Source organism: Coprococcus sp. TF11-13 (genome assembly GCF_003481085.1).
Classification (GTDB): domain Bacteria; phylum Bacillota; class Clostridia; order Lachnospirales; family Lachnospiraceae; genus Coprococcus; species Coprococcus aceti.
The window spans coordinates 346,029-403,699 of the sequence record NZ_QUKK01000002.1; the positions used below are offsets into that span (position 1 = coordinate 346,029).

The 57,671-nt window shown below is 46.0% G+C and carries 46 protein-coding genes and 1 other annotated feature (2 of these 47 cut by a window edge); of the genes, 37 read left to right on the forward strand and 9 right to left on the reverse strand.

Annotated features, from left to right (window positions below; genetic code table 11):
* The 7 genes from DXD11_RS06095 to DXD11_RS06125 all read left to right on the forward strand — a co-directional run.
* A protein-coding gene (locus tag DXD11_RS06095; RefSeq protein ID WP_118757986.1) for a M20 metallopeptidase family protein crosses the window boundary here: on the forward strand, positions 1-1,124 show its 3' portion. 34 nt of this gene lie to the left of the window's left edge; the window shows 1,124 of its 1,158 coding nt (coding positions 35-1,158); the start codon falls outside the window, past its left edge; its stop codon occupies positions 1,122-1,124.
* A 52-nt stretch (positions 1,125-1,176) separates the two neighbouring features.
* Positions 1,177-2,070: a hypothetical protein gene (locus DXD11_RS06100; protein ID WP_118757987.1), complete on the forward strand. Its 894-nt coding sequence runs from the start codon at positions 1,177-1,179 to the stop codon at positions 2,068-2,070.
* 593 nt (positions 2,071-2,663) lie between these two features.
* Positions 2,664-2,888 (forward strand): hypothetical protein, encoded by a 225-nt coding sequence (locus DXD11_RS06105; RefSeq protein WP_243105816.1) that lies wholly within the window; start codon positions 2,664-2,666, stop codon positions 2,886-2,888.
* A gap of 33 nt (positions 2,889-2,921) precedes the next feature.
* The gene (gene potA, locus DXD11_RS06110) at positions 2,922-4,370 is read left to right on the forward strand and encodes a polyamine ABC transporter ATP-binding protein (protein WP_118757989.1); all 1,449 of its coding nucleotides are present in this window, start codon (positions 2,922-2,924) and stop codon (positions 4,368-4,370) included.
* 14 nt (positions 4,371-4,384) lie between these two features.
* On the forward strand, positions 4,385-5,185 hold the full coding sequence (locus DXD11_RS06115; RefSeq protein WP_118757990.1) for an ABC transporter permease: 801 nt from the start codon (positions 4,385-4,387) through the stop codon (positions 5,183-5,185).
* Positions 5,185-5,976, forward strand: a complete 792-nt coding sequence (locus DXD11_RS06120; RefSeq protein ID WP_118757991.1) for an ABC transporter permease — start codon at positions 5,185-5,187, stop codon at positions 5,974-5,976. The genes DXD11_RS06115 and DXD11_RS06120 overlap by 1 nt, the downstream gene beginning before the upstream one ends.
* On the forward strand, positions 5,973-7,544 hold the full coding sequence (locus tag DXD11_RS06125; RefSeq protein WP_118757992.1) for an extracellular solute-binding protein: 1,572 nt from the start codon (positions 5,973-5,975) through the stop codon (positions 7,542-7,544). The genes DXD11_RS06120 and DXD11_RS06125 overlap by 4 nt, the downstream gene beginning before the upstream one ends.
* Before the next feature lie 125 nt (positions 7,545-7,669).
* Here the strand turns inward: DXD11_RS06125 and DXD11_RS06130 are convergent, their stop codons facing one another.
* Both DXD11_RS06130 and DXD11_RS06135 read right to left on the reverse strand, forming a co-directional pair.
* Entirely contained in the window at positions 7,670-8,311 is a 642-nt protein-coding gene (locus DXD11_RS06130; RefSeq protein WP_118757993.1) for a phosphoribosyltransferase, read from the reverse strand.
* 55 nt (positions 8,312-8,366) lie between these two features.
* On the reverse strand, positions 8,367-9,437 hold the full coding sequence (locus tag DXD11_RS06135; RefSeq protein WP_022217544.1) for a pyridoxal phosphate-dependent aminotransferase: 1,071 nt from the start codon (positions 9,435-9,437) through the stop codon (positions 8,367-8,369).
* A 186-nt stretch (positions 9,438-9,623) separates the two neighbouring features.
* On the opposite strand from DXD11_RS06135, the gene DXD11_RS06140 reads away from it, so the two are divergent.
* The 14 genes from DXD11_RS06140 to DXD11_RS06205 all read left to right on the forward strand — a co-directional run bounded on the left by DXD11_RS06140 (position 9,624) and on the right by DXD11_RS06205 (position 32,342).
* Positions 9,624-13,190: a DUF5717 family protein gene (locus DXD11_RS06140; protein ID WP_022217545.1), complete on the forward strand. Its 3,567-nt coding sequence runs from the start codon at positions 9,624-9,626 to the stop codon at positions 13,188-13,190.
* 33 nt (positions 13,191-13,223) lie between these two features.
* Complete coding sequence (locus DXD11_RS06145) at positions 13,224-15,149, forward strand: DUF5716 family protein (protein WP_118757994.1); 1,926 nt, start codon at positions 13,224-13,226, stop codon at positions 15,147-15,149.
* A 7-nt stretch (positions 15,150-15,156) separates the two neighbouring features.
* Entirely contained in the window at positions 15,157-15,993 is an 837-nt protein-coding gene (locus tag DXD11_RS06150; RefSeq protein WP_117549702.1) for a hypothetical protein, read from the forward strand.
* 61 nt (positions 15,994-16,054) lie between these two features.
* Positions 16,055-16,270 (forward strand) — a binding site (T-box leader).
* Positions 16,271-16,395: 125 nt separating this feature from the next.
* Complete coding sequence (locus DXD11_RS06155; RefSeq protein WP_022217547.1) at positions 16,396-19,038, forward strand: valine--tRNA ligase; 2,643 nt, start codon at positions 16,396-16,398, stop codon at positions 19,036-19,038.
* A gap of 130 nt (positions 19,039-19,168) precedes the next feature.
* Positions 19,169-19,477 (forward strand): rhodanese-like domain-containing protein, encoded by a 309-nt coding sequence (locus DXD11_RS06160; protein ID WP_117875111.1) that lies wholly within the window; start codon positions 19,169-19,171, stop codon positions 19,475-19,477.
* A 32-nt stretch (positions 19,478-19,509) separates the two neighbouring features.
* Complete coding sequence (locus DXD11_RS06165; RefSeq protein ID WP_118017954.1) at positions 19,510-20,667, forward strand: THUMP domain-containing class I SAM-dependent RNA methyltransferase; 1,158 nt, start codon at positions 19,510-19,512, stop codon at positions 20,665-20,667.
* On the forward strand, positions 20,664-22,358 hold the full coding sequence (locus DXD11_RS06170; RefSeq protein WP_022217549.1) for a lectin like domain-containing protein: 1,695 nt from the start codon (positions 20,664-20,666) through the stop codon (positions 22,356-22,358). The genes DXD11_RS06165 and DXD11_RS06170 overlap by 4 nt, the downstream gene beginning before the upstream one ends.
* Positions 22,359-22,397: 39 nt before the next feature.
* Complete coding sequence (locus DXD11_RS06175) at positions 22,398-23,000, forward strand: XTP/dITP diphosphatase (protein ID WP_022217550.1); 603 nt, start codon at positions 22,398-22,400, stop codon at positions 22,998-23,000.
* Between the two features lie 61 nt (positions 23,001-23,061).
* On the forward strand, positions 23,062-23,586 hold the full coding sequence (locus DXD11_RS06180) for a metallophosphoesterase family protein (protein WP_118757995.1): 525 nt from the start codon (positions 23,062-23,064) through the stop codon (positions 23,584-23,586).
* 327 nt (positions 23,587-23,913) lie between these two features.
* The gene (locus tag DXD11_RS06185; RefSeq protein WP_147360974.1) at positions 23,914-25,155 is read left to right on the forward strand and encodes a hypothetical protein; all 1,242 of its coding nucleotides are present in this window, start codon (positions 23,914-23,916) and stop codon (positions 25,153-25,155) included.
* Between the two features lie 2 nt (positions 25,156-25,157).
* Positions 25,158-27,287: a phospholipase D-like domain-containing protein gene (locus DXD11_RS06190; RefSeq protein WP_158579425.1), complete on the forward strand. Its 2,130-nt coding sequence runs from the start codon at positions 25,158-25,160 to the stop codon at positions 27,285-27,287.
* On the forward strand, positions 27,271-30,378 hold the full coding sequence (locus DXD11_RS06195) for a helicase C-terminal domain-containing protein (RefSeq protein ID WP_118757998.1): 3,108 nt from the start codon (positions 27,271-27,273) through the stop codon (positions 30,376-30,378). The genes DXD11_RS06190 and DXD11_RS06195 overlap by 17 nt, the downstream gene beginning before the upstream one ends.
* Positions 30,379-30,419: 41 nt before the next feature.
* Positions 30,420-32,072, forward strand: a complete 1,653-nt coding sequence (gene rlmD, locus DXD11_RS06200) for a 23S rRNA (uracil(1939)-C(5))-methyltransferase RlmD (RefSeq protein WP_118757999.1) — start codon at positions 30,420-30,422, stop codon at positions 32,070-32,072.
* A 24-nt stretch (positions 32,073-32,096) separates the two neighbouring features.
* On the forward strand, positions 32,097-32,342 hold the full coding sequence (locus tag DXD11_RS06205) for a DUF6061 family protein (RefSeq protein ID WP_021683568.1): 246 nt from the start codon (positions 32,097-32,099) through the stop codon (positions 32,340-32,342).
* Between the two features lie 51 nt (positions 32,343-32,393).
* Here DXD11_RS06205 and DXD11_RS06210 read toward each other — a convergent pair whose 3' ends face one another.
* The 7 genes from DXD11_RS06210 to DXD11_RS06240 form a co-directional block, all read right to left on the reverse strand.
* Positions 32,394-35,039 (reverse strand): ABC transporter permease, encoded by a 2,646-nt coding sequence (locus tag DXD11_RS06210; protein ID WP_118758000.1) that lies wholly within the window; start codon positions 35,037-35,039, stop codon positions 32,394-32,396.
* 15 nt (positions 35,040-35,054) lie between these two features.
* Positions 35,055-35,726, reverse strand: coding sequence for an ABC transporter ATP-binding protein (locus DXD11_RS06215; RefSeq protein ID WP_006858253.1), 672 nt, complete (start codon positions 35,724-35,726; stop codon positions 35,055-35,057).
* Between the two features lie 135 nt (positions 35,727-35,861).
* Complete coding sequence (locus DXD11_RS06220) at positions 35,862-36,761, reverse strand: sensor histidine kinase (RefSeq protein WP_118758001.1); 900 nt, start codon at positions 36,759-36,761, stop codon at positions 35,862-35,864.
* Positions 36,754-37,431 (reverse strand): response regulator transcription factor, encoded by a 678-nt coding sequence (locus DXD11_RS06225; RefSeq protein WP_117489490.1) that lies wholly within the window; start codon positions 37,429-37,431, stop codon positions 36,754-36,756. The genes DXD11_RS06220 and DXD11_RS06225 overlap by 8 nt, the downstream gene beginning before the upstream one ends.
* Before the next feature lie 16 nt (positions 37,432-37,447).
* Entirely contained in the window at positions 37,448-38,620 is a 1,173-nt protein-coding gene (locus DXD11_RS06230; protein ID WP_118758002.1) for a hypothetical protein, read from the reverse strand.
* A gap of 44 nt (positions 38,621-38,664) precedes the next feature.
* Positions 38,665-39,297, reverse strand: coding sequence for a hypothetical protein (locus DXD11_RS06235; protein ID WP_021683574.1), 633 nt, complete (start codon positions 39,295-39,297; stop codon positions 38,665-38,667).
* Positions 39,290-40,417, reverse strand: coding sequence for a DUF6076 domain-containing protein (locus tag DXD11_RS06240; RefSeq protein WP_118605345.1), 1,128 nt, complete (start codon positions 40,415-40,417; stop codon positions 39,290-39,292). Before DXD11_RS06240 ends, DXD11_RS06235 begins: the two co-directional genes overlap by 8 nt.
* Before the next feature lie 219 nt (positions 40,418-40,636).
* On the opposite strand from DXD11_RS06240, the gene DXD11_RS06245 reads away from it, so the two are divergent.
* The 16 genes from DXD11_RS06245 to DXD11_RS06325 form a co-directional block, all read left to right on the forward strand.
* A complete protein-coding gene (locus DXD11_RS06245) occupies positions 40,637-41,257 on the forward strand; it encodes a CHC2 zinc finger domain-containing protein (protein ID WP_118758003.1) in 621 nt (206 codons plus the stop codon).
* Positions 41,232-42,623: a DNA primase family protein gene (locus DXD11_RS06250; RefSeq protein WP_118758004.1), complete on the forward strand. Its 1,392-nt coding sequence runs from the start codon at positions 41,232-41,234 to the stop codon at positions 42,621-42,623. The genes DXD11_RS06245 and DXD11_RS06250 overlap by 26 nt, the downstream gene beginning before the upstream one ends.
* A 378-nt stretch (positions 42,624-43,001) precedes the next feature.
* On the forward strand, positions 43,002-44,291 hold the full coding sequence (locus tag DXD11_RS06260; protein ID WP_117930178.1) for a plasmid recombination protein: 1,290 nt from the start codon (positions 43,002-43,004) through the stop codon (positions 44,289-44,291).
* A 15-nt stretch (positions 44,292-44,306) separates the two neighbouring features.
* Complete coding sequence (locus tag DXD11_RS06265) at positions 44,307-44,492, forward strand: hypothetical protein (protein ID WP_117930179.1); 186 nt, start codon at positions 44,307-44,309, stop codon at positions 44,490-44,492.
* Positions 44,493-44,582: 90 nt separating this feature from the next.
* A complete protein-coding gene (locus DXD11_RS06270) occupies positions 44,583-44,813 on the forward strand; it encodes a helix-turn-helix domain-containing protein (RefSeq protein ID WP_015540908.1) in 231 nt (76 codons plus the stop codon).
* On the forward strand, positions 44,794-46,779 hold the full coding sequence (locus tag DXD11_RS06275; RefSeq protein ID WP_118758024.1) for a recombinase family protein: 1,986 nt from the start codon (positions 44,794-44,796) through the stop codon (positions 46,777-46,779). The genes DXD11_RS06270 and DXD11_RS06275 overlap by 20 nt, the downstream gene beginning before the upstream one ends.
* 114 nt (positions 46,780-46,893) lie before the next feature.
* Positions 46,894-47,073, forward strand: coding sequence for a hypothetical protein (locus DXD11_RS06280; RefSeq protein ID WP_118280264.1), 180 nt, complete (start codon positions 46,894-46,896; stop codon positions 47,071-47,073).
* Between the two features lie 125 nt (positions 47,074-47,198).
* Entirely contained in the window at positions 47,199-48,026 is an 828-nt protein-coding gene (locus DXD11_RS06285) for a ParA family protein (RefSeq protein WP_118633363.1), read from the forward strand.
* The gene (locus DXD11_RS06290; RefSeq protein ID WP_118758005.1) at positions 47,980-48,927 is read left to right on the forward strand and encodes a ParB/RepB/Spo0J family partition protein; all 948 of its coding nucleotides are present in this window, start codon (positions 47,980-47,982) and stop codon (positions 48,925-48,927) included. The genes DXD11_RS06285 and DXD11_RS06290 overlap by 47 nt, the downstream gene beginning before the upstream one ends.
* A gap of 189 nt (positions 48,928-49,116) precedes the next feature.
* Positions 49,117-53,259 (forward strand): SpaA isopeptide-forming pilin-related protein, encoded by a 4,143-nt coding sequence (locus DXD11_RS06295; protein ID WP_118758006.1) that lies wholly within the window; start codon positions 49,117-49,119, stop codon positions 53,257-53,259.
* A 145-nt stretch (positions 53,260-53,404) separates the two neighbouring features.
* Positions 53,405-53,707, forward strand: coding sequence for a hypothetical protein (locus DXD11_RS06300; protein WP_055156401.1), 303 nt, complete (start codon positions 53,405-53,407; stop codon positions 53,705-53,707).
* A 10-nt stretch (positions 53,708-53,717) separates the two neighbouring features.
* Complete coding sequence (locus tag DXD11_RS06305) at positions 53,718-53,990, forward strand: hypothetical protein (protein ID WP_117889558.1); 273 nt, start codon at positions 53,718-53,720, stop codon at positions 53,988-53,990.
* 128 nt (positions 53,991-54,118) lie between these two features.
* Positions 54,119-54,826: a hypothetical protein gene (locus tag DXD11_RS06315; protein WP_117889554.1), complete on the forward strand. Its 708-nt coding sequence runs from the start codon at positions 54,119-54,121 to the stop codon at positions 54,824-54,826.
* Positions 54,827-54,840: 14 nt separating this feature from the next.
* A complete protein-coding gene (locus DXD11_RS06320; protein ID WP_015560125.1) occupies positions 54,841-55,047 on the forward strand; it encodes a hypothetical protein in 207 nt (68 codons plus the stop codon).
* A gap of 885 nt (positions 55,048-55,932) precedes the next feature.
* Positions 55,933-56,286, forward strand: coding sequence for a TnpV protein (locus tag DXD11_RS14480; protein WP_243104907.1), 354 nt, complete (start codon positions 55,933-55,935; stop codon positions 56,284-56,286).
* Positions 56,287-56,942: 656 nt separating this feature from the next.
* Positions 56,943-57,671 carry the 5' portion of an LPD25 domain-containing protein gene (locus DXD11_RS06325; protein WP_243105822.1) on the forward strand. The gene runs 4,332 nt beyond the window's last position, so only the first 729 of its 5,061 coding nucleotides appear in the window; the start codon lies at positions 56,943-56,945; its stop codon lies beyond the right edge, outside the window.

Below are 57,671 nucleotides of genomic sequence, written 5' to 3' on the forward strand. Positions count from 1 at the left end.
AAATTGACAAAGAGCTTATGACAAAGATATATGACCTCAGGCGCAGGCTTCACAGCATTCCTGAGGCTTCGATGCATGAGATGCGGACTAAGGCGGTGCTCATGTCGTTTCTCAGGGAGAATACTGACCTTGAGATCGTGGATAGAGGTGCTTGGTTTTATGCGGTGCTGAAATCTTCTGATGACAGAATAGGGGATGAAGAAAGAACACCGATCGCGTTCAGGGCAGACATGGATGCAGTGTGTGGGCAGGATGGAAAGCCGGGACATTACTGCGGGCATGATGGACATAGCAGTATATTATGTGGGGCTGCGGCCTGGCTGTCCCGTGCAATGGAAAAATGCGGAAATACACACAGGGACGTCTATTTCATTTTCCAGCCCGGTGAGGAGATTGGTGCCGGGGCAAGGCTGTGCAGAGATCTTATAATTGAGAAGAATATAGGTGAGATTTATGGACTTCATAACATACCGGGATATCCGAGAAATCATGTGCTGACGATAGATGGAACATTTGCATGCGCATCAACGGGGCTTGAGATACATATGATAGGAACAGCCAGCCATGCGGCATATCCTGAGGCGGGAAAGAATCCGGGGCCTGCGCTTGCCAGGCTGCTGCTGGAGATAGAGAAGCTTACGGAGGAGTACAACCGCAGCAGGGGATTTGTCAGGATGACGCTCATCGGAATAGATATTGGAAGTGCCAATTACGGTGTGGCTGCATCAGAAGGAACGCTGCGCATGACGGTGAGGGCTGAGAGAGAAAAGGTATTTGCCGGGTATGTGGATGAGATAAAGCAGATTGCACAAAATACTGCGGACGATGGGGGCTTCACCCTTGATATACAGGAGATAGAGCGGTTCCCGGCAACGGAAAATCATGCTGTGAATGTGGACAAACTGAGAAAATGTGCTGCTGACCAGAATATTGTGGTTACAGAACTTGCTGAGCCGATGAGGTGGTCGGAGGACTTCGGATACTATCTGCAGGAGACAAAGGGGGCATTCTTCGGCGTAGGTGATGGTGAGGATCATGCCCAGCTCCACACGGCGGGATTCGAGTTCCCGGATGAGATCATAGAGACAGCAGTTAAGATGTTTGTGGGGCTGGCATTGATGTAGTGCAGGTAGGAGATAATAAGTTATTTGATGTTCAAAAATGGGGTAAAGTCGTATGAAGATAAAATATGACAGACGCGTAATGCGTATAATTCTGACCACAGCGGTGGTGGTATCTGTTCCTACACTTGTAGGAATGATCTGTGGTGTGTTTTTTGATGATATTGTCAGTACATTTTGCGATGTTATGATGGTGACCAGCGTTATTACATTTTCCCCTATGGTTGGTTTGTGGCTTGCCTGCCTGGACGCATGGCTATACCTGAGAGAACTGGTCAAGGCCGGATATGAGGTTCCAGATGACAGAAGGAAATATAATTGTGTGCTGGAAAATCTGCCGAGAGAACGAGAAGATTATTGCATCGTTGATGGAAGGGACTGGGATAGCGTGATATCAGCATGTATCACGGCTGCATGTGCACTCTGTTTTGCGGTGGTGGTAATAAAGTATTATGTAGGGTGGTGGCGCTGGCTCCCCGGAGTGTCGATTCCTGGAATATGCCTGTGTATTGTTGTTGTATTCTGGGTGGCTGGGGCAGTTGTATATTATAGACAGTCTGACAATAGAAGATATAGAGGAAGGCTTGAACCAGTCGATGACAGAAAGATAAGAACCTATCTGTTTAAGAAGATAATGACTGTACTTTTGGCTGGCTTTGTATCCGTGATTTTTGATCTGGCTATGTTTTCTGCGGCTGGTTACATGGCTAAAGCGCAGGTGGAGGCGGATGTTGAGAAGGTGAGATACGAGGTCGCTGGTATCAGCGATGTATCTCGTGACGGTCAAGATGGAACATACCAGCCAGGAGAGATAGACACGGACAAGCTGGGCATAGATTTTCGGATGAAAGACGGACATCTTGAATGGCAGTCAGAGCACGGGCAGATGAAGCTTACGTATGTATATACATGGAAATATGGGAAAACGGAAAGAAGTATCATCAGATGATTTTTGCGTAAACTTGTGCCTGTTCAGGCATAAAATCCCTCTCGTAGAACATAATAATAACAAGTTGTAAAAGGGATGTGTGTGGAGGTTCGACATGACAAAAGCGGCAAAGATATATCTGGTGGTTCTCATATGGCTGTCAGCGCTGGTGCAGCTGGCGGTACTTCTGATCTAGAATTTATTAACTGTTATCTGAATAGCGATTCGGATTTGATGGATTCAGTAAAATGTGACTGCCTCTTGAGTCATTCCGGAATTGTTCAGAATGAAATAACAGGTAACGACCTGTTTTGTTAAAGAATTAAATGAAAATATATATCATTACCAATGATTATATGTTAGAATAAATCGACTTTGTTTCAAATTGCAGGGATGCAGCCGCGAATATGCGGAATGTTTGGAGACAGGGTCGATTTTTCTGCATAAAATGCAGGATGATCTTCATGGATTTTGGGAAAAATAGGAAGTCTGTTAGCTATTTTACCCTGGATACCGTGCCTTAAAATGTATCTCGACATGGAGAGGCAGGTGGATAGGGCTACTAACCGTGATCCATGCCATCACCCGGTATCATAAAGGGGTTTTTTCTTAACATGTTTTTGATTCCCCGACAGTATGAGGGCAAGATAAAGTTGTGCTCATGCGAGGAGAGCTATCAGATAGGCTTTTCGTTATTTGCTCCCCGGGCTGGTGAGATATACAGCAGTGATACATGGAGCGTGGATTTGTTGTTCGCTGACGGCGGGGCGGTCGCTCTTGTCGTCCATTTGGAATGGCAGATGACAAATGCGCTTTGTTGGGGCACTGTAAGTAAGTGACGGAGTATGTCACGATACTTAAGGAGGAAATAAATGGAAAAAAACAACAATAATTCCAACAATATCATTGAATTGAAAAACATTGTCAAGACCTATGACAATGGATTCACAGCAGTTGACGGCTTTAACCTCGAAGTGAAGAGAGGCGAGTTCGTCACGTTCTTAGGCCCTTCAGGCTGCGGAAAAACCACGACACTTAGAATGATAGCAGGATTCGAGATTCCTACTTCAGGAGAGATATTACTGAATGGACAGGATATCAGCAAGCTTCCACCAAATAAGAGACCTATCAACACGGTCTTTCAGAGGTATGCGCTGTTCCCACATCTGAATATCTTTGACAACATAGCATTTGGCCTCAAGCTCAAGAAGCTTCCTAAGGCAGAGATCGTGAAGAAGGTCAAGAAGGTCCTTGAGATGGTTGACCTTGAGGGCTTTGAGGACAGAAAAGTCGCCACGCTTTCGGGTGGACAGCAGCAGAGAATAGCTATAGCGAGAGCTCTTGTCAATGAGCCAGAGATACTTCTTCTGGATGAGCCTCTTGGCGCACTGGATCTCAAGATGAGAAAAGAGATGCAGATAGAGCTTAAGGGAATGCATGACAGGCTGGGAATCACTTTTATCTATGTAACACACGACCAGGAGGAAGCACTCACCATGTCAGACAAGATAGTTGTAATGAGCGAGGGTGAGATACAGCAGATAGGAACTCCTGAGGATATATATAATGAGCCGAAGAACGCATTTGTTGCGGATTTCATAGGCGAGAGCAACATCTTTAACGGAATCATGACGGGCAAGTTTAAGGTAAGATTCTGTGGTGCAGAATTTGTCTGTCTGGATGACGTGGAGATTGGAACGAAGGTGGACGCCGTAGTAAGACCGGAGGATGTGATGATCACTACACCTGAACAAGGCGCTGTAAAGGGCGTTGTGACCTCCGTGGTATTTAAGGGCGTTCATTATGAGATCACCGTTGAGTCTGGAAGGAATGAGATAGTTATACAGACCACAAAGTCTGCCAAGGTTGGAGATAAGGTTGGTCTCAATGTTGAACCTGATGGAATCCACATCATGATATCGGGGACTGCAATCAACAAGATTGAGAGCTCGGTCAACAGAAACTACGCACTTGGTGTATTTGACGGTAAGGTATCATGCGACCTCACGGAGATCGTTCCGGGTTCAGCCATGAAGGATGGCGTGCTGGTGGATGCAAATGGTGAGGCGATAGACCGTGAGAAGATCAAGGTAATAGTATCTATACTTCCAGAGGATATCGACATGAGTGATGACGAGGAAGCTGGTATACTCTGCGGACATATCATCAATCTTATATATAAGGGAGACCACTACAGCTATGTGGTGAGAACTGACAATGAGGAGGACTTTATCGTGGATGACGAGGACCTGTGGAACATGGATGACAGAGTCAGCCTGATAATTCCAGAGGACAAGATGAAGTTTTCACTTAAAAGGTAGATGGAGGGATGAACATGAACGGCTTACGTTTTTCAAGAAAACAGCTGGGCATCCCATACGCATTATTTCTCATATGCTTTGTAGTTGCACCACTGTTTGTAATTATTTATTATGCCTTCACCAACGGCGAGGGCAGGTTTACATTTGACAATCTGACGGGATTCTTTACCAGCCCGAACACCATAGGTACTCTGGCATACAGCTTTTTGCTTGCCATAGTGACTACTCTGGTGTGTCTGCTGCTGGCATATCCGATCGCATATATACTTGCGAGAAGTGAGATGAAAAGGAAATCGGTCATTGTCATGATGTTCGTGCTTCCGATGTGGATCAACTTCACACTGAGGATCACAGCACTCAAGGAGGTACTCACGGTTATGGAGGGCAATCTAGCATTCCACCCGTTTCTCAATTCGGTTATAGGAATGACATATGATTTCCTGCCATTTATGATACTTCCTATATACACAACCATATTGAAGCTTGATGGCAGCCTTATGGAGGCCGCTGTGGATCTTGGGGCAAATAGCTTCCAGACATTTGTCAAGGTCACACTTCCGCTCACCGTTCCGGGAATCGTCAGCGGAATAGTTATGGTATTTTTACCATCGATGACTAACTATGTTGTGCTTGACATGCTTTACAACAGCACATACATCATGGGTAGTCTGATAGGAAGCTACTTCTCAGCATACAACTGGAACGGCGGTTCCATGATAGCACTCGTCCTTCTTGTGATAATACTTGTATTCACACTTGTGACAAACAAGTACACGGATGACGACGGTGGAAGCAGAGGAGGTGCGTTGTTATAATGAAGAAATGGTCTAAGATTATATTTATATGCATTATGCTGCTTCTCATATATATGCCTATACTGATACTGGCTGTGTACAGCTTTACGACATCGGCGAATATAGGAAGCATCCATGGTTGGTCGCTCCACAATTATGTGACTCTGTTCACAAAAGATGAGCTGAGGTCAATGATTGTTGGAACTGTTCTCCTGGCTACCGGTTCAGCATTGATAGCAACCATTCTAGGAACACTCGGTGCTATAGGTGCTTTTTATTCAAAAAAATGGGCTTCAGCATCGATAAATGCCATGAATGAGGTGCCTGTTGTAAATGCAGATGTTGTGACAGGTTTCTCTATATGTATACTGCTCATAGTTGCATTCGGCATGAGCAAGGACAGCTATGTTCCGCTTGTCATCGGCCATGTGGTTTTGTCGGCACCTTTCGTATATCTGTCGGTAGTGCCAAAGCTCAAGCAGATGGACAGCAGTCTGTATGAGGCTGCGTTAGATCTGGGAGCTACACCTTTCCAGGGACTCACAAAGGTAGTGATACCTCAGATACTTCCGGGTATTATCTCGGGATTTGCGCTGGCTGTTACACTGTCACTGGATGATTACTTCATCGCGACATACACCAAGCCTGCGACATTTGACACCATAAGTACTTACGTTGTAAATGCGACAAAAGGTTCACAGACTGAGATCAAGACAGCCCTGTGGGCGCTCTCAACAGTCATTTTTGCATTGGTTGTCATAATCGTTGTGGCTATGAATGTGGCCGGAAGAAAGAAGGAGGTGGAGCGATGATAAGACATAGATGTTTTGGACGTTCGATTTCCAGAAAGCTGGCGGCAGCAGTCATGGCTGTTTCATTGCTTGCCGGACAGATGCTGCCGGTAATGGCAGCGGAGGATACAGGAGATGCTGCTTCTGTCAAGAGTGACGGCGCATCTGCTACTGAAAAAGAGGTCACTCTCAGGGTGTGCAGCTGGGAAGAGTACATTGACGAGGGTGGTTGGGATGAAGACGAAGCCCTGGAACTGGACAATGGAACAACTATATTTGGTGAGAATTCCATGGTGGAGGATTTCGAGAGCTGGTATTACGAGAATTATGGTGTGAAGGTGAATGTTCAGTATTCGTGCTTCGGCACCAATGAGGATCTCTATAATATGCTGACTCTCGGCGATGTGTATGATCTTGTATGTCCTTCGGAGTACATGATCATGAAGCTTATGTCTGAGAACAAGCTTGAGCCTTTGTCTGATGGCTTTTTCGATGAGAACAACGACAAGAATTATTATATAAATGGTGTGTCGCCATATATTCGAGATACATTTGAGACGCATGAGATAAATGGAGAGACCTGGAGCAAATATGCAGCTGGCTTCATGTTTGGAATTACGGGAATTCTGTACAATCCGGAGAAGATGACTGCTGATGAGGCGGGAACATGGACAGTCCTCAACAACCCTAAGTTTGCAAAACAGATCACCATAAAAGACAATGTCAGAGATTCCTACTTTGCCGCAGTCGGAGCACTGCAGAGAGACAAGCTGATGGACACTGAATTCAGGGCTCAGGATGATTACTCAGAGCAGCTCAAGGATATCATGAACGATGTCAGTCCTGAGACTATAGCAAAGTCACAGGATCTTCTTCAGGACATAAAGGATAATGTGTATTCATTTGAGACTGACAGCGGTAAGGCAGACATGATAACAGGAAAGGTTGTCGCGAATTACCAGTGGTCAGGAGATGCAGTTTATGCCATGGATCAGGCTGAGGAGGATGGTGTGAAGCTTGACTTTGCGGTCCCTGAGGAGTGCACAAATCTGTACTTTGACGGATGGGTCATGCTGAAAAATGGAATAGACGGTGACGCTGACAGAAAGCAGGCGGCCGAGGCGTTTATCAACTTTGTGTCAAGACCTGACAATGCAGTCCGCAACATGTATTACATTGGTTATACCTCAGTCATAGCAGGTGGGGATGACGATACGGTATATTCTTATCTGGATTACACTTATGGTGCAGAAGATGACGAGGAGGATGTTGTTGATTATCCACTTGGATATTTCTTCACAGGGGACAACTCAGATCCTGACTACGTTCTCAGAGCTCCTGCGGAACAGGTCAACAGACAGCTTGGGGCTCAGTATCCGTCACAGGACGCCATAGAGAGAAGTGCGGTCATGGAGTATTTCGATGAGGATGCCACCAAGGATATCAACCAGATGTGGATCAACATCAGATGCTACAATATCAAAGATGTGCCGACATGGGCATGGTTTATTGTGGCAGCGGTGATCGGTGCACTGGCCGGAGTGATCGTATATCATAAAAGGTCAAAGAAATTTTATCTTGGGAAATAGAATAATATAAAATAAACGGCTGCCCTGATGGTATGTGGTTTTCGGTAAGAAAGGCCATATGCCATCGAGGCAGCCGTTTTAGTTTATGTGAGCGGCGAGGGAAAGGTTGTGTTGTTTCTGTGGTATTACAGCATCGAATAACCATAGCTGTTGACAATGGCTTCTATCTTCTTGCCGGCCTTACACATAGGGCACTCGTCAACGGAATAAGAAGCATAGTCGTCGATATCCTTCTTGCTGAACAGAGAGTGAACCTCGTGGCCTGCAACCTCGTCTGTAGCTGAGAAGATAGCTGATATTCCTGAGATGCTTCCGCCGTAGTATTCAATACATTCGATGCTCTGCTTGATTGTCTTGCCGGTGGTTGCCGATGCAAGGAGAAGGAGAACGTTCTTGTTCTTGATCATTGGCTGAAGGTTATCACGGAATATGAGCTGGCCTGAAGAATGAACCTCAGGTGTCATGATGTATATGGTCTGGTGCTGGTTCATGGACACGATACCGTTCTCTGTGAGGGCATTTGCAAGGTAAGCACCGATAACCTCTGTTCCGTCCATGCAGACGATGGTGTCAACGATCGTTGTTGCAACATACTCTGTAGCCATGGATTTGGCAGCAGCGAGAGCCATATTTCTTCTGCTTTTGATGGTTGTCATATCGATGTATCTGTTGATGTGGGAATGGTTAGTTGCAAAATGTCCGTCAACTACCTTGATGTCCAGTGCATTGTTATAAGACGATGTGATCTTGGTTGTCATGTTTTCCATAGTTTAAATTCTCCTTTTCTATTATTATGTTGTCTGTAAATAAAACAGTAATTTCCTAGACTATTTCCAGCACGGTGTTGACCAGCAGGTCATCCTGTTTTGGATTCATAAAACAGAATCTTATGTATTTGTTGTCAAGTCCGCCTATATCAGCACAGCTTCGTATATAAAGACCCTTTGGCATGCAGTAATCCACCACATCACCCGCGGAAATAGCATCCCTCAGGATACGGATCAGTATGAAGTTGGCGGCCGGTTTGTACAGCTTGATCGACTTGTGGGTGGACAGTGCCGAGTACACAAGGTTGCGCTCGGTTCTGATGAGCTCTCTTGATTCGGCAATGTATTTTTCGTCGGTGAACATGGCGACTCCGGCGGCCTCCACAAGCTTGCCTATCGCAAATGGCAGTCCGGTGATCTCAAGTGTTTTCTTGAGAACAGGATTCGATGTGATCATATATGCCAGCCTGAGTCCGGGAACTGCAAAAAATTTCGTTGTGTTTCGCAGCACGATAACATTCTCGTATTCCGATGTGAGAGGAATGGCAGAATTACTCTCCAGATCATCAACAAAATCCATGTATTCCTCGTCAACGACCATGGTTATGTTATTACCATCGCATATCTTGGCTATAAATTCCAAAGACTCTGCATCGATTATCTGTGATGTTGTACCATTAGGATTCGATATAAATATAATATCGATGTCCTCTGACAACTTCGATATAAAATCTGCGATGTCGAGGGTGAAATCCTCCTCCTCAGGTGTGGAGTAGTAGATTATCTCACAGCCGTTCATAGAGAGCAGCTTTTCGTAATTCTGTGCTCCAGGTGTTATCAGGATAGCTTTCTTAGGCGAGGTAAATTCGCACAGTATCTTGACAAATTCATAGGAGCTACCGCCGACGATTATGTCGTCTGTCTTTGCTCCGGAGTATGCGGATATGGCCTCCTTTAATTTCTTTGTGTTGTGATCAGGGTATACTGATAACTGACTCATGTTGTCCGCAATAGCTTTAGTAACAGATTCGGGAACTCCCAGTGGATTCATGTTAAGATCTGCACGAACAGTTTCGACCTGACTGAGGAGATTCTCTGTTTTTAGATTGATAACCCCATTTTTCATAAAAAAACCCCTTTTTCAGTTGTTTTAAGTTATTTTTCTGTATATATTGTTTAAAAAGAGACAATATTTTGTTATAATCTGAATATATGTCTTTTTGTCAATTATACCGATTGGAAGCTTCAAATACAACCACTATGAGTGATTTTTGACAAAAAGACAATAGAAATAGATACAGGAGACCAGACGATGAAGGGAATAGTTGAACAGTATGCTCGTGGTGAGTTTAAGGTTGACAGACCAGCGGTAGCCATATCAGTCAGCAAGATAGAATTGAATATCGAGGCGGGAACTGTGTATGATGGAGAGTTTACAGTGGATTCTTCAAACAGTTGTGCAGTGAAACTGATGGTATACGACAGCCGCTATATACTGGATTTCAAGAGTCACACATTTGTGGGCAGGAAGAACAGAGTCAGCTATTCATTTGACGCCCGAGGAATCGAGCAAGGCAAATCCTTCAAGGGTCATATAAATATAATCACTGATGGGGGAGAGTTTATCATCCCTTATCATATAGCTATAGTCGCTCCATATATTCAGGTCGAGGGTAAGAAGCTCGAGGATCTGTTCCAGTTTGCAGCATATGCAGAGGAGAACTGGGAGGATGCCATAAGGATATTCGGAAGCGAGGATTTTGTGCGCACTTTTATAGGCAGGGATGAAAAGCTTCAGAGGGTGTATGACACACTGGGAATGTCACTGTCCATAGGACAGGCCATGGAGGAATTCCTTGTGTATACACACAAGAAGAGGGCACTCACACTGTCCGTGGCTCAGAACGATCTGCTGGTTGAGATGCCATCCGAATTGGTCAGGGCATCGGTTACGATCACCAAGAACACCTGGGGCTACACGAATACCAAGATAGCGTCGGACTGCGATTTCCTCATACCGGAGACCAGCGTGCTGAAGTGGAACAGCTTCGATGGCAACACATTTGACCTCAGTTTCCTCATAGATCCGCAGAAGATCCACGACGGGGAATCATCGGGTTACATTTATATATGGAACACTTATCAGAATATGAGAATACAGGTGAGCATCAGAAAGCCTGAGGTCATCAAGATGACTCCAAAGAGCAGGCAGACGAGATTCACCATCAAGAGGGCGGAGGAGGCTCTGATCCGTGCATATATTGACTTCAGAACGGACAAGATCGATCTGAAGAAGTACATAGCGGAGACCAGGGATGCCCTGAACACCCTTATAAAATACAGACCGGAGTATGGCATGTACAGGCTGGGACTGCTCCATATGCAGATCCTGGAGGGACACACGGAATTTGTCGAGCAGGAATTTCTGAGAATAGATGCGGATGCCAATTTCACAAGCATGGAGGACATGGAGAAGTGTTATCTCAGTTACCTGAAGTCGCTTCTGCGCAGGGAGAAGTTCATCATAGACAGAACTGCTGCCATGGTCAGAGAAAGGTTTGAGGCAAATGACAAGAACAGGCTGTTCTATTTCTGGATACTGTTATTTGTGGATGTGAATTATACAGAGGATAAATGGGTTCTCTACGAGGATATACAGAAGCTGTTTAACTCAGGTGTAAACAGTCCGGTAATATACTTTGAGATATGCGACATGTTCAACAAGCAGCCTCTCATGATGAAGAAGATCGCACCGCTTGAGATCGCAGCCCTCAGATGGGGCATGAGAAATGAATTTGTCTCAGAGGATGTCATCGTGGAGTTTGTCAAGACTGCTTCGAGACAGAAGGATTTTGACGAGCAGGCATTTAAGATGCTTGAGCAGATATACGATATGAGGCATGACAGGACGACTCTGGATGCCATTTGTGGAATACTGATCAAGAATAAGATGTACGATCCGTGTTATCACAGATATTACAGTGACGCATCGGACAAGGATCTCAAGTATGTTGGTCTGAATGAATGCTTTATCAGGAGCATGGACAAAAACCACTACGATGAGATACCGGAGGCTATACTCAGATATTTCAGTTACAAGAACGTTTTGACGGACGAGGAGCTGGCGTATATATATGCAAATGTCATCATGAACAAGGAGAACCAGAAGTCGGTGTACAGGGATTTTGTCCCTGCCATTGAGCGTTTCATGGAGAAGATGATACTTCAGGGGAATGTGAGCGATGACCTGACAGTCATATACGATGAATTCCTTGATCCTGATACGGTGAAACCGGAATTTGCCACAAAGCTCATCAACATAATATTCAAGAGAAAGTTCGTGTGTGATAATGAGAATATAACACACATACTGGTATCCCACAGTGAGCTTGGCGGAGAGGTCAAGGTTCCGGTGGTTAATGGTGAGGCATATGTAGAGATAATATCGCCGTCTGCCATAGTCACACTTCTGGATGACAACGGCGGCAGATATGTGAGCACCGTACAGTACAGAATGGAGAGAATCGTAGACGAGAGGAGCTATCTGGACATTTGTCACGAGTACAGTCCAAGGGATTACAGATACCTGTTGTTCCTCTACAACGATATAGATATATTTACACACAGGGATGCAAAGGAGATAAATCTTGCCAGAGATATCGCACTCTGCCCTGAGGTGAGCTACAGGGTGAGACAGGAAGCGCTTACCCATATGGTTGAGTATTATCATGAGAATTTCGATGCGGACATTCTCGGAAAATATTTGTCCAAGATAGATCTGGATTACGTGGATCCTTCATATGCTTCCAGGATAAATACATATTATATAGCTCTGGATATGTATGAGAATGCATTTGAGGGAATGTACAGATTTGGCTATGTGGATGTGGATATAGATGAGCTGATCAAGATAGCCGAGTTTGGAATCGATGACAAGAGATACGATGAGAGCAGGCTGCTCATATCCATATGCGTGTATATATACAGGAGAGGGTACGCCGGACAGAAGATACTGTCATATCTCATCAACAATTACAACGGATCACTCGAGGAGATGGCAAATCTCTTCAAGTCGGTCAATTCAAATTACAGAAATATTGATATGCTGTCTGAGAACATACTCGCACAGATGATGTTCGCGGACGGATATATAGAGTCCATATACGATATATTTGAGGTGTACTATCGCGGCCGCAGCCGAGGCATGGTGGTGAAAGCTTTCCTCAGATATTGCGCGCACCAGTATTTTATAAAGGATCAGAAGATCCCTTCATATATAATGGAGGATCTGTACAAGGAGATCGCCAAGGGCAATATAAAGGACGAGATATCCAGAATGAGCCTGCTGTATTATTTTAGCAACCGAAGTGGACGATACACTGAGGAGCAGCAGGAATGGATCAAGGCAAATGTAAAACAGTTTATAGAATACAGCAAGATACTTCCGTTCTTCAGAAAATTTGAGTCGATCGTAAAGCTGCCAGGGGATATGAGATTCAAGACATATGTCATATTCAAGGGTGAAAGCGGAAAGCAGGTATGGGTCAGCTACAGCTTTGGACAGGAGAGCAGCAGTATGGCAAACTACAAATCCGAGAGGATGAATGAGATAATTCCGGGAGTGTATGTTAAGGAAGTTGTCGTATTCCACGGAGAGTCGCTTGTCTACTCCATCGATGGAGTGGTTGGAACTTCAGTCGTGGTTGAGAGCGACATACTCAAAAATGAGACATTCCATAAGGATGGAAGCAGCAGCTTTGAACTTATCAATAGCATGCTGGTTAGCCAGGAGACAAGAAATGACCATGAGCTCATACAGGCAATGGACACATATCTGTACAACAGCCATTTCTTCGACGCCAATTTGATGTTGCTTTAACTTTTTGATTTTTCACAAGGAGGGGCATAATTTATGTCTGACACACAGTTATATCTGGGTCTGGATCTTGGCCCGGAATATACACAGCTTAGTTATTATAATGTTGACACGCGGGAGCCGGAATCGGTGTACCACAAGGAGGCGAGGGATACATATATGCTCCCTAACATCATGTTCTACAGCGCGTACAACAAAAAGACGGATGACGGACAGAGTGAAGCTTACAAGTTCATAGATCTGGCTGGCTGGTGTGCAGGGGCGAAGGCTTCAGCCTGCAGGTTCGAGGAAAATGGAACGGTTGTGGATCAGGTGTATGAGTGTACCCTGAGAAATGAGAATATAGAAGTTGCGGGGCGTAATTATAAGGCGGGAGATCTTCTTGTGAAGATGATGATACTGCATATAAGACAGTTTACCGAGCAGTTTGAGGGTTTTGTGATAAAGAAACTGACAGTCACAGTGGCTGACACAGATCCGCGCATCATAGCTGCAGTCAGAGGACTTAAGTCGGCACTCCGTCTGACCCATGACCAGTTTAATATAGTGAGCCATCTGGACAGTGGCCTGTGCTATATATTTGCACAGCCTGAGCCGCTCAGGAATAACAGCGTGGGACTGTTTGATTTCGGCAGGAGCGGGCTGGATTTTTACAGGATAGATATGACAAGGAAATATCCTTTGATAGTGACCGTTGAGCATGTGAACTTCCATGACAGGATGAACATGAAAAGATTTGGAAAATACCATGAGGATATGGATGAGGCATTTGCGGATATAGTTAAGGAATGTATGTCACAGGTGTTTATATCCTCTGTATTCCTCACGGGAATAGGATTTGCTGACAACTGGATGAAGCAGTCGGCGGCGGTCCTGTGTCAGGGCAGAAGGGTATTTGTTGGACAGAATATATATACAAAGGGTGCATGTTACAGATCGCTTGGCGGTGTGTACACGGAGGCGCTCAGCAGATATTTTATAGATACGGAGCAGACGGTCAAGACAAATATCGGAATAAATCTCATGGATGAGAAGAAGACGTTCTGGCCGATAGCATACGGCGGGCTTGAGTGGTTCAACACCCGCGGAAGCATAGAGGTATTCCTCGACAACACAAGAAGGATACAGATCGTATACCAGGATATACTGACTGAGGAAGAATGGCGGGAGACTGTGGAGATATACGGGCTTCCGGCGAGACCAAAGAAGACGACAAAGCTGTCGATATCCGTGGAGTATTATGGTGCGGATAAGGGCGCGATAGTCATCCGTGATCTTGGATTTGGAAGTTTGTATCCTACCACAAATAAGATATACAGAAAAGAATTTGACATAGAAGCCATCAGGAGAAAGCATGCGGAGAAGCTTGAGGCAGCGCGAAGGGAAGAGGAGCTCAGGATACGCATGGGTGACACCGAGGAACTGAGAGGCGAAGATCCGGCGGTGGAGCATGGTAATGCAAAGACGGTGGAAGCCGAGCAGGAGGTACATGAAGAGCCTGTGGTATATTACGGAACAGCGTCACCTGTGGAGCCGGAGACTGTGGAAGAGCCGGATGATTTCGGAATGGAAGCAGATGATGTTGTGGAAGAGATTGACGACGATGCGGGGGATATGACGGGGGCTGAAGAGTTAGAAGATGATGCGGTCTCTGATCCTGAGAACATTTCAGATGAAATTGATGATGACGAAACGGAATCAGTGGATGCTGCATATGAGGTAGATGATGACGAAACGAAATCTGTGGATGCTGCATATGAGGTAGATGATGACGAATCAGAATCAGATGACATTACAGACGATGCAGATGACAGCGAGACTGAGATCGACGAGTCAGAGCCGGACGATGAAGAAACCATAGATGAAGAGGATCTGGATGACGAAGATTCCGATGAGTATGAGCAGAGTGCGTTCAGCATCCCGTCATACCTCAGAGGACAGCATTTTGATCCGGGAGAGTGATACACATATGAGTGGAATTATTATTTGTAAGACAAAGACAGCGGACAATCCGTACACATTCCTCAATACGAAGATAACCATATATTCATATGAGGAGCTGTGCTACTACATATTCAACAATATGGTGCTCATAGGTAAAGACGACCTTGCGGACAGACTCAGCAACTGGCTGAGAACGGCCATAGACATGGAGGATCTTGCGGACAAGATAGACGCGCTCAATGCCAAGAATGCGTATATCCAGGATATCATGGTGGAGATACTTACATTTGGTGAGTTCTACAGCAAGGATGAAGTGAAGGAATTCATGGACGAGTGCAAGAGGATCAGGACTCTCAAGCCGTATGAGCTGGACAAGAAGAGAGCTGACAGCTACATGATGTACAAGCATTACATCAAGGCTGACGCCATATACGATGACATCATAGAGTACAAGGAGTCACATGGTGAGTACGATGAGTTCCTTGGAAATATATATCACAACAAAGGCGTTGCGCTGGCGGGCAATCTTCAGCTTGAGGAGGCAAAGGATGCTTTCATCAGAGCATTTGCGCTGAATAAGAACAATGAGTCATTGATAGAATACTTCTGTGTAATGGCGGTGACGGTGGACACGGCGACACTCCAGAGGGAGATAAGAAAGCGCGGTATGCCGGCCGGATTCCTGGACGATCTGATGAACGAGATCGCTGATTCAAAGGAGGATGTACATGAGATGTCCATATACAACAAAGTCCAGAAGGCTGTGTACAACAGAATGCACGGCGACATAGAGGACTATGACAGGCGTATGAATTCCATCCTGAGTGCACTCAAGGATCAGTTCAGAAACCAGATAGGATGACTTTGTGCTTGACGTACAGCCAGCCTATGTTGTACTATCACAATGAATAAAGAAGATATATGCAAATGCTGTGACGAAGAGGAGTAGCATGTGGAGTCAGACAGAGAGAATGGTTCGTGGGCTGTGAGACCGTTCCTGACAGAGACTTGTGAAGGTAGCTTCTGAGCTGCATGGCTGAAAGATCACGATAAGGATAGGCCATGCCGGGGCGTTCCCGTTATAGGATAAGATGAGATACAAAACAAGGTGGTAACGCGAATATTTACTCGCCCTTCTGACAGAATGTCCGGAGAGCGGGTTTTTTTGTGCAGTGCATAGGGAATAAGAAAGCTCCGGGGTAAAAAGTCCGGTCCGGATTTATCAAACAGTAAGAAATCAGTAACAATAGAAAGGAAGAATGAGATGAAAGAGTTAGAGAAGACATATGATCCTTCCCAGATAGAGGACAGACTCTACAGAAAGTGGGAGGAGAAGAAGTATTTCCACGCAGAGGTTGACAGGAGCAAGAAGCCATTTACGATCGTAATGCCGCCTCCAAATGTAACAGGACAGCTCCACATGGGACATGCCCTGGACAATACCATGCAGGATATACTTATCAGATTCAAGAGAATGCAGGGCTACTCAGCACTGTGGCAGCCTGGTACAGACCACGCAGCCATCGCAACCGAGGTCAAGGTTACAGAGAAGCTGAAGGAGCAGGGAATAGATAAGAAAGAGATCGGCCGTGAGGAGTTCTTAAAGCATGCATGGGCATGGAAGGAGGAGTACGGCAATCGTATCGTGAGCCAGCTCAAGAAGATGGGTTCATCCGCGGACTGGGACAGAGAGCGATTTACCATGGACGAGGGATGTTCCAAGGCAGTCAAGGAAGTATTTGTAAGACTGTACGAGAAGGGCTACATCTACAAGGGCTCAAGGATCATCAACTGGTGTCCTGTATGTAAGACTTCCATATCAGATGCTGAGGTTATACATGAGGAGCAGGACGGATTCTTCTGGCATATCAACTATCCTGTAGTTGGAGAGCCTGGAAGATTTGTGGAGATAGCAACCACAAGACCGGAGACACTTCTCGGAGATACAGCCGTTGCAGTAAATCCTGACGATGAGAGATACACAGATATAGTAGGAAAGATGTTGGAGCTGCCACTTACAGACAGACAGATCCCAGTTATCGCAGATCCATATGTTGACAAGGAGTTTGGAACAGGATGTGTAAAGATCACACCTGCACATGACCCTAACGACTTCGAGGTTGGAAAGCGTCACAATCTTGAGGAGATAAATATACTGAACGATGATGCAACCATAAATGAGCTCGGAGGCAAGTATGCAGGCATGGATCGCTACGAGGCAAGAAAGCAGATGGTGGCAGACCTTGACGCACTGGGACTTCTCGTAAAGGTAGTTCCACACAGCCACAACGTAGGAACACATGACAGATGTAAGACAACTGTAGAGCCTATGATCAAGCCTCAGTGGTTCGTCCGCATGAAGGAGATGGGACAGGCAGCACTTGACATCATCAAGACCGATGAGCTCTCATTTGTGCCTGAGCAGTTTGACAAGACATACATCCACTGGCTTGAGAACATCCGTGACTGGTGTATATCAAGACAGCTCTGGTGGGGACACAGAATCCCTGCATGGTACTGTGACGAGTGCGGCGAGACCATCGTCAGCCGTGAGACACCTACAGTATGTCCAAAGTGCGGATGTACACATCTCACACAGGATGAGGATACGCTCGATACATGGTTCTCATCTGCGCTGTGGCCATTTTCAACACTTGGCTGGCCGGATAAGACACCTGAGTATGAATACTTCTATCCTACAAGCGTGCTTGTAACCGGATACGACATCATATTCTTCTGGGTAATCCGTATGGTATTCTCAGCACTTGAGCAGACAGGCAAGAGCCCATTCAAGCATGTGCTGATCCACGGACTTGTAAGAGACGACCAGGGACGTAAGATGAGTAAGTCACTTGGAAATGGTATTGACCCGCTTGAGGTTATAGATAAGTACGGTGCAGACGCCCTTCGTCTGACACTTATAACAGGAAATGCTCCTGGAAACGACATGCGTTTCTACTGGGAGAGAGTTGAGAATTCCAGAAACTTTGCAAATAAGATCTGGAACGCAACACGTTTCATCATGATGAACATGGAGAAGGCAGATTTCACAAATGTGAAGCTGTCTGACCTGACAATAGCTGACCGCTGGATTCTGTCCAAGGTCAACACACTTGCAAAAGAGATGACAGACAACATGGAGAAGTTCGAGCTTGGTATCGCTGTATCCAAGGTATACGACTTCATCTGGGAGGAGTTCTGTGACTGGTATATCGAGATGGTTAAGCCTCGTCTCTACAACGATGAGGATGAGACAAAGGCAGCAGCACTCTGGACACTTAAGACAGTTCTGATCCAGGCACTTAAGCTTCTTCATCCATACATGCCATTCATCACAGAGGAGATCTTCTGCAACATTCAGGACGAGGAGGAGTCGATCATGATCTCCAAGTGGCCTGAGTACACAGACGAGTGGAACTTTGAGGCTGACGAGGCCGCTGTTGACACTATCAAGGCAGCAGTCCGTGCCATCAGAAACCTTCGTACAGGAATGAACGTACCACCTAGCAGAAAGGCAAAGGTATATGTCGTATCTGCAAAGGAGGACGTGAGACATATATTTGAGTCATCAAAGAGCTTCTTTGCCACACTGGGTTATGCCAGCGAGGTACACGTTCAGGAGGACAAGACAGGAATCGATGAGAATGCAGTATCAACACTGATCCACGATGCCGCTGTATACATTCCTCTTGAGGAGCTTGTGGATATCGACAAGGAGATCGAGCGACTTGAGAAGGAGGCTGCTAAGCTTGCCGGAGAGATCAAGCGTGCATCAGGAATGCTTGCAAATCCAAAGTTCGTTGACAAGGCCCCAGCCGCAAAGGTTGAGGAGGAGAAGGCAAAGCTTGCCAAGTACACTGAGATGTCTGAGCAGGTTGCCGAGCGTCTTGCACAGCTTAAGAAGTAATTATAAGGTCCCGACAGACGGAATTGGCTTTTCGCCTGCCGGGATCTTCGTTTTTATTGTGTCGATGAGACATTTCCTTCATATCATATAACAGAAGAGGTTTTTCTGTCGGTATGAAGGAGGTGGAGAAATGGGATTCACAAGTATTCCCATACGCAACATCATACGTGAAGCTGTTGCAAGGGGCGGCATAATAGTGGATGTCAGGGACCGCGATGAATTTCTGGAGGGACACATCCCCATGGCGGTAAATATTCCATTTGAGTTGATAGAAGCGAGGGAGTATACTCTTCCCAAAAGCAAATATCTGCTGGTATACTGTGCTCATGGGGTGAGCAGCATGAAGGCTGCGCTCATCATGAGCGAGGATGGATACAGAGTTATCAACACGGTGGGAGGCCTGGCGCAGTACAGAGGCCCGCTCACAAGACAGAGATAGAACAAATATACAACCCACAGAAAGGGCAGGAAATGAGTAGAGTAGAACTTATAGCTCCATGTCATTTTGGACTGGAGTCGGTACTGAAAAAAGAAATACTTGATCTTGGATACGAGATAGTCCAGGTGGAGGACGGAAGGATCACATTTGCCGGAGACGAGAGTGCGATTGCAAGGGCAAATATTTTTATAAGGACAGCCGAGCGTATCATGCTTAAATGTGGCAGCTTCAAGGCCGCCACATTTGACGAGCTGTTCGAGGGAACAAAGGCCATCGCCTGGGAGAAGTATCTGACAAGGGATGCAAAATTCTGGGTGTCCAAGGCGACATCAAACAAGAGTGCACTCTTCAGTCCATCGGATATACAGTCTATAGTCAAGAAGGCTATGGTTGAGAGATTGAAGCAGACATACAGAGTGTCATGGTTCACGGAGGATGGCGCAAGCTATCCGGTGAGAGTATTTATATTCAAGGATATAGTGACCATAGCACTTGACACGTCAGGTGTGTCACTTCACAAGAGGGGATACAGAAAGCTGGTTGGAAAGGCTCCTATATCGGAGACGCTGGCGTCCGCGCTGATCATGCTCACGCCGTGGCACAGCGACAGAGTCCTTGTAGATCCGTTCTGCGGAAGTGGAACATTTCCGATAGAGGCGGCCATGATAGGCGCACACATCGCACCGGGAATGGACAGGGAGTTCACGGCCCAGGAGTGGTCCAAGATCTGTGACAAGAAGATATGGTACAATGCGGTGGATGAGGCTCATGATCTCATAGACCGCGATGTGAAGATGAACATACAGGGATATGATCTGGATGGCGATATGGTGAAGTGTGCCATGGAGAATGCCAGGGCAGCAGGAGTGGAGCAGCACATCCATTTTCAGCAGAGGGATGTGAAGGATCTGAGAAATCCGAAGAAGTATGGATTTATAATCACAAATCCACCTTACGGAGAGAGACTTGAGGAGAAGGAGGCTCTGCCTGAGCTGTACAGGACCATCGGCGAGAGCTATAGGAGTCTTGATGACTGGTCAATGTTCCTCATCACATCGTATACGGATGCGGAGAAGTATATCGGCAGAAAGGCCGACAGAAACCGCAAGATATACAACGGAATGATAAAATCATATTTCTATCAGTTTATGGGACCGAAGCCGCCTAAACGAAGGAGAGAAGAAGCTTGAAGAAATTTGTATATATAATTCTGATCCTTGCCATAGGTGCTCTGGCGTATTACGGAACAAAGGAGCCGTCGGGACGTCTGGAGAAGAACGAGGAGGATCAACACGCAGTTTCCGGCATGTCTGAGAAGCTTGCGGGCGATTACAATGAAGCGGGACTCACACTGTATGTAAATGGCAGTGAGGTGGAAGAGGACGAGTACAAGCCGTATGTAAGCAATAATCTTCACCTTATGATGCCGCTGAAGATGCTCAAGGATAAGATGAAGTGCACATACATAGAGTATGTGAATGGCAGTATCGTGATCAAGAGGAATGAAGGAGTCGCCAGACTGGTGCTTGATTCCCAGGATGCAGAGCTGGACGGCAAGGACGTGAAGATCGCGGATGCGCCGATAAAGAAGGATGACGAGACATTTGTCCCTATAGAGTATATAGCGGACACGCTTGACTATACATGTGAGTACAATTATGACACAGGCCGTGTATCCCTGCAGAAGGTCGGTGAGGACAGTAAGCTGCCGGCCGCCTACGACATGAGAAAAGAGGGCAGGGTCACAGAGGTCAGAGACCAGGGAGACTCGGGAACATGCTGGGCATTTGCGTCGCTGGCTGCGCTTGAGACAACTCTTATGCCGGATGAAAAGTTGCAGTTCTCTGTGGATAACATGACCATGAACAACGGATTTGGCGTTGAACAGTTTGAGGGTGGCCAGTACAGGATGAGTATTGCATATCTTGCATCCTGGAAGGGACCGGTTCTCGAGAAGGATGATCCGTACGGGGATGACAAGACGAACTCCAAGCTTAAGGCCGTGAAGCATTTGCAGGAGGCGGAGATAATTGACGACAAGAATCTGAAGGCTGTGAAAGAGGCAGTGTACACCAAGGGCGGTGTGGAGACTGCGATATACAGCGATATGATAGATGCCGACAGTAGCTCGGAGTATTACAACGAGGAGACTCATGCGTACTATTATGATGGTTCAGAGGGAATCAACCACGATGTGGTAATAGTAGGATGGGATGACAATTACAGCAAGAACAACTTTAACAAGGCACCGAAGAAAGATGGTGCTTTTATCTGTAAGAACAGTTGGGGAACCGAATTTGGCGAGGATGGATATTTCTATATATCATACTATGATGCGCATATTTGCGAGACCAGTGTTGTGTACACCAGACTTGAGGGTGCAGACAACTACGATAAGATATACCAGTCGGATAAGCTGGGCTGGGTAGGAGTCCTTGGATTTGACCAGGAGGATGCCTACTTTGCAAATGTTTACACGGCAGGCAAGAGCGAGGAGCTCAAGGCTGTGTCATTCTATGCTACTGATGCAAAGACGACATATGAAGTATATGTGGCTACAAATTTTGAGGACACTGACGATCTGGCAAATAAGAAGCTTGTCGCGTCAGGCGAGATGGAGTACGCAGGATACTACACGGTCAACCTAGATGATGTGGTCAAGCTCCCGGATGAAAAGAAATTTGCGGTCATAGTACATATAACCACGCCGGGCAGCAAATACCCGATAGCCATAGAGTATGATGCGGATTCCATGACCGACAGCTTTGACATCTCCGATGGAGAAGGCTATATAAGTCTGTATGGAAATCAGTGGTACAGTGCGGAAAAAGAGAGAAAATGTAACGTCTGCCTCAAGGCATTTACGGATAAGACAGAATAAACAGGAAGTGTATGTAAGCTGTGGGAAAGGAGAACTATTATGGATAAGCTGATATTTGCAACGGGAAATGAAGGAAAGATGAAGGAGGTCCGAATGATACTTGCTGACCTCGGATTTGAGATACAGTCCATGAAAGAGGCTGGGATCGATATAGACATAGTGGAGGACGGACAGACATTTGAGGAGAATGCTCTGATCAAGGCGAGAGCCATCAGCAAGGAGAGCGGATGTCTGGTGCTTGCGGATGACTCAGGACTTGAGGTCGATTACATGGACAAGGCGCCTGGAATATACAGCGCGAGATTCCTTGGTGAGGACACATCGTACAGGATAAAGAACCAGTACATAATAGACAAGCTGGCCGGGGTTCCAGATCCTGAGAGGACAGCAAGATTCGTGTGCGCTATAGCAGCAGTGTTCCCGGATGGAAGCGAGTACACAGAGCGGGGAACCATAGAGGGAATCATAGGCTACGAGGAGCGCGGCGAGAACGGTTTCGGGTATGACCCTATATTTTACCTTCCAGAGCTGGGCAAGACCACTGCGGAGCTTGATCCTGAGGAGAAGAACAAGATCAGTCACAGGGGAAATGCACTGAGACTGATGAAGAACGTCATCAGAGCGCACAGGGAGAGTAAGTGAGAATCAGGAATAAATAAGTTAATGATCAGTGGGATCGATGGATTCTCGTTAGGAGGAATAGATGAAAGTACTGATAATAAGTGACACTCATGGCAAGAGTAGCTGCTTAAAACAGATACACGATATAGTTGGCGACGTGGACATGCTGATACATCTCGGAGATGTTGAGGGAGATGAAAAGCTGATACATGACCTGTTTGACTGTGAGATCCACATGGTGAGGGGCAACTGCGATTACAACCCGGAGCTCCCGATATATGACGAATTCAACATCGGAGATAAGAGGGCATTTATAACGCATGGACACAGGTATGGTGTGAACAGCGGTATTTCATATCTGGAGGAGCTTATCGACACGGAAGGATATGACTTCGTAATGTATGGACACACCCACCGCCGTGACCTGACGAGCTACAAGGGTTCATATATAGTGAATCCGGGAAGTCTGGCTCTGCCGAGGGACAACCGGATTGGAACGTATATGCTGCTTGATTTTGACCAGCACGGAACGCCTTTCTTTGCGGAGAATGAGCTGCCGAGGGTAGAGTCGAATGTGTCAAGTTTTCGAAGAAAATTTGACATGTAGCATCAGCCCTGCCGAAGGTAGCTTTAAATGGCTGATGTTCCATACCGGAGGAGAAGAAGAGGAAGAAGTTTTTTGAGGATCTGTGGGGATAGAGCAGATATAAAGGTAGTATAATTGGTGCCGGGCACTTCATTGTGATGTAGGTGTCCGGCATTTTTGAGTATGGGAAGGGGGATACTTGTGGAGTTTGGATTTTGCAGTTTGTATGGGAAAGATGATAAGGGGATAAGCAATTTTTTTAAGGAGGCAAATAACAGGGATGTCCTGGGACTTAGACCTATGAACAACAGGATCTCGGAGATACTGTTTCCAGAGTGCACGACACTTATGCCTAATCTGGTATATATCTATTATCTCAACGCTATATATCATGTACTTAAAGAAAAGGGATCAGAGGATGATGTTGATTATTATGAAAGGATGATCAGTCACCATATAGTTGAAAAACATCGTGAAGAGTGCAAAGGAAAGGGATTCTTTGACGATGCAAAGGACCGCGCTTACAAGAAATATAAGAATAAGATGAAGATGCTGCATTATCTGGACGAAAAGTATTCAATAAATGGTGTATGCTTATTGGATATATTGAGAGAGACAGACCGATATAGATTTGTGAAAAATGTGATAGATAATGTTGAAGTTGGTTCGGATGTAGAAGATCTCACAGATTATGAAAAGGGCTGTATCTATAGCCCGGGGAAATTGGATGAAATAGAGAAACTGGATTATATAAGGCGGGTGTTGATGCCGGATGATAGCCGAATATGCAGATATTCATATACATCGAATATTATCACCAGTTTCCTTGGATTTAAAAAAGCACCTATATCAAATGAAAAAGATGTACTAAAGGAAGATTCTGTATCAAAAATATATAAAAAAGGTAAAGAGGGTAAATTCAAATATGAAAAACTTGAAGATTTACTTGAAGAGTTAAAAATAAAACAAAATAGTAAGAGCCTTTATGAATTTGAAGAAATTGACAATTATGGCGAGAGTATTGTAGGGATAGATAATGGATTTCGTATGTATGAATATCTTCGCCAGTCCCAGATATATTCTATTATCCAGTATATTGCCAAGCTCAGTTATAAAAGGCTGCTGTTCCGCAGAGATGACGATAAACGTAAAGCATATGAAGAAAAAATCAGATCTGAGATCGCAGCGTATTTCAAGATCTGCAATAAAATAAACGGAAATTACTGGAAAAGTAAATATGAAAAATGTAAAGGTTTTATCGGTCATGGAGAAAACGGGGATTTAGAAGAATGCTGGAATTTTATAAATGAGATAACCCAAAAATTGAAGAACGTAGATATAAAAGACATAAATACAAGTGATATAGAGAAAATTGCCGGGAGCGTGGAGGAAAGAGAGAAACACGTGCAGGGGGCTGCATCAAAATTAGGCACTAATCTAAGAAATATAGAGGACACAGAGGATTATATAGACACATTCAGGTGGGAGTATCGTCCTACAGAAAGTCAAAACAGATATCCGGGAACCATAACCATGTGTGTAAGCTATTATATATCAGAATTGTTTTATAATTATATAAAATGGGAGTAAATATGGAAAATACAGAGGATATATATTTATTGGACAAGCTTTGTCCACCAAAGGGATACGAAACAGTGGGTGCATTGTTATGCACATATAGTATTGATGCAAAAGCATTGTTGTCGGCACTGTTATATATGAGGGATATACCAGCAAAGGGGATGGACAGTGGTACAAGTCTGTCGATCACAGAGCGGTTGAAGATGCTGTTCGATAAAGGTATCGAGGATATGAAATGGATGGAGAAACACATAGGATTTGTATGTAATAATGGCTATGATAAGAGCTCGGCCTCCACGATGTATCAGTACACAAGACGGTTTACGGCGTATTACACGATTCCGCTTGGAGAGCGCGATCACAGCTTCCATCCCAAAATGTATCTGGTGAAGTTTGAGAAAAAAGATAATACGGCGGAGGGGGCAGATACACTGTTCCGATTGATCATAGGCAGTATGAATCTGGTGAATTCGCACAACAAGGAATTTGCGGCATGTATGGAGCTTGAAGCGTACAGAGAAAAGGACGTGCCTGAAACAGACAGGGACAAATATGTAAAACTGAAAGGCACAAAAGCTGATATATCAGGTGCGATAGATAGATTGTTTGGATATGAAAGAGAAAACGGCAGATCGGATAGTCCATATATCGACAACCGGAACATAGGCAAGGTCATAGAGAATCTTGCTGTGGACTCATATTACTTTAAAAAGGATGAACTTCCGGAGATCACAGCATTTGGGAGCGGTTGCCCGGATCCGGAATTCAAAAATATGCTAAAAGGGGCAGACCACATTTTTTCTCCGTTTTTATCAGAAAGTTTTCTGAGAGAATGCCCAAAGAAAACTAACATATATACTATGGAAAATGAACTGACAAAGCTGGGGTATGAACGTTGTGCTGAAAAGCAGATAGTGGAGGATGATGACAAAACTGACAGCCGCCAGTTCTATGTGTATGAGATAGAGGAGAATCAGGTAAACAGAAAACCATCAAGTTCACATTTTAAGGCATATCTGTCAGATAAAGATCAATGGGTTTATGTGGGATCACTGAATTTTTCCAACAGAGCATTTGAAAATAACAGAGAACTGGTGGTGAAGCTTCAAGATATAACGGAACAGCGGTATGACTGTATAAGGACAGCGTTTCAAGAAGATTATAGACTGTATACATATAGAAAAATACCCAAGGTCAATGGATCTGAAGAGCATGAACTCGATATAGATAGTGAGTTTAGGAAATTGGCACTACAGATAAGCCAGATGTATGCTGTGAAATTCAGCCAAAGTGATAATTATACGCTGACCGTTTGCAGGACCGGGATTGCGACGGCGCAAGAGAAGGATAATGTCGGTGAGCTGATCACTTCGATCAATGAGGGACTGACTACTTTGGGAAAATATATAGCAAGGCAAAATATTTTAGAAGAAAATAAATGTGAGAGAGATGAAAACGGTGAAGACGAACATATATCTATAAAGATATGTCCTGTCGATTATCCGGAAAGAAGTGAGAATCTGCTAAAAATCACATTTGCGGATGAGATATCGGAAGATCCCAATTCTGATGTTCTGGAGACGGATATATCCTGGTCAGGACTTAACAGGAGAAAAGCGGGGCAGCAGTTTATACTGACACTTGAATATAAGAACAAAGAATACGCTCGGGCAAACATACATATATGCTGGTGTGCTCAGCCCAATGATAATGATGGAGACGAGACAGACGCGGCAGATAATCTGTTAGATGTGCAGAGAATATTGATATATGAGAAAATAGCAGGTTTGTTATGCAGCAGAAATTATAAAGACAGCAGTATAGATAAGTCGGAGAATAATTCTGATGATTCAGGAAGCCGACTGGGCGTTAAGGAGTATGAGCGCTATGTAAGAAACTGCATTCCTACGTTGGAAGAGCTGATTCAAAGATGTATAAACGAGAAGAAAAGTCTGGATTCAGTCTTAACAGGATATGAGAATCGGGTGAAGTCTATATATGAAATGTATGCGCTTCGAAACAGAGGTATGTCGCAGGAGGAACAGGCAGAAATAGCATGTATGGATAAAAAGCTGGTTGAAAATATGATAGCGCAATTCGAATGTTTAAAAGGGGAAATCGGATATGACGGACAAAGGTGAAATTGAATATACAGATTATCAGAAGCGTGCGATAAGAAGGATCGTTGACAGTTATATTGGAGAATGTACCAGCGGAAGATTTCTTCTTGCAGATGAGGTGGGCCTTGGAAAGACTATTATTGCGAGGGGCGTCATCAGGTGTCTTATGTGTAAACTCCTTGAGCAGGAAATTGCCGGCAAGTCTGAAACAGAGATAAGAGATGTGGTGGAGGAGCATTATTATTATTTTAATGTCATTTATATATGTTCCAACACGAATATTGCCAAGCAGAATGAGGAGAAATTGGGCCTTGATAAAAATAATGACAAAGAATGGATGAACCGCGCCAGCTGTCTGTCGGGAAAAGTGCTTCAGATAGAATGCGAGAATATTTACACATTAAAATTTAAAACTGGCAGTAATTCATCAGGTTATGAAGTGGAATTTCGAGAGGTACTTCAGGATTATTGCAATGTATATGGAAAAGACCACACATATGAATCTCTGGGCAGGGTCAATGCATTGGAGACCAGACTTAGAATATTGCCAATGACACAGAGAACTTCTATTGATATAAAAGGAACGGGCAGAGCAGAAGAGAGAAAGTTTCTGTATAATAGGATACTGGCTTTTTCGGATCATGAAAAAATCAATTTATCAGAGGAGCTTGAAAAAAATAAAGATTTTACGAAGCTGAGGGAGCTGTACAGGACCAAGTGCGAGAGTGATGAAGAGTTTAATAAAGCATGTAGTATTATCAGGGATAGCCGTAATGGTGATGAATATGAAATAGAAAACTTTTATAATACCTGGCAGATCGTAAGGAAAGGCTTTGCGGAGATCACGATGGACTGGCTGGACTGCGGGCTGGTTATTATGGATGAATTCCAAAATTTCAAGGAGATCATAGGTCAGGCTTCAGATTATGAGGAAAGTATCATAAGAAAGGTTCTGGAACAGGAGTCTGATGGGGAAGACAGAAATCCATATGTTCTGATGTTGTCTGCAACTCCATTTAGGATGTATATGAGTAAAAATGCAGATCAGGATGAGACGGATACAGATACAGCAGGCACGGAAAATGCAAGTATATATGATGTGTGCCGCTTCCTTGAAAAAGGAGGGGGAACAAATGGTATGTCTGTAATTTCAAGTTCCCTTGAGGCTTATAAGACTGCACTTGAAAAATATTCACGATCAGATAGTGAGAGTAAGGAACAGGTTCTGGAAAAGAAAAACGCCTTTGAGAGACAGATGGGATCAGTGTTTACCAGAATGGAGAGGATCAATGTGCTGCGTGAGCTGAGAGAAGACAGCACAGACGCTGGAGATGCTGATAAACAGGAGATCGGATGTGGTGGGATCAAAGCTCTTCTTGATTATACGAATGAGCTTGTTGAATATGATACAGGCAATGGCAGGTATCATATAGGTACAGGTACAGCGACAGCATATGCTGAGAGAATCCCATATGTTCTCTCGTTTATGAATCGAGGGAACAAACAGGCCGGCGGCGATGATGGCTATAAAATTAAAGGCAATTTTGATAAGGATGTTGACGCTGGAAAAATAAGATATAAAAATAATTCAAAATGTTATATTCTTGAAGATGATTTTAAAGATATGTCCAAAACACTTGGGGAATGGCATGGAGTTTATGAGAAGGTGTTGGAGTATATTCTGGACATAGAATCTCTGGATATCGATTCTATGCTGAAATCCGGTAAGTATAATGGCATGACAAGGGAGGATGTACTTCTGAATCATCCAGGAGCAGCCAGACTTCTGTGGGTTCCTTCTGTGGTCGGTTGGAAAGAGCTTAAAGGTGCATTTGCAGAGCACAAAAACTTTGGCAAGACCATTATGTTCTCAGACAGAGTTGTTGTACCGAGAGCTATGGCAGGACTTATCAGCCGGGAAGTGACACGGAGACTTATCTGGTGGATATTGAAACAGGAACAGGATAAGAGTATTACGGAGAAAGAACTTCAGGATTTTCAAAAAAGTGTCGAAGAACTACTGAAAAAAAGACTGGGGCTGGTAACTGTTTATGGGGAAAATCAGGAATGGGATAATAATGGCGATGAAGGTATAATAAAAATAAAAAGTGTTGGAAGGATATTTACAACATCAGAGTCAGGTTTGTTTGCCGTGTGGTCTGAGATGGGATTGCCGGTAAAGAGGAATGAATATGGTTCCGTCCTTAGAGATAATAATGGCACTTTACAGATAGATGAGAATAGTCTTAGACAGTCTATACTTGATTATTGTGAAGAAGGAAAGCTTCGGTATGTATTGCAAGAGCTGAAATATATAGGGAACACGGCATTCTTGTCAGATTGCCATAATGTACATAAGGCAACCAAAATCAATATTACATTGTATGAACATACAAAAGATGGCAGACTTCAGATATCCAGGACAGGCAATGAGCAGAAAAGGGCGGAAAGTCGCGTAGAGACATATTATGCGCGATGTATAGGAAGCAGTAATGACGACGATAAAGTGAGTAGTATATCCAATCTTCAGGCTGCGTTTAACTCGCCATTTGCGCCATTTGTATTTGCTACGACCTCTATAGGTCAGGAGGGACTGGATTTCCATAATTATGCGGATCGAATAGTACATTTGTCTATTCCAGCCAATCCTACTGATTTTGAACAGAGAGAAGGCAGAATAAACAGGTATAATTGTCTTGCGGTGAGAAAGGCTGTTATGGAATGGTATGGCAATAAAGAGGAGACCAGGATATGCACTGATGATATAACAAAGCTTCTGGATAATGCATTTGAGGCTGCAAAGGCTTCGTTGTGCGAAGAAGGCAATCAGAAATTAAATTGTGGCATTATACCACACTGGCTTGTTGCCAGAAAAAGAGATGGAAATAAGCTTGAGGTGGCTGGAATAAAAAGACTGGTGCCGTATTTCTACAACTCATCTATGATGGAGAAGTATCATAATATGCTCAAGCTGCTTCAGTTGTACAGATCTGTTATTGGACAGGCGGATGCAGACGAACTGCTGGAGAGACTTATGGTCAACAAAAAAGAGGCAGATGTGCAGGAGTTATATGTAGATTTCTCTCCGTACAATGAGCGGTTGCAGAATTAAGATGACGATAGAGACTGATAGAAAAGGACAGGTAAAATGATATGAAGAAACACGATATAGTTGAAGGTGTGATAAACACATATGAGTTCCCAAACAAGGGAAGCTTTCATATGGATGACAGAAAAGTAACAGTTAAGGGTGCGATAAAAGGACAGAAGGTGAGCTGCCGTATAACCAAGCTGAAGAAGGGCAAGGCGGACGGAAGGCTCCTTGAGGTCCTTGAGAAATCGGAGCTTGAGGATGCTTCACCGGTTTGTTCGCATTTTGGTATGTGCGGTGGTTGCAGCTACCAGACGCTCAGCTATGAGAATCAGCTGAAGGTGAAGGAGGAGCTTGTCAAAGGGCTTCTTGACGGTGTGATCGATGGTGAGGCTCATCCTTATGAGTGGCAGGGGATAATTGCATCTCCTGTGACAAAGGGATACAGGAACAAGATGGAGTTCTCATTTGGCGATGAGTACAAGGATGGTCCGCTGGCACTGGGACTTCACAAGAAGAACAGCACGTACGACATCGTACAGATGGATGACTGCTATATAGTAAATGATGATCTGAACAAGATAGTGAAATATACTGTCCAGTTCTGCAAGGAGGCGGGACTCCCATATTACAAAAAGATGCAGCACGAGGGGCTTCTGCGCCATCTGGTTATCAGACGTTCGGCGACAAATGGCGATCTGCTGGTGAATCTGGTGACAACCACCCAGAATCTGGCGGCTCTCGACCTTGATGCATACGTGAAGGGGCTGTTGGAGCTGCCGCTTGAGGGAAAAATCGCAGGAATCCTCCACACGGAGAATGACTCCATGGCGGATGCGGTCATCAGTGACAGGACAAATCTGCTATACGGAACAGAGTATATATATGAGACGGTCCTCGGACTTCAGTTCAAGATATCGCCGTTCTCGTTCTTCCAGACAAATACAAAGAGTGCAGAAAGGCTCTATGACAAAGCGCGTTCATATGTGGGTGACACAAAGGATGCCGTCATATTCGACCTCTACAGCGGAACCGGAACGATAGCCCAGCTTCTTGCGCCTGTCGCAAAGAAGGTCATCGGTGTGGAGATAGTCGAGGAAGCTGTGGAGGCTGCCCGTGTGAATGCCGGGCTCAATGGCCTTGACAACTGTGAGTTTATTGCGGGGGATGTTCTTAAGGTCATAGATGACATAGAGGAGAAGCCGGATTTCATAGTTCTTGATCCGCCTCGTGATGGAATCAATCCTAAAGCTTTGACGAAGATCATCAACTATGGTGTGAAGGAGCTTGTGTACATCAGCTGCAAGCCTACATCACTTGCCAGGGATCTGGTGACTCTGCAGGAGAACGGATATTTCGTGACTAAGGCATGCGCTGTCGATCAATTTCCGGGTACTGTTCATGTAGAGACGGTTGTCTTGCTTTCCAAGGGCGAAGTCGACTCGAAAAAGATTCGGGTTGAGTTCTCTTTGGAAGATATGGATATGTCCGAATTTCAGGATGGGGCAACCTATCCGCAGATCAAGGAGTATGTGTTGGAGCATACCGGGTTAAAGGTGTCCAACCTCTATATCTCACAGATTAAACGAAAATGTGGGATTGGGGTTGGTAAGAACTATAATCTGCCGAAGTCCGAGGATTCCAGACAGCCCCAGTGTCCGCCGGAAAAAGAGAAAGCAATCCGAGAAGCATTCAAATATTTTGGGATGATCTAACATCCCGCAAAATGGAGGTTTCTTATGGATAGATTGATTTCTTGTGAGTTTAACATGGATACCGCTTGTGTGGAACTGAAATTTTTAGATGGCAGCATGATTGCCATTGATACCATCGCCGTGGAGAATGAGGTTGCTGACAATATGTATCAACGGTCAGAACTGGATTATCTAATCTACAATGATCCGGTTGGATATGCAGACTTGATCTTGAACGGTGATCCCGAAATTTATCTAAAAACTGTAACTGAATGTAAACCCTTAGATTAAAACTCAGCCCTCTGCCTTTTCCTTGGCAGAGGGCCGTTTTTTGCTTAACAGTTATTGAGCATCCCTTAATTGCTCTACAACACTGCATTTCGCTGCATTGTCATACATCATGCAAGGAATCAGCCACCCCAGCAGAAGAAATACCGGAATTGTCAGCAGGACAGGCAGAATGGTGAATCGATACTCAAAGAACCAGAACATACTGCCCAGCATTTTTCCTGCAAGAGGTCCCACCGCCAGCGACAGAATAAAGGCCGCCGATACGGAGGACATTGCGTAAAACAATCCCTCGTAGATCAGCATGGTTTTGAGCTGCCGGTTCGTCATTCCTACAGCCTGAAGCACAGCAAATTCACGGCGGCGGGAAAGAATACTGGTCATCATGGCGTTGAAGAAATTTAAGAGTCCCACCAGCCCGATGATAGCACAGAGGATACCACCTACCAGAAGGAACATCTGCCGGAACTGAGCAAACTCAGAGCGAGCCGTGGCCTTGCTTTCATACATCAAGGGTGAAAACTCACCGGCAGTGAGCTTCGATAGATATTGCTCTGCTTCGGCCTCGTCTGCGTCGTCTGCTGTGTCGAACAGGTAGAGCATCGGAATGGCCGCACCGCCGCTGTCCCTCTGTGCGGTATCCACAGACAAAACTGTCTCATATCCAATACCACCATAACGATAACTCATGGAATACGGAAGCTCTACCAAGGCGCAGACCGTGTACTCTACATCTCTGGCTCCATACAGTTTTTCCTGAAAGTACTCCTCCGGTGTATCTTCGGTGCGGAGTTCCCCGGTGCGGCTGTCGATATATTTCACATCGTCCGCATAGGTGGCGGTGATCGTGTCTCCCACCTTGGGGTAGTATTCAGGATTGGGCAGATTACCGTAGTCATCTAAGGAAACCGCAATGGCAATAGCGTTATTGTTTGACTCCAGCATAGGAGAAATATCTCCGTCGAACACTTGCAGCTTGTCAAACAGGCTGTTATCCAGAGCCTCGATTCTGGTATCTCCCATCACCATATCGCCCCGGTGCTCCATGCGGCTCATATGGCTGTCCAACTGCTCAGCACTTTCGTACCTTGCATAGTCCTGCCGCAGAGCATCCTCCGTCATCCAAAGATATACGGGTTTTCGCACAGCATATCCCGTGCCGGAAAGACTGGACTTTGTGTTTGCTGCGATCTCTTCGATCTGTTCCGGCGTGATGAATTCATCTGCCGAGTTGTAACGGAAATAGTCGGGCGTGCTGACGATAAAATCGGCGCAGGTCATGAAGGATACATACTTCTCCATGCTGAAGCCGCCCACAAAGGCACACAGTGCATTGAACAGCGTCACCGACAGTGCCAGAGACACCACCACCAGCACCGTCTTTTTTTTGTTTCGTCCCAGATTGGCAAAGGCCATCTGATGGAGCTTCGCTCCCCGGGTGCTGCGCTGTTTTTTCTTGGTCTGCATCGCATCTGTATATTTGGTAGCCTCCACCGGAGAAACCCTGGCTGCCATTTTCCCGGGCTTGGAGCAGGACAAAAGCACCGTCAGCAGGGCAAACAGCACGGAGCCAACAAAGATCACAGGCGAAGTGCTGATGGTGGTGATGCCTGCATCCAACTGGGTGGAGCGCAAGACAACAGGCACCAGAACAGCGCCAATGCCATAGCCCAACAGCAGCCCCGCCGGAATGCCGATCAGACAAAGCAGAAGTGCCTGCTGGCGAATGATGCGTTTGAGCTGCCGGGGCGTTGTGCCAATGGTTTTCAGAAGCCCGTAAAACCGGATATCCCCCGCAACAGAGATCTGGAAAATGTTATAGATGATAAGATACCCGGTGAAAATCACCAGCAGCAAAAAAGCTGCTATGGCGATCACAAGTTCCGGATCGAGATGCGACTCCAGCTGGGATGAGGTATATCCCCAGTTGACGCCGATCCGGACGCTGTTGGGATCGGTATAGCTGTCCCATGTGTAGCCGAGATCGGTATCCACCTGCTCCATCTGCCCTTGAATGTTTGTACTGGAAGCCATCATGACATTCAAATCGGTGCGGAAAGGCTGTAAACCTGTTTTCACTGCCTGCGCTTCGATGTCATCTGCGTAATCACGGCTGATGTTGATGTAATGAACAGGCATTAGTTCATCATAGTCCCAATAGCCCACCAGCGTAAAGGTATCTGTTACAGTAAAGGCGGTTTGATCCTTGTCCGTAATGGAATAGGAAACCGTGACCTCGGCGCCCAGCTCCGGCGTTACGCCAAGCAGCTGCAACGCTGCCGTATCCATGGCTACCTCTTTGCCGCTTTCGGGCATCCGTCCGGTAGTAGGGGTTGCATAGCTCCATTTAGTGCAGTTGGCATCCATGTAGCTGATCTCTGCAGGGGTTTTGGAAAAGACACCCTCCGCAGTGATACCGATTACCTTCCGTACCCCCGCAGCCTTCACCTTTGGGTGGGCAGCGATACGTTCCGCCTGCTCGGGGGAAACATCCTTAAAGGTACCGTGTGCATAGCCACCTACCTGCCGAAACTGGTAGGTTTCATAACTGGCGTTCAACGACAAGACAATGGTGAACATGGACGTAAATAGCAGCGTTGTCAGTGCAATGGCAAAAATAGCGATCAGATTGCGGCGACGGTTCGCATAAAGAGATTTTAAGCTGAGCTTTCGAATACATTTTCTGTTTTTGACATTCATCGTAGCCACCTCCCGTTAGTTCTGGGAGACGATCCGACCATCTTCGATACGGATAATGCGGTCTGCCATCTGCGCAATTTCTTCGTTGTGAGTGATCATTACGATTGTCTGGGCGAACTTTTGACTGGTGACTTTCAAAAGGCTCAATACATCCTGGCTGGTTTTGGAATCCAGATTGCCGGTGGGTTCATCTGCCAGAATGATAGCGGGTGCTGCCGCCAGCGCACGGGCAATGGCTACTCGCTGCTGCTGACCGCCGGAGAGCTGATTGGGCAGGGCATCCAGACGATCATCCAGCCCAAGTGTCTGTACAATTTGCTGTACGAAATCCTTATTGACCTTGCCACCGTCCAGCTCAATGGGTAGAACAATATTTTCATACACATTCAGCACCGGAACAAGATTATATGCTTGGAACACAAAGCCGATTTTCCTGCGGCGGAAGATGGTCAGCGCTTCCTCCTTCAGGGAGAAAATATCCTGTCCGTCCACCATGACCGTGCCACTTGTAGGGCGATCCAGCCCGCCCAGCATGTGCAGTAGCGTGGATTTGCCGGAGCCGGATGTGCCGACAATTGCAACAAATTCGCCCTTCTTTACACTTAAATCAACTCCATCCAACGCATGAACTGCGTTATTGCCGGAGCCATAAATCTTTTTCAGGTTTTTTGCCTGTAAAACTTCCATAAATGAGTACCTCCATGAAAAAATCTGTATGTATGAAAGGAAATCATCCTTTGATACATACAGATTATCGCATAGGAATCTTTCCACATTCTTTCCGGCGGAAAATGAAATCTAACAGTTTTGATAGAATTGTTGTTATTTCGGCAGAAATATGGAAAACGTACTTCCTTTTCCCGGAACGGAAGCAATCTTGATATACCCCCCCTCGCCGGATATGATCTGTCGGGCAAGGTATAAGCCGATGCCGACCCCTTCCTGCTCCTGAACCGCCTTTGAGCGGTAAAAGCGAGCAAATATCTTCGCTTGCTCAGTTTCCGGTATGCCTGAACCGGTATCCGATATATCGATCCTTGCAAACATTTCGTAACTTGCGGCAGAAATCCTGATTGTGCCATGCTCTGTATATTTGATGGCGTTGTCTACGATATTCGCCAGCGCTTCCGCTGTCCATTTGAAGTCGAATACAGCAAAAGCATCTGTATCCTGCATTTGCAAAGACAATCCTTTTTCAGAAGCCGTGGCAGTATATTGTTCTACCACACTTTCAAGCAGCGGCTGCAGCGCTGCTTGCTGAGGGGAGAGTGAAATGATCCCGTTTTCCAGTCTGGAAAGCTTTACGAGAGAATCAATCAGAAATCGCAGCTTTTCCGATTGTTTGTACAGCGCCTCCACATTTGCCTTCGCCGATGCAGGCATAGTTTCCTCCATCAGAAGCTCGCTGTATAACAGCAGGTTTGCAATCGGCGTTTTTGTCTGGTGGGAGATGTCCGCAATCAAGGTTTTGATTTTGTCTTTTTCCTGCGCTATGTTTTGAGAAGATGCTTCTGCGGCGGAAAGATAGTGCGCAAACTTCGTTTCCAATGCAGATAGCCGGCTTTCATCAAAATTGGTTTCAGAAAAGGAGCCGGTCATGGCAGCGTCCAGCATCCTTTCGATTTCTTCCATCGTTTTTCTGATCTTCCTCCGCTCCCATAATACAGCAGCTATCGCCGCCAGAAAACATAGCAGTATGATCACAATGCCGGTTTTATTCATCTTTTGTCACCCAGCTATAACCGATTCCGTAGATGGTTTTAATGTATTTCTGTGCACCAAGCTTATCCCTCAGACGCTTGATCGTAACAGACAAAGCATTTTCATCCACATATTCTGCGCCATCTGTCCAGATCCGGTCGACAAGGTCTCCACGGGTCATGGTTCGACCACGGTTTTCAACAAGCAGACGCAGTAATTTTTGTTCTGTTTTACTCAATTCCACTTTTGAATCTCCCACATAAAAGGTCATAGACTCAAAGTCAAAGTGAAATAGATCCATATGGAACGGCGCATTTTTATGGTTTGACGCTTGCTTTCGCAGTTGGGTATTCACCCTTGCACGCAAAACCGAAAGAGAAAAGGGCTTGGTAATATAATCATCAGCGCCTCTCTCCAGTCCGTCTACGATGTCCAGATCGGTGTCGTTGGCAGTCAGCAGAATAACAGGAATTCCGGGCAGGTTTTCCTTGACCTCCCGAAGCAGCTCAAGCCCGCTGCCATCCGGCAGATTGATATCCAGCAGGATCAGGGATACACCGCCGCAAAGAAGCTGTTCCTTCGCCGTTTTTAGGTCTTGGCAGGATATAATCTGACGGTCATCTGCTTTCAGTGCTTTACTTAAACCCTGATTCAACCCTATATCATCTTCAATAATCAATAATTGTTCCATGTATCTCACTCCCTCGTTATTCAAAGGCCACCATTATTTCCTTGGGTAATTTTTCGTTCTCACAGTTCAGAAGATAGGCGATTGCTCTGCTTGCAAATTTGTTTGTTTTCACTGTATCCCAATCGGTAAGCAAAATGACCTCTGCCTTTCCGTTCTCAAAATCTAATGATATTTCGCCCCATTCGCCGTCGCAGTCTGCCTGATATTCGTAGATTGCGGCGGCGATTTTCTTTTTTCGCTTGGTCTTGGATTTCTGTTTTAGCCGGACTGCATGGATTGCGCCCTCGGCAACCAACAATTCCGTCAACTTGTCCACTGCTTTTCGGTAGGCTCGTTCTGCACCGCTGGCTGTACTGCCCTCAAACATAACCGCCAGTTCTTCAAAGGTGGGGCGGTCTTTCCATGAGCTGACACGCCCACAAGTCATGCAAATTGCTAACCGTTTTTCGAGCAAGGTCTGTTCCCGGTAATTCAGTTTCTCAAATGCCTGCTGCACCTTTTCTGCTTGTATGCCGTTCCAGAGGATATCGGTATAGTTCCAGCTATCGTCAAGGGCTACATCCTCGCCTATTTCCTCGCCATCCTCGTCTGTTACATAGAATGGCTGCTGATTGCGGATACCTCGCACAACTTTCAGATAGTCTTCGGCAAGAGCAAGATCACAGTTGTATTTCTTGGAAAATTCGTTGACCGCATCCTTGGTATTGTGGTACAGCCAAGCCATTGACCGCACCATTTTGTAATTGGTCAGAGAGGACACCGACCATTTTTCTTCACCCATGCGGAAACGGAGCATAGCATCCCGGATGAACGGGAAAATGTATGTAGCATACTCTGCACCCTTGGCAAGGTCATAGTCCATCAGCTTTTGGAGCATTTGCTCCCGGCAGGAGAGCTTTATATCTATAAATCGGTCTGTGTCATACAGATCGCCGCCATCCACACCGAGAAAGTCTTTGATGCGCTTGTTAAGCTGCGGCTCGTAGTGGTGTAGGAAGAATGAGAAATATATCAAATTCTTTTCCTGCAAGGCAGACAGGATATATTCGTTCAGACTGCCCACCGCTGGCGGCTCCGGTTCCAGTTGGAAGATGCGCTCTGCCACATAGGGAATGATGCCGTTAACAGACTGATTGACAGGGTGTTTCAGTATGTATCCGGTCATATTCCATGTAAAATCATTCAGCATAGCGCACCTCCTTTCGGTTCTTTCTCTATCAATATCGACAGTAATTATGCATCGAACTTTTTGTTAGTAGTATTATTTTCGTCGTCCATCATATCACTTAGCACGGCAAAAGCTTGGCTCAGCGGCACAGCCTTAGAAGTCCAGTTTTTCAAACTAAACAAGTTGGAAGATTCATCAAACACATCAAATTCGTCTGTCCCATCAGTGATTTTCTTCAAGTACAACATTTCTATCAAATACAAAGCTCCCAAGATATTTAGTACATTCTCCTGCTTTGCTTGCTTCAACTGCTCATAGCGGTTGTGCTTGACATCTGTAAATGCTCCCCACCATTGCAACGACTGTGCGGGCTGGGTAATATCCCAATTCATAAACGGTTGTATTTCGATATCGTATTCCTGTACACTGATTTTTTGATTTTTTATATCCGGTGTGTTGGTCAAAATATACTGTGCATAGTCTGCAACCGTTTTTCGATCCGTTGTATTGAAACCGCAAAACTCTTTGAATACAGTATCCAACTCTGCCCCTATGGCTTGAATTAAGAGGGCATATCCGTTAGAAAATGCATCAAAATTGTCCTCATGTAGTTCTACAAACTCTATTGATTCAACAAAACGCTTTTCGAGCATTAAGTAGTATTTCCAATGATTCTGACTAAGTTCTTTTCTATTCATGTTTGTCCCTTTCTTTGTATATTTTTGCACTTGCTTCCTTTTTCAAAGCCGCCTGGTCCATTTCTTTTTCATAAACTCCCTTGGCATAGGCTACATTGCTCAATGCCCGGAGCATTTTATCTTTTGCCAGCTTTTTCATAACCTCCGCAAGATCAGTGGCCAGAGTACCACGCTTCACATAGCGGTTTATGGTATTCAGTCGCTTTTCATAAATCTGTTTTACCGGGTGATCGTCCGCAAGCTCCCGTTGTTCTCTGCCTTTCAGGTTGCCGATCTGCCGACAGGTGCGGCGCAGCTTGTCGCCCGGTGCAAACCCACCACAGTATTTGGTGTGCCTTGCATTGGTGGTGAGGAACCATTTGCCGCAGATTTTGCATTTCTTCGGGGCATGGCCGACACATAAACCCTCAAAGAGATCAGAACGGAACATTCCCACAAAGGAGACATAGTGCATCCGCTTGACGAGCTTTGCAACTTTTTCGCCGGGAAGGATGACCGATACATACTGAACGGAATTGTTCAGGGTAGACATCCAAGCATTGCACTCTGTGATAGAAAACTCCGGCGGGAAATAGCTGCCGAACATTTTTGCAAAGCCCTCTGCGGTGCGGTCTGCTTCGTTGCCGTCTGATTTTTCTGCAAAATCAAGCATGGCCGTTTGGTATTCCCCAAGGGAGTATGCCAGATGCCCGAAAACTGCGGTATAGCGTTGGAGCATGATTGCTTCGGCATAGTTCTGAATTTCTTCAAACTGCAAGGAATTTGTTGCGGCTTTTGTGGCAAACTCCACATATTTCAGCGCATTGTCTACAGTAAAGACTTTTTCAATCCGTTCTCTGTGCTTTGGTATATCCATATAGGAGAACGACGGAGTTTCGCTGAGAATATCCAACATCGCCAGAGTAGCTTTCCTTGCAATAGGACAGAGTGCAGAAGCATCCTGTCCGGCGTTTAATATTCCAAGCAGCAGATTGATTTTCTCGCATTGCTCGTTCATCTTTGCGATGGTATCCGCAGGGACATTCAGCGCATCACAGGCAAGAGTGCCGACAGGAAGTGTTTTTCCCTCATATATGACCGTATCCTGCCAGAAATCCAATGTCATCAATTCTTGGTTCATGCTTACCTCCTGTCCTGTTTTTTCACTTTCTTAATTGTATCATGCTAATGTAAAGAAATCTACATCTATCAATAAGTTGTCCTGTTTTTTGAAACGGAGTTGTCCTCCGATTAGCCTGTTTTTTGAGAAATCCGTCATAACCATAATAGAAGGAGCGAAGCACCTGCCAATCACGGTGGGTGTTTCGTGCTTTCTGAATACTATGAACGGAGGTTTTCTATGACGATCTATGAAACCATCAAAGCGGCAATCAGTGTCAAGCAAGCCGCCGAACACTACGGGCTGAAAGTCAACCGAAACGGTATGGCTTGCTGCCCGTTCCACAATGACAGGCATCCGAGCTTGAAGCTGAATGAGGACTATTTCTTCTGCTTCGGCTGTGGAGCCAAGGGGGACGTAATCGACCTTGTGGCAAGGCTGTTCAATATGAGCAGCTATGAAGCAGCGCAAAAGCTGGCTTCGGACTTCGGACTTGACCCGAAACCGCCCACTGCCGCAGCTATGGCCAAGCCAAAGCGTCCTTATATCCGTCAGTTCCGGGAGGATGAAATGCTGTGTTTCCGGGTGCTGACGGATTATCTGCATTTGCTGGAAGATTGGAAAGTACGATACGCACCCAAGACACCGGAAGATGCTCTGGATGACCGTTTTGTGGAAGCCTGCCAGATGCATTGCCATATCGAATATATGGCAGATGTGCTGACGGTGGGTGATCTGGAAGAACGGGTGGCACTGGTGGACGAGCTGATGCAGGACGGCAAAATTGCTTTTCTGCAAGAGTATACCGCACGAAAGAAAAAGGAGGTAGCACACCATGGCGAAGAACCGGAAAACGCCTGATATGAATTTGCCTGTCTGGTTTGACGGGCAGAACATCAACGAAGCTCTGTTTTGTGAAGAATTTCTGCAAGAGCGCAGAATCATCTTCGCAAACGGAGCTTTTTTTACGCCAGATGGCCGGGTGACGGACGATCTTCCGCTCCGTGGTGAGATTTACGAAAAGCTGAAATTCTGTGCCGTGAATAACATTCCCAGGAAGATCACCAACATTCTGGAAGTGCTGAAACTGGAAGCGCAAGAGCCTGACTTCCCGCCGGAACAGGATCGCATCCATGTTGCCAACGGCACGCTCATGCTGAACGGAACTTTCACCGAGGGCAAACCGGCTATCGTAAGAAGCCGTCTGCCGATTGCCTACAAGCCCGATGCTCCTGCGCCGGTGATCTGGCTGAACTTTCTGGATGGTCTGCTCCATGCGGAGGACATTCCTACCTTGCAGGAATTCATCGGCTACTGCCTGATTCCTTCCAACAAGGGGCAGCGCATGATGGTGATTAAGGGCAACGGCGGCGAGGGCAAATCCCAAATCGGTGCGGTGCTGTCCGCTATATTCGGCACGAATATGAAAGACGGCAGCATCGGAAAAATTTCCGAAAACCGCTTCGCCCGTGCTGATCTGGAACACATCCTGCTGTGCGTGGATGATGATATGCGGATGGAAGCTCTGCGTCAGACCAACTATGTAAAATCCATTGTGACTGCACAGGGCAAGATGGATCTGGAACGCAAGGGAAAGCAGAGTTATCAGGGCTGGATGTTTGCCCGGTTGCTGGCATTCAGCAACGGCGATCTGCAAGCTCTGTATGACCGCAGCGACGGTTTTTACCGCAGACAACTTGTGCTGACCACCAAAGAAAAGCCCATGGACAGAGCCGATGATCCTGACCTTGCAGAGAAGATGAAAGCTGAAGCCGAGGGTATCTTCCTGTGGGCATTTGAAGGCTTACAGCGGCTTGTTGCCAACAACTTTAAGTTTACGGAGAGTGACCGTATCCGGGAAAACCGGGAAGCGGTCAAGCGTGACAACAACAATATCTTTGATTTCATGGAGTCGGAGGGATACATCCGATTGAAAGCGGATGCTTCCATCAGCTCCAAGGATTTCTATGAAATCTATCGGATGTGGTGCGAAGAAAATTCCCTTGCACCGCTGAAAGCTCGCAGCTTCAGCGACGCCATGATTGCCAATGCCAAGAAATTCAATCTGGAGCATTGTAACAACATCACCAACTCTGCCGGACGGCGGGTGTGGGGATTCATGGGCGTGGAAGCCATTGCACGACCTCATATAAATGGGTTTTACGGAGATTCGCCGTGTACGTACGTACCGGAGGACATTCCGGAGGAATGGCGGCAGGTCGAGTAAATCCCATTGCTGGTACGTATGTACGCAGCAAAAGAGCGTGAAACGCTCGTTATAGAAACAGCACACATCCTCTCGTTCGGGCTGTTTCTATGTCCACAGGCTTTTGAAAAAGTGTCTGTGGACATCGGCTGCAAGAGGAAGTTGACACAGAACAGCTTCATGCAGACGGGGCTGACCATGGGAAAAGGCGCAGACATTTTCGCCTTGGTCAGCAGAGGTCACCGCAGTGACCGCATTCCCCCTCGGGAGAGCCCTCGGAGAGCCCACGGCACTTTGCAGCCAGTATGGATGAAAGTGTCATAGTGGGTTATTACACTTTGAAAAAGTGCCTCTCCGTAGTTCTCCGCTGTCTGCAAATCTCAAAGAAAGGAAACGCCAATGGCAAGAAACGATGGAATAGACCGTACCGTAGCCAGAAATCAGGACTTGGGAAACCCGGCAGATGTGGCAAAGGTACAGGAACACAATGAGCGTGAAAAGGACAGCTACAGCAATCAGGACATCGTGCCGGAACGCACTTCTCTGAACGTCCATTTCAAAGCACCCACGGACGATTATGTAAAAATGTTTGAGCAGATGGAACAAGACGGCGTGATCTCCACCAGAGGTCTGAAACCGGATGCCGTCAAATACGGTGAGTTGGTATTTGATGTGAATTCCGCTTATTTCTACAATCATGGCGGCTATGAATTTGCGAAACAGTTTTATGCCGATGCCTACAAAGCTGCTGCGGAGATCGTAGGTGGTGAGCAGTATATCCTCTCCGCTGTGATGCACGCCGATGAGCGCAACCGAGCAATGTCCGAAGCTTTGGGCGAAGATGTGTACCACTACCACCTTCATGTGGTTTATATCCCGGTGGTGGAAAAGCAGATCCTTTGGTCGAAGCGATGCAAGGATGAAGACCTCCGGGGAACCGTTAAGGAGGTCATCACACAGGTCAGCCGCAGTAAGAAATGGGAGTCCAAGCCGGTGCTTGACGAGGACGGTAATCCAATGTTGAACGCAAGAGGAAAAAAGATTTTGAGGTCATCCTACAGTGTGTTGCAGGATGACTTTTTTCATTTCATGCGAGTTGCCGGATATACCGATCTGGAGCGTGGAGAACGTGGAAGCACCGAGGAACATCTGACTGTGACCCAGTTCAAGGTGCAGGCAGAACAGCAGCGGCTGGAAACTGTGGCCGGGCAGGTAGCACAGGCAGAGCAGAGTTTGGAGGATGCCAAAGCTGCCACAGCAAAACAGAAAAAGAAACTGGAATCTTTGCAAAAGGAAACCAAGGCGGCAAAGACCATTGCGCTGACAGTGCAGGACATTGAAGCAATGGGCAAAAAAGCCACATTCGGAAACAATATCACGCTGACTCCGGATGAATGCGACACGCTCAAACACTATGCGGTCAATGGTATTATTGCCAATGCTGACAACAAGCGACTGAAAGAAAAATTGGCTTCCGCAGAAAAGACGGTTTCCATCTGGAAGCAGCGGTATGAAGCGGTAAGCGAAAAATATATGGAACTCAAACAGAAAGCCCAACCCTTTCTGGATGCACTGGAAATCGCATCCGAAAAGGTTCGGGCTTTTATCAATTCTATCCTCATCAGAGGAAAGGAAACACAGGAACACGAACACCCTGCCCGGAAGCGTGGACAGGATATGGAACTTTGATGGAGGAATCGCCTATTGAAGAAATATTATGAAGAAGCGAAATATAATGCGGCATTTGACCGCTGTGTGGATGTTATGAGCCAGATGCTCCAGAAATATGGACATCAGGTTTTGGATAAATTGGAACAGGACGCTCCGCAGGAAGTGGAGCATTCCGAGGAAAGTAATCAAACACAGCCTTTGACGGATAAGGCTGCGTAAAATCTCGCAATTTACACGTTGCGTATTCGTTACAGCTATGCTATAATGATTACGCAACGTGTACTTTTTGCTTTTGTGGAGAAAAGACGGATGGATTGTAAAAACAGAATTATAAAGTTGCGTGAAAGCACAGGACTGAACCGGAAAGATTTTTGCAAGCTCGTCCATATTCCTTACCGGACTATGACTGAATGGGAATTGGACAACCGCCATGCACCGGATTATGTGCTGTGGCTTTTGGAGTATTATATCCGCAACGAGGGACTTATGGTAAAAGGAAGGAATGAGGGAGGTGGAGATTCTGAAAAAGAAACAACTTAAATGCTATCTTTATACAAGAGTGTCCACCTCGATGCAGGTTGACGGATACAGTTTGGATGCCCAACGTGACAAGCTACGGAAGTATGCGGCATACGAGGATATGATCGTTGCCGGGGAATATTCTGACGAGGGATTTTCCGGCAAGAACATCCAAGGGCGGCAGGACTTCCAACGGATGCTGAATGATATCCAGGACGGCAAAGATGATGTTTCTTATGTGCTGGTCTTTAAGCTGTCCCGATTTGGCAGAAATGCGGCGGATGTTCTGAACTCTTTGCAGCTTATGCAGGATTTTGGTGTCAACCTGATCTGCGTGGAGGACGGCATTGACAGCTCCAAGGATGCCGGAAAGCTGATGATCTCTGTGCTGTCTGCGGTGGCAGAGATTGAGCGAGAAAATATCCGCACACAGACAATGGCAGGACGGGAGCAAAAGGCTCGTGAGGGCAAATGGAACGGCGGTTTCGCTCCCTATGGATACAAACTGGAAGACGGAAACCTTGTTATTGCAGAGGATGAAGTGGAAGTAATCCGTGTCATTTATGACCGCTACATCCATACCAACGAGGGCGTTGCTGGAGTTGCAAAATATCTGAACCGCAATGGTTATGTAAAGAAACTAAGACAGAATAATACCATTCCGGGATTTTCAAGAGATTTTGTGAAAAATGTATTGTACAATCCTGTTTATATGGGAAAGATTGCTTACGGCAGACGAAGAACAGAAAAGAAACAGGGTACAAGAAACGAGATGCACGTGGTTGAGCAGTCGGAGTTCCCGGTTTATGAAGGACAGCACGAAGCTATCATTTCCGAAGAAGATTGGCATCTGGCACAGGAAAAGCGCAAGATCAATTCTTTCAAGCGGGAAAAGGTCAACAATCCAGACCATGCACACATCCTGTCCGGTATCTTGAAATGCCCATGCTGCGGTAAGAGTATGTACGGCAATATCGCCAAGGCGCACAGCAAGGACAAAAAAACACGGTATTATTACTACTGCAAAAATACGGTTACACCTACCGGGCATGAGTGCAGCTTCCGTCTGAATATCGAGCAGACGGAAATCAATAAATTTGTGGCGAAGATTATTTCTGCTATGGTCAACAATCCCCGGTTTGTGGAAGCGATTCAAGCGAAAATCGGAACGGCGGTTGATACAGAGGATATGGAAAAGCAGATCGCCGTTCTGCAAGGGCAGCTAAAGCAAGCCTTTGGAACGAAAAGTCGCTTGGAGCGTCAGATGGATACCTTGGACATCAACGATGTCCACTATGACAGAAAGATTTTAGACTTGCAGCGCCGCTATGATGAGCAGTATGATACCATAGAGGAAATCGAAGTACAGATTGGCGAATTGCAAAGTCAGATCCGCAACATACAGCAGGAGAAGATTTCCGGTGACAATATCTATCGCTTGTTACTGGCATTTGATGAAGTCTACCATTCCGCAACGGAAGCGGAGCAGAAGGAGTTTATGAAGGCCTTTATCGAGCGAATTGAGATGTTCCCGGAGAAAAGGAAAGACGGAAGCTGGATAAAGAAGATCGTATTCAATTTTCCTGTGCCTGTTGATGGTGAGGAAGTGAAAGAACTTCCCTTGGAAACTGAAACAACTGTTGAGACGGTAGTACTGCTTTCCCACAAAAAGCCAGACGGACATATCAACGTAAAAGTTGAGTTTGGCGAGGGTGAGGGAAAAGTTCCGCTTGATAATATTGCTCAAAGAGCGGAAAGCTACAAGCCTAAAGAGCGAGTGACCTACAAAATGATAAAGGAATACATAGAAGCTAAATACGGTTTCAAAGTACATACCGCATATATCGCAGAGGTAAAGAGAGATTTAGGCTTGCCAATGTACGATGCTCCTAATGCGGTAGAAGAATTGAAACAGCCGAGAAAGCATCCGACTCCAGAGAAGGCTGAAGCAATAAAGGATGCATTGAAGCATTTTGAAGTGATTTAATGAGGATAGGCGTATCATTAGAAATAGTGGTACGCTTATTTTTGTCCCTTTTTGCAGATTTGTCCTTTCCCCTGCTTTCCAATATAATGAAGCTAAAGAAGTGGAGGTGTGCTTATGAGAGAGAAATTTAATCATCTGTATTTGGATAGCCACGAAAGAAAACTTTTAATACATAGCCTTGTAGAGTTAAAAAATCAGCTCATTCAGCAAGGCAGATATACGGATTGTGTTGATGAGCTTGTTTTTAAGGTCATAAATGCACCGACCAAGAGAATGAAAATTGAATATGTCTAGGGCAAATTTCAAAGCCGCTTATTCTTATTGATTTTAAGAGTAGGCGGCTTTTTTGCGTTCTCTGGTACTGTTTACATAGCCACCTTGACAAAGTGGCTAAATCTATGTGAAAGGAGGACGCATCTATGTCAAATTGCAAAGTGATTGCTCTGACTAACCAGAAAGGCGGTGTCGGAAAAACAACCACAGCGGTCAATCTGGGCGTAAGTCTGGTGCAACAGGGTAAAAAAGTCCTGCTGATTGATGCCGATGCACAGGCAAATCTCACGATGGCTCTGGGTTATAACAGACCAGACGATATTCCCATAACGCTCTCTACTGTGATGCAGAACATCATAGACGATAAAACGCTTGATGTTTCACAGGGTATTATCCACCACAGAGAGGGCGTTGACCTGCTTCCGTCAAACATTGAGCTGTCTGGCTTTGAGGTAAGGCTAATCAATGCAATGAGCCGTGAGCGTGTGCTGAAAACCTATGTCAATGAGGTTAAAAAGAATTACGATTATGTGCTTATTGATTGTATGCCGAGCTTAGGTATGATAACCATCAATGCTCTGGCGGCGGCTGACAGCGTGATTATCCCTACACAGCCCCACTATCTCTCGGCTAAAGGTCTGGAGCTTTTACTTCGCTCCGTATCAATGGTCAAGCGGCAAATCAACCCCAAGCTGCGGATAGACGGTATCTTAATGACTATGGTAATGCCCCGTACCAACATTTCTAAGGAAATTACGGCAACGGTCAAAAGTGCATACGGTAAGAAAATCAAGGTATTTGATACCGAGATACCTCATTCTATCCGTGCGGTGGAAGCTACCGCAGAAGGCAAAAGTATCTTTGCCTACGACAAAAGCGGCAAGGTTGCCGCAGCCTATGAGCAGTTCGGAAAGGAGGTGGCAGAGATTGGCGAGAAGCAGAGAAACCAAAATCGAGCTGACCGCATACGATGACCTTTTCCAAACGGACGAAAGCCGTGAGGAAGAAAAGCTCTCTAAGATAAGGGATATTCCCATATCGGAGATTGACGAGTTTCCAGACCACCCGTTCAAGGTTTTAATGGACGAAGATATGGAACAGCTTGTCGAGAGTATCAAGCGAAACGGTGTAATGACCCCTGCGACAGTTCGCTTAAAAGAGGACGGACGGTATGAGCTTATCAGCGGTCACAGGCGAAAAAAGGCTTGTGAACTTGCGGGGCTTGAAACGCTGAAATGCGAGGTTAAAGAGCTTACCCGTGACGAAGCCATTATTGTGATGGTGGAAAGTAATCTCCAACGCTCTGTTATTCTACCGAGTGAAAAAGCCTTTGCGTATAAAATGCGGTTGGAAGCTATGAACAGGCAAGCAGGCAGACCGAGCAAAGATAATTTGACACCAATGGTGTCAGATTTAGATACTACTCGAACAAATGAGAAACTGGGTAAAGAGGTTGGAGAAAGCCGTGAGCAAATCCGCCGCTATATCCGTCTAACGGAGCTTGTACCCGAAATCCTGCAAATGGTAGATGAAAGGCAGATTGCATTCCGTCTTGCGGTTGAAATTTCCTATCTGACCGAGGAACAGCAATACACCCTGCTTGAAGCAATGGAGTACAACGATGCTACCCCGTCATTGGCACAGACTATCAAAATGAAGAAGTATAACCAAGACGGCAAGCTCACTTCCGAGGTTATCCAGTCCATTATGGAGGAAGAAAAGCCCAACCAGAAGGAAAAACCTGCTTTCCGTGACGAGAGGATAACCAAGCTCATTCCCAAGACTGTTCCAAAAGGGCAGGAAACGGATTTTGTTGTCAAGGCGTTGGAGTTTTATAACCGACACTTGCAGCGGAACAAGGCTCACGAGAGATAGCCACACATCGAGGGCGAGGTCTGCCCATTTGAGTGGATAGCCATTATTTCGGCTTCCCCCTCTCCACACCTCACCCCCTAACTACTGCCAGTAACTATCCGAGAAAAGAAATACTTTAGGCTGTCCATAACGGGCAGCTTTTTTCGGTCAGTAAGGCAAAATATTCAATCCAAATTACAGGAGGTAACTATGAAAATCCCTAAATTGTTCAAAAAGGCTGCGGCTTTTGTAATGGCTGCGGTCACGGCATTATCCATAATGCCTGCGACGGCGTTTGCTGCGGGTGACATCGGGACGATTTCCTTTTCCCACACCTATGACAGCAACGGTAATGCGATGAGGTACAATTCCAGTGCGAATATCGGCGGCTATACCGCAGGCGGAACGGGAAATTACAAGTACCGTATGTTTGTGGACGGAGAGAATGCGTTTTGTATTCAGCCGGGAGTACCGCTGAAAACAGGAAACACCTTGAAAAAGGCTTCCTCTGATACTTGGAACGCCCTTTCAGCCAATCAGAAAAAGGCGGTTGGGCTTGCCCTGCTCTATGGGTATCAGGGCAACCGAAATAATCTGTCGGGAAGTGATGATGAAAAATGGCTTGCCACGCAGACACTCGTTTGGGAGTTTGTCACAGGCTGCCGTGAAGCCACAGGCTCATATAACCAGACAAGCACTACCGTTTACAGCCTGCACTTCGGTTCAAATTATGCCAACAGCGGAGCAAGGGCAGTGTATGACCAGATTGTTGCAATGCTGCGTGAGCATAACACCATTCCGAGCTTTATGTCGGGCGGTAAGAATGACATCACAAAGGAGCTTGCCTACAAGGACGGAAAGTACAGCATCACATTGACGGACAGCAACGGCGTCCTTTCCGATTACAGCTTTTCAAGCTCTGACAGCAATGTGAGTGTATCGAAGTCTGGAAATAAGCTGACAATCAGCTCCACCGTAGCTATCAGCGGTTCTGTCCGCATTACGGCAAAGAGGAACAATGTGCCGACTGTCAGCAACAGTGCAAAGCTCATTGCCTATGGCGACCCGAACTTGCAGGATTTGGTAACAGGTGTGGAGAATGCTGATACCGTGTCTGCATATATCAATATCGAAACGCCGACAGGCACGATTGCCCTCAAAAAGACTTCGGAGGACGGAGTTGTGGAGGGCATCTCTTTTACAATCAAAGGTGATAACTTCAATAAGACAGTTAAGACAGGAAAGGACGGCTCTGTCTCCGTGGAGGGATTATTCCCTGGCACTTATACCGTCACAGAACAGTCCATTGACCGTTATGAGCCGCAGAAAACCCAGACCGTGACCCTTATTGGAGGAAAAACCTCTACTGTGACCTTCAGCAATACTTTGAAGCGTGGCAGTCTGGAAATCGTCAAGACTTCCGAGGACAATCTGGTGGAGGGAATGAAATTCCACCTTTACGGCACATCTTTAAGCGGCTTGCCTGTTGACGAGTATGCCGTGACTGATAAAAACGGTCTGGCAAAGTTTGAAAATGTCCTTATCAGCGGCGATACCCCGTATGTGGTTGAGGAAGTGGATACCGCAGTCCGCTATGTCGTTCCTGCTTCCCAGACAGCTCCGATTGAATGGAACAAGGTCACAAAACGCAGCTTCGATAATGTATTGAAGAAATTCCAAGTGACTGTGACAAAGACCGATGCAGAAACAGGTTCTCCGCAGGGCGACGCTTCTCTTGCGGGTGCGGTTTACGGCATTTATAAGGGTGAGGAACTGATTGACACCTACACGACTGATGAAAACGGTCAGTTTACGACCAAGTATTATATCTGTGATAATGATTGGACTGTCCGTGAAATCAGCCCGTCCGAGGGGTATCTTCTGGATACTGCAATCCACAAGGTAGGTGCAGAACCAGAGTTATACACGGTAGAGCTGAACAGTACCGCAAACGATGTGAATGAACAGGTCATCAAAGGCAATATCGCAATCACCAAGCATACGGACAACGGAGAAACCCAGATTGAAACACCTGAAGAAGGTGCGGTATTTGAAGTGTTCCTCAAATCCGCAGGCAGCTATGAAAATGCAAAGGAAACCGAGCGTGATGTGTTGACCTGTGACGAGAACGGCTTTGCCCAGACAAAGGATATGCCGTATGGCATTTATACCGTCCGTCAGACCTCTGGTTGGGAGGGACGTGAACTGATGAAAGATTTTGATGTGTTTATCAGCAAGGACGGTCAGACCTACCGCTACCTTATCAACAACGCTAACTTTGAGAGCTATATCAAAATCGTAAAGAAAGATGTGGAAACAGGTAATACAATCCCGTATGCAGGTGCAGGCTTCCAGATTTACGACCCAAATGGAAACCTTGTGACTATGACTTTCACTTATCCCGAAGTGACGACCATTGACACCTTCTATACTACGGCAGACGGCGACCTTATCACACCGCAGACGCTGGAATACGGCAAAGGCTATTCCCTCGTGGAAGTGCAAGCCCCGTATGGGTATGTCTTAAATTCCGAGCCTATTTATTTTGATGTGGTGCAGGAAAATTCCGAGGAAGAAAGCGGCATTACCGTTATTGAGGTAGTACGCTCCAATATGGCACAGAAAGGTACAATTACAGTAGAAAAGTCTGGCGAGGTATTCAGCTCCGTGGCAGGCGATAAGGGATTGTATCAGCCGATTTTCTCTGTCAGAGGTCTTGAGGGTGCAGTCTATGAGATTACCGCAGCCGAGGATATTGTCACTCTGGACGGAACGGTCAGAGCCAAAAAGGGCGAGGTTGTGGATACCGTTACGACAGGAAAGGACGGTACAGCAAAATCCAAAGAATTGTATCTCGGAAAATATGAGGTTAAGGAAATCACAGCTCCGTATGGAATGGTGCTGAATGAGGAAGTCCATTCTGTTGAGCTTGTGTATGCAGGACAGAATGTTGATGTAACGGAAACGGGTACTTCTTTCTATAATGAGAGACAGCGTGTTGAAATCGACCTCATCAAGAGCCTTGCCATTGATGAAGCCTATGGCATTGGCAAGAACGGGGAAATCTTTGATGTGACCTTTGGCTTGTATGCGGCGGAGGAACTCACAGCCGCAGATGGAAAGACCATTCCTGCGGACGGTCTGATTGAGGTCATTTCCCTTGATGAAAGCGGTCACGGGAAAGCTATCAGCGACCTGCCGATGGGCAGCTATTATGTGCAGGAAATCACGACCAACTCCACATATATTGTCAGCGATGCAAAATATCCTGTTATTTTTGAATACGCAGGACAGGATACCGAAACTGTCCGCATCACAGCCAATGAGGGCGAAGCTATCACAAATGACATTATTTACGGCTCTGTAAGCGGTAAGAAATCTAATGAGGACGGAAAGGCTCTGGGAGGTGCAGTTATCGGTATCTTTAAGACAGGAACTACCGAGTTTACAAAGGAAAATGCGATTGCCGCTACCACATCAAAAGATGATGGTAGTTTTTCTTTTGCCAAAGTGCCGTATGGAACTTGGATAATCCGTGAAATCGAAAGCCCGAAGGGATATGTACTCTCCGAGGAAGAAATCGCCGTGACTATAGGCAAGGTGGACGAAGTTGTGGAAATCGAACTTGTCAACTACTTCATTAAGGGCAACATCGCTTTGACAAAGGTTGATGAGGATTATCCCGACAACAAGCTGTCTGGTGCGGTATTTGAGGTTTACTCCGATACTAATGGCGATGGGAAACTGGATAAAGACGATACGTTGCTTGGCGAAATGAAAGAACTTGACGGCGGCGTTTACCAGATGAGTGAACTCCGCTACGGCAAATATCTGGTAAAGGAAACCAAAGCTCCGACAGGCTTTGTACTTGATGAAAATGTGTATTCCGTATCCGTTGAGGAGAACGGCAAGACCTACACCGTGGAAAATAAGGCGGGTGTAGGATTTATCAATGCAGCACAGAAAGGCTCTCTTAAAATTGTAAAGACTTCCTCTGACGGTAAGGTGGAGGGCTTCTCTTTCCGTGTGACAGGCGTGGACTATGACCAAACCTTTAAGACAGATAAGAACGGAGAAATCGTGATTGAGGGCTTGCGGATTGGCGACTATACCGTATCCGAAGTAAGTGACAAGGCTTCCGCAGGATATATCCTGCCTGCCGATAAACAGGCAACGGTCAAGGTGGACGCTACGGCTATCGTGCAGATGCACAATGAGTTCAGGGATACCCCGAAAACAGGCGATGACTTCAATCTGGGCTTATGGGTAAGCCTTGCAGCTCTGTCTGTTGTCGGTGCGGGCGTTCTCGGATTTGTCAGCTATAAGAACAGAAAGAAGAAAAAGGAGGACTAATTGATGGACGCTAAAACCATTATCGCAATCGTGCTTGTCGTGTTCATTGTGGGTGCGGCGGTATGGCTGAATATCCGTAACAGAAAGAATAAGTAAGTGGTTGGGGCGGCTGAAAGATGCCGCCCTTTCCTTTATGGAGGTAAAGATGAGAAACCTAAAAACCATTGAAAAGAAAGTCAGAGCTGTTCTGGAAAAGAATGAAGATGCCAGAAATGACGATATGGTGCTGTATCTTGCACTTTGTAATGCCTGTCTGAAGGATGCAGGGGCAATGCCGCTTGCAGAGATAATGACGCAGCACAAATATCTCGGTCTGCCGAGTTTTGAGAGCGTCAGCAGGACACGCCGCAAGCTGCAGGCACAGCATCCAGAGCTTGCAGGGAGTCACCCTGTGCAAAAAATGAGAGCCACGGGCGAAAAAGCCTATCGGCGTTATGCCAAAGAATAGAGAGGTGCTTATGGACGAAGAAAAACGCTCCAATCAGAACTATGAAATCATCGAGAGCTGTACTATCGGGAGTACAGAGCTTGTCATCGGTCACAATCCCAACGCACCCAATCCTTATGTGTGTTGGTACTGCAAGGGCGGCTCAAATTATTTCTGGGGTTATTACACGAATGAGCTTGATGCTGCACGGCAAAAGCTGAATGAACGATACCAGTCAGAGTGCCGTATGCCCTATAATCAGCCTTCCCAGAAGGAGAAAAACGGTGATGACCGTGAGCGATAAAATAAAATATGACTGCACGACCTGTCCTTATCCCCGATATAAGGATGGGTCAGTTATTTTCTGCGATGTCTGTATTCGCAAGATTTTAGACGAGCAGAAAGAGAAAAAGGAAAGAAAGGAGCAGCCGAATGAGTAATGAAATAAAGACAAGACCTTTAACCCCGACAGAACAGAAATACACCTATGCCCAAAGTATGCAGCTTGAGGGGCAGACAGGCACTATCGGGCATCTGCGTGGTGACTTTGCCACGACGGGCTATGGCTTTTACACCACTTGGTTTGATACTAGACCACAATGGAAATCTGACGAATTTAAGGCAGACCTTGATACGGTCATCAATGCTTTACGGGAGGATAAAGGGCTTTTGCATAACCGCTATGATATGAGTGCGTTTGCAAGGCATTTTCCCGAAAGTGCTATCAAGGGTAACTATTGTACGGAGTACGGTTTCCGTGTGGATACGGAGAAACACGCTTTTCTGCTTCGGTGCAATCCCGCCAAAGGCGACTATAATTTTTACTGCTATTGTTATGTGAAGGAATGGCTTGATAAGCATATCCAGAAAGCAGAACAAGGTATCCGATTTATTGACCCTCAATATAAAGAACTGTTCCGTATCCCAGACGGCGGAAAGGTCATTGTCACAACCTCTTGGGGAGAGAAACGGGAGTATCCCTGCCGCTTCATTGATGAATACCATACCGAAGTCGGCAGCAATCTGTACCACATCTGCGAGTTTGCCGAGCGTATGCAGAAAAACGGGGCGACCTATGAGCCGAAACCTGCGGAACAAACGTCGCAGAAAACACCGAAGCACAAGGATTTAGAACGATAAGGAGGATTTAGAATATGGCTGTTAATCAGAAAGCCGTCAAGGTCTTGAATAAGGTCTTGGAAGCAGGTTTTACCGATGAAAAGGCGATTGCCGCTATGACTATGGACGATATTCTTTCTATGCAGGGCATCACGGTTGGGGATATTACCCTCATCAATGACCTGCAAAAGAGCATTAAATCGAACAAGATCATTTCTTTTCTTGGCGGTGATGCGGAGTGAGTAAACAGAAATATTTGAAACAGAAACGATAAGGAGGTGTAGGTTGAATGGCTGCGAAGTATCAGCTAATCACAGAGCTGTATCGGCGTACAGGCGTTGCGGTTGCAAAAAATCCGCAGGCGTGGCAGGGCTTTCTGTCCTCTGCCTGCCGCAACTATAAATGCCGTTATGACGAACAGCTTTTAATATACGCCCAACGCCCCGATGCTGTCGCCGTTGCGAAGCTCGAAACTTGGAACAGGCAGTTCAAGCGTTGGGTCAATAAGGACAGCAAGGGTATTGCCGTATTTGACCCGAAAGGTCGCAGGAATACGCTGAAATACTATTTTGATGTGTCCGACACCCACGAGGGCTATTATGGCAGCCGCCCTGTTCCGATATGGCAGATGGATGAGCGATACGAGCAGGCTGTTATGGAAAGGCTCTCGGACAGGTTTGGAGATGTGGAAAGCACTGACCTTGCTTCTGCCCTAATGGAAACGGCAAAGAACGCCGTGGAGGACAATCTGCAAGACTATTTTTCTCAGTTAAAGGACTGCACGAAAGACAGCTTTTTGGAAGAACTGGACGACTTTAATATAGAAGTCATTTACAGGCGGCTGGCAGCAAACAGCGTTGCTTTTATGCTGATCAGCCGCTGCGGTCTGGATACGAATGAGTTTTTTGACCGTGATGATTTTGCGGATATTGTAAATTTCAATACCCCTGCAACGATAAACGCCATCGGCGTTGCCACGAGCGATATTGCGGAAATGGCGTTACGGGAAATCTCACAGTCTATCCGAAATGTGCAAATGGCGGAAAAAGACCAGAATCGCACCTTTGCACAAAGAACGCAGGCTCAGTATGATAAAGGCAGACAACAACCCGAAAGGAGCGAATACAATGAGCAAAATCACTTACAGCAGACAGGGGGATTATCTTATTCCCGACCTAACATTACCGACAGAGCCAGAGCTTCCGCTTGGCAGGTACGCTTTGATGCACAGGGATTATCTGGAGAAGCACAAGCGAGTGACCTATCTCAATCTGCTGACATCGGGCAGGCTGAACGGGCATCTGCACGAGGTAGAGCAGACAGCACTCCAGAGTTTGGAGCTTCTGACGAAGCAGCTCTCAGCCGAGCAGGGCGTGACAGAGGAACTGAAAGAGAAAGCACCGATGCAGTGGGTCGGACTGATGAACAACATCCGCAGCCAAGCGGAGGAAGTGATACTGACCGAACTGATTTACAAGTAAGCGTTGCCAAAGAGGATGAGGTTAGGGTCAATCTTCCAACCGTAGATGAACAAATCGAAATGATAGCAAAAGCAGAGGACGAAAATGCCTCTGCTTTTGCTATTTCCAAAGAAGATATTGACTCCGTGCTTCAGAAAGGCAGTGGCGTTGCGGACGGAAAATACCGCATCTACCGCCAATTCCAAAAGGGCGAGGACAGACAGAAAAATATTGAATTCCTTAAAAATGAGTATGGAACGGGCGGCGGTACGCACATCTTCCCCGATGGTTTCAGCGGTCATTCTTGGCATGACAGCAAAGGTCTTGCCATTGACCGAAACGGCACTTATACCAATCACGACCTTGTGTTGAAATGGTCACAGGTTGAAAAGCGTCTGCGTGAGCTGATTAAGGATAACCGCTATCTTAATCCGAAAGAAAAAGACCATTATGCCGATTATCTGGAGAGCGTGTCAGCTCCCCAATATGAGATTGACACCCAGAGGAAAATAGCAAGGCAGCGTTTTATTGACGCCCACCGTGACTTGCCGCTTGCCGACAAACGGGATACCCTTGCTTTGCGGCTATCTGACTTTATCCGTGACTTGGACAGGTACGAAAAAGACCTGTTATCTGTTGTGGGACGAGGCGACCTTGCAGATGTTACCGCCGAGCAAATGGAACAGCACTTATCCGACCCCTCAACTGTTCAACAGCTCATAGACTTTCTTGCACAGGTACAATGGAAAACGACCTCAGTTTTCAGCCGTAGTAATGGGTGGAAGTTTACCGAGGAATTAAGGGAGCTGTACCCACTTTGCTACCTCTACAATGAGAGCGATGTGGTGTATATCGGTGCGGATAAATATGAGATTGCAACACTTACCGAGGAAAAGGTCTATCTGCAAAATGCCGAGTTCCCTATCTTGGGGCAGGAATACAGCCGAGCCGACTTTGAAGAAAAGCTAACGGAAAATCCTGCAAACGACCATCTGAAGGTGGTCGTAACCGAGAAACAGAGGACAGAAGCACCGTCCGAGAAAAAGCAGGACGGAATACAGTTTTCTATCGGTTTTTCCGAACACCCTGCCTTTTATGACAGACAGCTTAATGACCGCTATACGGATTTGAGCTTTGCTCTGGGTAATAAGTTGCTTGGTATTTTGGACGAGAAACAGCACCGTGAGCGTGAGGGCGATAAAAATATCGGGTGGTATCACAAGACAGATTTTGTTATCAAGGCTGTTATCGGCGGCGAGGAATTTAACTATGAAGGGCGGTTTGATATTGGCGATGGTGAGGGCGATTTAATTGCCCACATTAAGAATTTTTACGATTATGCCTTATCGCCAAAGGGCGAACAGCTATATGGAGATGACCGAGAAAGCTTGCTCCGTGGCAGAGAT

What these genes read in the sequence shown, in the direction of transcription:
- DXD11_RS06100 (WP_118757987.1), top strand. Translation starts at nt 1,177, where the DNA reads ATGAAGATAAAATATGACAGACGCGTAATGCGTATAATTCTGACCACA.
- DXD11_RS06105 (WP_243105816.1), top strand. Translation starts at nt 2,664, where the DNA reads ATGTTTTTGATTCCCCGACAGTATGAGGGCAAGATAAAGTTGTGCTCA.
- potA (WP_118757989.1), top strand. Translation starts at nt 2,922, where the DNA reads ATGGAAAAAAACAACAATAATTCCAACAATATCATTGAATTGAAAAAC.
- DXD11_RS06115 (WP_118757990.1), top strand. Translation starts at nt 4,385, where the DNA reads ATGAACGGCTTACGTTTTTCAAGAAAACAGCTGGGCATCCCATACGCA.
- DXD11_RS06120 (WP_118757991.1), top strand. Translation starts at nt 5,185, where the DNA reads ATGAAGAAATGGTCTAAGATTATATTTATATGCATTATGCTGCTTCTC.
- DXD11_RS06125 (WP_118757992.1), top strand. Translation starts at nt 5,973, where the DNA reads ATGATAAGACATAGATGTTTTGGACGTTCGATTTCCAGAAAGCTGGCG.
- DXD11_RS06130 (WP_118757993.1), bottom strand. Translation starts at nt 8,311, where the DNA reads ATGGAAAACATGACAACCAAGATCACATCGTCTTATAACAATGCACTG.
- DXD11_RS06135 (WP_022217544.1), bottom strand. Translation starts at nt 9,437, where the DNA reads ATGAAAAATGGGGTTATCAATCTAAAAACAGAGAATCTCCTCAGTCAG.
- DXD11_RS06140 (WP_022217545.1), top strand. Translation starts at nt 9,624, where the DNA reads ATGAAGGGAATAGTTGAACAGTATGCTCGTGGTGAGTTTAAGGTTGAC.
- DXD11_RS06145 (WP_118757994.1), top strand. Translation starts at nt 13,224, where the DNA reads ATGTCTGACACACAGTTATATCTGGGTCTGGATCTTGGCCCGGAATAT.
- DXD11_RS06150 (WP_117549702.1), top strand. Translation starts at nt 15,157, where the DNA reads ATGAGTGGAATTATTATTTGTAAGACAAAGACAGCGGACAATCCGTAC.
- DXD11_RS06155 (WP_022217547.1), top strand. Translation starts at nt 16,396, where the DNA reads ATGAAAGAGTTAGAGAAGACATATGATCCTTCCCAGATAGAGGACAGA.
- DXD11_RS06160 (WP_117875111.1), top strand. Translation starts at nt 19,169, where the DNA reads ATGGGATTCACAAGTATTCCCATACGCAACATCATACGTGAAGCTGTT.
- DXD11_RS06165 (WP_118017954.1), top strand. Translation starts at nt 19,510, where the DNA reads ATGAGTAGAGTAGAACTTATAGCTCCATGTCATTTTGGACTGGAGTCG.
- DXD11_RS06175 (WP_022217550.1), top strand. Translation starts at nt 22,398, where the DNA reads ATGGATAAGCTGATATTTGCAACGGGAAATGAAGGAAAGATGAAGGAG.
- DXD11_RS06180 (WP_118757995.1), top strand. Translation starts at nt 23,062, where the DNA reads ATGAAAGTACTGATAATAAGTGACACTCATGGCAAGAGTAGCTGCTTA.
- DXD11_RS06185 (WP_147360974.1), top strand. Translation starts at nt 23,914, where the DNA reads ATGCCTAATCTGGTATATATCTATTATCTCAACGCTATATATCATGTA.
- DXD11_RS06190 (WP_158579425.1), top strand. Translation starts at nt 25,158, where the DNA reads ATGGAAAATACAGAGGATATATATTTATTGGACAAGCTTTGTCCACCA.
- DXD11_RS06195 (WP_118757998.1), top strand. Translation starts at nt 27,271, where the DNA reads ATGACGGACAAAGGTGAAATTGAATATACAGATTATCAGAAGCGTGCG.
- rlmD (WP_118757999.1), top strand. Translation starts at nt 30,420, where the DNA reads ATGAAGAAACACGATATAGTTGAAGGTGTGATAAACACATATGAGTTC.
- DXD11_RS06205 (WP_021683568.1), top strand. Translation starts at nt 32,097, where the DNA reads ATGGATAGATTGATTTCTTGTGAGTTTAACATGGATACCGCTTGTGTG.
- DXD11_RS06210 (WP_118758000.1), bottom strand. Translation starts at nt 35,039, where the DNA reads ATGAATGTCAAAAACAGAAAATGTATTCGAAAGCTCAGCTTAAAATCT.
- DXD11_RS06215 (WP_006858253.1), bottom strand. Translation starts at nt 35,726, where the DNA reads ATGGAAGTTTTACAGGCAAAAAACCTGAAAAAGATTTATGGCTCCGGC.
- DXD11_RS06220 (WP_118758001.1), bottom strand. Translation starts at nt 36,761, where the DNA reads ATGAATAAAACCGGCATTGTGATCATACTGCTATGTTTTCTGGCGGCG.
- DXD11_RS06225 (WP_117489490.1), bottom strand. Translation starts at nt 37,431, where the DNA reads ATGGAACAATTATTGATTATTGAAGATGATATAGGGTTGAATCAGGGT.
- DXD11_RS06230 (WP_118758002.1), bottom strand. Translation starts at nt 38,620, where the DNA reads ATGCTGAATGATTTTACATGGAATATGACCGGATACATACTGAAACAC.
- DXD11_RS06235 (WP_021683574.1), bottom strand. Translation starts at nt 39,297, where the DNA reads ATGAATAGAAAAGAACTTAGTCAGAATCATTGGAAATACTACTTAATG.
- DXD11_RS06240 (WP_118605345.1), bottom strand. Translation starts at nt 40,417, where the DNA reads ATGAACCAAGAATTGATGACATTGGATTTCTGGCAGGATACGGTCATA.
- DXD11_RS06245 (WP_118758003.1), top strand. Translation starts at nt 40,637, where the DNA reads ATGACGATCTATGAAACCATCAAAGCGGCAATCAGTGTCAAGCAAGCC.
- DXD11_RS06250 (WP_118758004.1), top strand. Translation starts at nt 41,232, where the DNA reads ATGGCGAAGAACCGGAAAACGCCTGATATGAATTTGCCTGTCTGGTTT.
- DXD11_RS06260 (WP_117930178.1), top strand. Translation starts at nt 43,002, where the DNA reads ATGGCAAGAAACGATGGAATAGACCGTACCGTAGCCAGAAATCAGGAC.
- DXD11_RS06270 (WP_015540908.1), top strand. Translation starts at nt 44,583, where the DNA reads ATGGATTGTAAAAACAGAATTATAAAGTTGCGTGAAAGCACAGGACTG.
- DXD11_RS06280 (WP_118280264.1), top strand. Translation starts at nt 46,894, where the DNA reads ATGAGAGAGAAATTTAATCATCTGTATTTGGATAGCCACGAAAGAAAA.
- DXD11_RS06285 (WP_118633363.1), top strand. Translation starts at nt 47,199, where the DNA reads ATGTCAAATTGCAAAGTGATTGCTCTGACTAACCAGAAAGGCGGTGTC.
- DXD11_RS06295 (WP_118758006.1), top strand. Translation starts at nt 49,117, where the DNA reads ATGAAAATCCCTAAATTGTTCAAAAAGGCTGCGGCTTTTGTAATGGCT.
- DXD11_RS06300 (WP_055156401.1), top strand. Translation starts at nt 53,405, where the DNA reads ATGAGAAACCTAAAAACCATTGAAAAGAAAGTCAGAGCTGTTCTGGAA.
- DXD11_RS06305 (WP_117889558.1), top strand. Translation starts at nt 53,718, where the DNA reads ATGGACGAAGAAAAACGCTCCAATCAGAACTATGAAATCATCGAGAGC.
- DXD11_RS06315 (WP_117889554.1), top strand. Translation starts at nt 54,119, where the DNA reads ATGAGTAATGAAATAAAGACAAGACCTTTAACCCCGACAGAACAGAAA.
- DXD11_RS06320 (WP_015560125.1), top strand. Translation starts at nt 54,841, where the DNA reads ATGGCTGTTAATCAGAAAGCCGTCAAGGTCTTGAATAAGGTCTTGGAA.
- DXD11_RS14480 (WP_243104907.1), top strand. Translation starts at nt 55,933, where the DNA reads ATGAGCAAAATCACTTACAGCAGACAGGGGGATTATCTTATTCCCGAC.